The sequence below is a fragment of the Stenotrophomonas sp. YJH_SMC_19 genome (genome assembly GCF_059367915.1).
Genome location: NZ_JCAFRI010000003.1, coordinates 56,798 through 113,532, shown reverse-complemented (window position 1 = coordinate 113,532; position 56,735 = coordinate 56,798). Strand labels below are relative to the sequence as shown.

At 67.2% G+C, this 56,735-nt stretch carries 50 protein-coding genes, 1 other RNA gene, 2 pseudogenes and 1 riboswitch (2 of these 54 running past the window's edge); of the genes and pseudogenes, 36 read left to right on the top strand and 17 right to left on the bottom strand.

Annotated features, from left to right (window positions below):
* On the top strand, positions 1–104 hold the 3' end of the coding sequence (pncB, locus tag AC5P5R_RS05125; protein ID WP_005412211.1) for a nicotinate phosphoribosyltransferase. The gene continues 1,075 nt to the left of window position 1, outside the view; 104 of the gene's 1,179 nt are visible here — the last part of the coding sequence; its start codon lies off the left edge, out of view; it ends in the stop codon at positions 102–104.
* Positions 105–114: 10 nt separating this feature from the next.
* Here pncB and AC5P5R_RS05120 read toward each other — a convergent pair whose 3' ends face one another.
* Positions 115–480, bottom strand: a complete 366-nt coding sequence (locus AC5P5R_RS05120; RefSeq protein WP_005408037.1) for a hypothetical protein — start codon at positions 478–480, stop codon at positions 115–117.
* A 459-nt stretch (positions 481–939) separates the two neighbouring features.
* Here AC5P5R_RS05120 and AC5P5R_RS05115 point away from each other — a divergent pair, with 459 nt between their 5' ends.
* The 8 genes from AC5P5R_RS05115 to AC5P5R_RS05080 all read left to right on the top strand — a co-directional run bounded on the left by AC5P5R_RS05115 (position 940) and on the right by AC5P5R_RS05080 (position 14,595).
* Positions 940–1,479 (top strand): fimbrial protein, encoded by a 540-nt coding sequence (locus AC5P5R_RS05115; RefSeq protein WP_005408038.1) that lies wholly within the window; start codon positions 940–942, stop codon positions 1,477–1,479.
* Positions 1,480–1,564: 85 nt separating this feature from the next.
* A complete protein-coding gene (locus tag AC5P5R_RS05110) occupies positions 1,565–2,293 on the top strand; it encodes a fimbrial biogenesis chaperone (RefSeq protein ID WP_005408039.1) in 729 nt (242 codons plus the stop codon).
* A gap of 92 nt (positions 2,294–2,385) precedes the next feature.
* Positions 2,386–4,950, top strand: a complete 2,565-nt coding sequence (locus tag AC5P5R_RS05105; RefSeq protein WP_164281585.1) for a fimbria/pilus outer membrane usher protein — start codon at positions 2,386–2,388, stop codon at positions 4,948–4,950.
* Positions 4,941–5,975, top strand: a complete 1,035-nt coding sequence (locus AC5P5R_RS05100; RefSeq protein ID WP_005408041.1) for a fimbrial protein — start codon at positions 4,941–4,943, stop codon at positions 5,973–5,975. The genes AC5P5R_RS05105 and AC5P5R_RS05100 overlap by 10 nt, the downstream gene beginning before the upstream one ends.
* Before the next feature lie 267 nt (positions 5,976–6,242).
* The gene (wecB, locus tag AC5P5R_RS05095; RefSeq protein WP_005408042.1) at positions 6,243–7,427 is read left to right on the top strand and encodes a non-hydrolyzing UDP-N-acetylglucosamine 2-epimerase; all 1,185 of its coding nucleotides are present in this window, start codon (positions 6,243–6,245) and stop codon (positions 7,425–7,427) included.
* The gene (locus AC5P5R_RS05090) at positions 7,424–9,625 is read left to right on the top strand and encodes a cellulose biosynthesis cyclic di-GMP-binding regulatory protein BcsB (protein WP_049450580.1); all 2,202 of its coding nucleotides are present in this window, start codon (positions 7,424–7,426) and stop codon (positions 9,623–9,625) included. The genes wecB and AC5P5R_RS05090 overlap by 4 nt, the downstream gene beginning before the upstream one ends.
* A gap of 6 nt (positions 9,626–9,631) precedes the next feature.
* A complete protein-coding gene (locus tag AC5P5R_RS05085) occupies positions 9,632–11,779 on the top strand; it encodes a glycosyl transferase family protein (RefSeq protein ID WP_100438872.1) in 2,148 nt (715 codons plus the stop codon).
* Positions 11,776–14,595 (top strand): NfrA family protein, encoded by a 2,820-nt coding sequence (locus tag AC5P5R_RS05080; protein ID WP_495226327.1) that lies wholly within the window; start codon positions 11,776–11,778, stop codon positions 14,593–14,595. The genes AC5P5R_RS05085 and AC5P5R_RS05080 overlap by 4 nt, the downstream gene beginning before the upstream one ends.
* Here the strand turns inward: AC5P5R_RS05080 and AC5P5R_RS05075 are convergent.
* The 3 genes from AC5P5R_RS05075 to ettA form a co-directional block, all read right to left on the bottom strand.
* Complete coding sequence (locus tag AC5P5R_RS05075; RefSeq protein ID WP_044569513.1) at positions 14,589–15,593, bottom strand: DUF4434 domain-containing protein; 1,005 nt, start codon at positions 15,591–15,593, stop codon at positions 14,589–14,591. The two genes, AC5P5R_RS05080 and AC5P5R_RS05075, sit on opposite strands and share 7 nt — an antisense overlap.
* Before the next feature lie 251 nt (positions 15,594–15,844).
* Positions 15,845–17,161, bottom strand: a complete 1,317-nt coding sequence (locus AC5P5R_RS05070) for an NCS2 family permease (protein ID WP_005408048.1) — start codon at positions 17,159–17,161, stop codon at positions 15,845–15,847.
* 101 nt (positions 17,162–17,262) lie between these two features.
* On the bottom strand, positions 17,263–18,927 hold the full coding sequence (gene ettA, locus AC5P5R_RS05065) for an energy-dependent translational throttle protein EttA (RefSeq protein ID WP_005408049.1): 1,665 nt from the start codon (positions 18,925–18,927) through the stop codon (positions 17,263–17,265).
* A 252-nt stretch (positions 18,928–19,179) separates the two neighbouring features.
* Between ettA and AC5P5R_RS05060 the strand changes: the two genes are divergently transcribed.
* The 7 genes from AC5P5R_RS05060 (at position 19,180) to ribD (ending at position 24,356) form a co-directional block, all read left to right on the top strand.
* Positions 19,180–19,653, top strand: a complete 474-nt coding sequence (locus AC5P5R_RS05060) for an RcnB family protein (protein ID WP_033834700.1) — start codon at positions 19,180–19,182, stop codon at positions 19,651–19,653.
* Between the two features lie 187 nt (positions 19,654–19,840).
* A complete protein-coding gene (gene glyA, locus AC5P5R_RS05055) occupies positions 19,841–21,094 on the top strand; it encodes a serine hydroxymethyltransferase (RefSeq protein WP_005408051.1) in 1,254 nt (417 codons plus the stop codon).
* A gap of 66 nt (positions 21,095–21,160) precedes the next feature.
* On the top strand, positions 21,161–21,634 hold the full coding sequence (locus AC5P5R_RS05050) for a hypothetical protein (RefSeq protein WP_049397397.1): 474 nt from the start codon (positions 21,161–21,163) through the stop codon (positions 21,632–21,634).
* Between the two features lie 6 nt (positions 21,635–21,640).
* Complete coding sequence (locus AC5P5R_RS05045; RefSeq protein ID WP_049397398.1) at positions 21,641–22,057, top strand: hypothetical protein; 417 nt, start codon at positions 21,641–21,643, stop codon at positions 22,055–22,057.
* 27 nt (positions 22,058–22,084) lie between these two features.
* Positions 22,085–22,534 carry a hypothetical protein gene (locus AC5P5R_RS05040; RefSeq protein ID WP_049397456.1) on the top strand — a complete coding sequence of 150 codons (450 nt, stop codon included), beginning with the start codon at positions 22,085–22,087 and terminating at the stop codon, positions 22,532–22,534.
* A gap of 136 nt (positions 22,535–22,670) precedes the next feature.
* A complete protein-coding gene (gene nrdR / locus AC5P5R_RS05035; protein ID WP_049397400.1) occupies positions 22,671–23,192 on the top strand; it encodes a transcriptional regulator NrdR in 522 nt (173 codons plus the stop codon).
* A 78-nt stretch (positions 23,193–23,270) separates the two neighbouring features.
* Positions 23,271–24,356 (top strand): bifunctional diaminohydroxyphosphoribosylaminopyrimidine deaminase/5-amino-6-(5-phosphoribosylamino)uracil reductase RibD, encoded by a 1,086-nt coding sequence (ribD, locus tag AC5P5R_RS05030; RefSeq protein ID WP_049397401.1) that lies wholly within the window; start codon positions 23,271–23,273, stop codon positions 24,354–24,356.
* Positions 24,357–24,381: 25 nt separating this feature from the next.
* Here the strand turns inward: ribD and AC5P5R_RS05025 are convergent, their stop codons facing one another.
* The 4 genes from AC5P5R_RS05025 to AC5P5R_RS05010 all read right to left on the bottom strand — a co-directional run bounded on the left by AC5P5R_RS05025 (position 24,382) and on the right by AC5P5R_RS05010 (position 27,550).
* Positions 24,382–24,795: a hypothetical protein gene (locus AC5P5R_RS05025; protein WP_224119339.1), complete on the bottom strand. Its 414-nt coding sequence runs from the start codon at positions 24,793–24,795 to the stop codon at positions 24,382–24,384.
* Between the two features lie 55 nt (positions 24,796–24,850).
* Positions 24,851–25,762 carry a hypothetical protein gene (locus AC5P5R_RS05020; protein WP_133050600.1) on the bottom strand — a complete coding sequence of 304 codons (912 nt, stop codon included), beginning with the start codon at positions 25,760–25,762 and terminating at the stop codon, positions 24,851–24,853.
* Between the two features lie 129 nt (positions 25,763–25,891).
* Entirely contained in the window at positions 25,892–26,776 is an 885-nt protein-coding gene (locus tag AC5P5R_RS05015) for a hypothetical protein (protein ID WP_049397403.1), read from the bottom strand.
* A gap of 153 nt (positions 26,777–26,929) precedes the next feature.
* Positions 26,930–27,550, bottom strand: coding sequence for a hypothetical protein (locus AC5P5R_RS05010; protein ID WP_049397405.1), 621 nt, complete (start codon positions 27,548–27,550; stop codon positions 26,930–26,932).
* Positions 27,551–27,737: 187 nt separating this feature from the next.
* Positions 27,738–27,883, top strand: a riboswitch (FMN riboswitch).
* A gap of 74 nt (positions 27,884–27,957) precedes the next feature.
* On the opposite strand from AC5P5R_RS05010, the gene AC5P5R_RS05005 reads away from it, so the two are divergent.
* The 5 genes from AC5P5R_RS05005 to thiL all read left to right on the top strand — a co-directional run bounded on the left by AC5P5R_RS05005 (position 27,958) and on the right by thiL (position 31,973).
* Positions 27,958–28,584 carry a riboflavin synthase gene (locus AC5P5R_RS05005; RefSeq protein ID WP_164281578.1) on the top strand — a complete coding sequence of 209 codons (627 nt, stop codon included), beginning with the start codon at positions 27,958–27,960 and terminating at the stop codon, positions 28,582–28,584.
* Positions 28,581–29,681 (top strand): 3,4-dihydroxy-2-butanone-4-phosphate synthase, encoded by a 1,101-nt coding sequence (ribB, locus tag AC5P5R_RS05000; RefSeq protein ID WP_164281579.1) that lies wholly within the window; start codon positions 28,581–28,583, stop codon positions 29,679–29,681. The genes AC5P5R_RS05005 and ribB overlap by 4 nt, the downstream gene beginning before the upstream one ends.
* Before the next feature lie 183 nt (positions 29,682–29,864).
* On the top strand, positions 29,865–30,332 hold the full coding sequence (gene ribH, locus AC5P5R_RS04995) for a 6,7-dimethyl-8-ribityllumazine synthase (RefSeq protein WP_012479138.1): 468 nt from the start codon (positions 29,865–29,867) through the stop codon (positions 30,330–30,332).
* Positions 30,329–30,808 (top strand): transcription antitermination factor NusB, encoded by a 480-nt coding sequence (gene nusB / locus AC5P5R_RS04990; RefSeq protein WP_012479139.1) that lies wholly within the window; start codon positions 30,329–30,331, stop codon positions 30,806–30,808. The genes ribH and nusB overlap by 4 nt, the downstream gene beginning before the upstream one ends.
* A gap of 202 nt (positions 30,809–31,010) precedes the next feature.
* The gene (thiL, locus tag AC5P5R_RS04985) at positions 31,011–31,973 is read left to right on the top strand and encodes a thiamine-phosphate kinase (protein ID WP_164281580.1); all 963 of its coding nucleotides are present in this window, start codon (positions 31,011–31,013) and stop codon (positions 31,971–31,973) included.
* Positions 31,974–32,142: 169 nt separating this feature from the next.
* Here the strand turns inward: thiL and AC5P5R_RS04980 are convergent.
* Positions 32,143–32,361: pseudogene (locus AC5P5R_RS04980) on the bottom strand (hypothetical protein); the annotation flags it as partial.
* Positions 32,362–32,480: 119 nt separating this feature from the next.
* Here AC5P5R_RS04980 and AC5P5R_RS04975 point away from each other — a divergent pair.
* Positions 32,481–34,502, top strand: a complete 2,022-nt coding sequence (locus AC5P5R_RS04975) for an acyltransferase family protein (protein ID WP_164281582.1) — start codon at positions 32,481–32,483, stop codon at positions 34,500–34,502.
* 22 nt (positions 34,503–34,524) lie between these two features.
* On the opposite strand, the gene AC5P5R_RS04970 is transcribed toward AC5P5R_RS04975, so the two are convergent.
* The 4 genes from AC5P5R_RS04970 to AC5P5R_RS04955 form a co-directional block, all read right to left on the bottom strand.
* A complete protein-coding gene (locus AC5P5R_RS04970; protein WP_049397413.1) occupies positions 34,525–35,910 on the bottom strand; it encodes an FAD-binding oxidoreductase in 1,386 nt (461 codons plus the stop codon).
* On the bottom strand, positions 35,907–36,485 hold the full coding sequence (locus tag AC5P5R_RS04965; RefSeq protein WP_100438875.1) for a metal-dependent hydrolase: 579 nt from the start codon (positions 36,483–36,485) through the stop codon (positions 35,907–35,909). The genes AC5P5R_RS04970 and AC5P5R_RS04965 overlap by 4 nt, the downstream gene beginning before the upstream one ends.
* A 110-nt stretch (positions 36,486–36,595) precedes the next feature.
* Positions 36,596–36,964 (bottom strand): YraN family protein, encoded by a 369-nt coding sequence (locus AC5P5R_RS04960; protein ID WP_012479149.1) that lies wholly within the window; start codon positions 36,962–36,964, stop codon positions 36,596–36,598.
* Entirely contained in the window at positions 36,954–38,675 is a 1,722-nt protein-coding gene (locus AC5P5R_RS04955; RefSeq protein WP_049459446.1) for a penicillin-binding protein activator, read from the bottom strand. Before AC5P5R_RS04955 ends, AC5P5R_RS04960 begins: the two co-directional genes overlap by 11 nt.
* A gap of 81 nt (positions 38,676–38,756) precedes the next feature.
* Here AC5P5R_RS04955 and rsmI point away from each other — a divergent pair, with 81 nt between their 5' ends.
* Positions 38,757–39,575: a 16S rRNA (cytidine(1402)-2'-O)-methyltransferase gene (gene rsmI, locus AC5P5R_RS04950; protein WP_060381104.1), complete on the top strand. Its 819-nt coding sequence runs from the start codon at positions 38,757–38,759 to the stop codon at positions 39,573–39,575.
* Between the two features lie 154 nt (positions 39,576–39,729).
* On the opposite strand, the gene AC5P5R_RS04945 is transcribed toward rsmI, so the two are convergent.
* Positions 39,730–40,599: a nucleotidyl transferase AbiEii/AbiGii toxin family protein gene (locus tag AC5P5R_RS04945; RefSeq protein ID WP_157803285.1), complete on the bottom strand. Its 870-nt coding sequence runs from the start codon at positions 40,597–40,599 to the stop codon at positions 39,730–39,732.
* Positions 40,596–41,198, bottom strand: a complete 603-nt coding sequence (locus tag AC5P5R_RS04940) for a type IV toxin-antitoxin system AbiEi family antitoxin domain-containing protein (RefSeq protein ID WP_032966430.1) — start codon at positions 41,196–41,198, stop codon at positions 40,596–40,598. The genes AC5P5R_RS04945 and AC5P5R_RS04940 overlap by 4 nt, the downstream gene beginning before the upstream one ends.
* Positions 41,199–41,451: 253 nt before the next feature.
* Here AC5P5R_RS04940 and rnpB point away from each other — a divergent pair.
* Positions 41,452–41,803: RNase P RNA component class A (gene rnpB / locus AC5P5R_RS04935), an RNA gene on the top strand.
* Between the two features lie 145 nt (positions 41,804–41,948).
* On the opposite strand, the gene AC5P5R_RS04930 is transcribed toward rnpB, so the two are convergent.
* Positions 41,949–42,428, bottom strand: coding sequence for a DM13 domain-containing protein (locus AC5P5R_RS04930; protein ID WP_100438877.1), 480 nt, complete (start codon positions 42,426–42,428; stop codon positions 41,949–41,951).
* A 317-nt stretch (positions 42,429–42,745) separates the two neighbouring features.
* Entirely contained in the window at positions 42,746–43,498 is a 753-nt protein-coding gene (locus AC5P5R_RS04925) for an NRDE family protein (protein ID WP_100438888.1), read from the bottom strand.
* A gap of 323 nt (positions 43,499–43,821) precedes the next feature.
* Between AC5P5R_RS04925 and mraZ the strand changes: the two genes are divergently transcribed.
* The 12 genes and pseudogenes from mraZ to AC5P5R_RS04865 all read left to right on the top strand — a co-directional run.
* A complete protein-coding gene (mraZ, locus tag AC5P5R_RS04920) occupies positions 43,822–44,268 on the top strand; it encodes a division/cell wall cluster transcriptional repressor MraZ (protein WP_004143635.1) in 447 nt (148 codons plus the stop codon).
* A gap of 14 nt (positions 44,269–44,282) precedes the next feature.
* Entirely contained in the window at positions 44,283–45,251 is a 969-nt protein-coding gene (gene rsmH, locus AC5P5R_RS04915; protein ID WP_012479154.1) for a 16S rRNA (cytosine(1402)-N(4))-methyltransferase RsmH, read from the top strand.
* Positions 45,248–45,511, top strand: coding sequence for a cell division protein FtsL (gene ftsL, locus AC5P5R_RS04910; RefSeq protein WP_005412242.1), 264 nt, complete (start codon positions 45,248–45,250; stop codon positions 45,509–45,511). The genes rsmH and ftsL overlap by 4 nt, the downstream gene beginning before the upstream one ends.
* Positions 45,508–47,352 carry a peptidoglycan D,D-transpeptidase FtsI family protein gene (locus AC5P5R_RS04905; RefSeq protein ID WP_005412243.1) on the top strand — a complete coding sequence of 615 codons (1,845 nt, stop codon included), beginning with the start codon at positions 45,508–45,510 and terminating at the stop codon, positions 47,350–47,352. The genes ftsL and AC5P5R_RS04905 overlap by 4 nt, the downstream gene beginning before the upstream one ends.
* Positions 47,349–48,857 carry a UDP-N-acetylmuramoyl-L-alanyl-D-glutamate--2,6-diaminopimelate ligase gene (locus AC5P5R_RS04900; RefSeq protein ID WP_164281583.1) on the top strand — a complete coding sequence of 503 codons (1,509 nt, stop codon included), beginning with the start codon at positions 47,349–47,351 and terminating at the stop codon, positions 48,855–48,857. Before AC5P5R_RS04905 ends, AC5P5R_RS04900 begins: the two co-directional genes overlap by 4 nt.
* Positions 48,854–50,248, top strand: coding sequence for a UDP-N-acetylmuramoyl-tripeptide--D-alanyl-D-alanine ligase (locus AC5P5R_RS04895; protein ID WP_100438878.1), 1,395 nt, complete (start codon positions 48,854–48,856; stop codon positions 50,246–50,248). Before AC5P5R_RS04900 ends, AC5P5R_RS04895 begins: the two co-directional genes overlap by 4 nt.
* Positions 50,238–51,323 carry a phospho-N-acetylmuramoyl-pentapeptide-transferase gene (gene mraY, locus AC5P5R_RS04890; RefSeq protein WP_004154219.1) on the top strand — a complete coding sequence of 362 codons (1,086 nt, stop codon included), beginning with the start codon at positions 50,238–50,240 and terminating at the stop codon, positions 51,321–51,323. The genes AC5P5R_RS04895 and mraY overlap by 11 nt, the downstream gene beginning before the upstream one ends.
* A gap of 1 nt (position 51,324) precedes the next feature.
* Positions 51,325–52,644: a putative lipid II flippase FtsW gene (gene ftsW / locus AC5P5R_RS04885; RefSeq protein WP_005408078.1), complete on the top strand. Its 1,320-nt coding sequence runs from the start codon at positions 51,325–51,327 to the stop codon at positions 52,642–52,644.
* Positions 52,641–53,729 (top strand): undecaprenyldiphospho-muramoylpentapeptide beta-N-acetylglucosaminyltransferase, encoded by a 1,089-nt coding sequence (murG, locus tag AC5P5R_RS04880; protein ID WP_005412247.1) that lies wholly within the window; start codon positions 52,641–52,643, stop codon positions 53,727–53,729. The genes ftsW and murG overlap by 4 nt, the downstream gene beginning before the upstream one ends.
* 40 nt (positions 53,730–53,769) lie before the next feature.
* Positions 53,770–55,206: a UDP-N-acetylmuramate--L-alanine ligase gene (gene murC, locus AC5P5R_RS04875; RefSeq protein ID WP_088431936.1), complete on the top strand. Its 1,437-nt coding sequence runs from the start codon at positions 53,770–53,772 to the stop codon at positions 55,204–55,206.
* On the top strand, positions 55,203–56,165 hold the full coding sequence (locus AC5P5R_RS04870; RefSeq protein ID WP_049402364.1) for a D-alanine--D-alanine ligase: 963 nt from the start codon (positions 55,203–55,205) through the stop codon (positions 56,163–56,165). The genes murC and AC5P5R_RS04870 overlap by 4 nt, the downstream gene beginning before the upstream one ends.
* Positions 56,162–56,735 (top strand): annotated as a pseudogene (locus AC5P5R_RS04865) (cell division protein FtsQ/DivIB) (its annotated part continues 104 nt past the right edge of the window); the annotation flags it as partial. The gene AC5P5R_RS04870 and the pseudogene AC5P5R_RS04865, both read left to right, overlap by 4 nt.

The following is a 56,735-nucleotide window of genomic DNA, read 5'->3' as shown; positions in this document are numbered from 1 at the left end:
GCCAGCCGGTGGCCAAGCTCAGCGATTCGCCGGGCAAGAGCATGTGCGACGACCCCGGCTACCTGGCCTACCTGCGCCAGGTCTTCGAGCTGCCGCCGGCATAAACACGTCGGCTTACAGGTAGTCGACCACCACCAGGTAGGCGCCCTGCAGCGGCTGCTGCTTCGAAGCCTGCACGCTGTAGCGCTCGGAGAAGGCGATATCGCCGGCGCGCATCGCGCTGGCCGACACCGACAGCTTCTGCCCCTGGCGCTTGCCGTCGCGCAGCGTCGCGGCTTGGCCATCGGCCAGCGCCGTCACAGCCACCGTCGAGCCCTTGGCCGACGGCGGGCAGGCCGCCAGGCTCAGCTCGCCCTGGGACAGGTTGGTCATGCAGCCCGGCTCGGCGATACGGCCGCTGAAACGAATGCTGCCGCTGCTGGCTTGGGCCAGCGCACTGACGGACATCAGGGCCACGCACAGCAGAAGGGAGGTTCTCATGACACGTTCTCTGGTTCGGTGTGTCCTAGTTAGCGACAGGTTCGATCCGTCTTTAATAGGACGATTCCGAATCTGCTAGGGCCATCACCAACAAAGAGTGATGCGCATCAAATAAGGTGATTTCCGCCTTAAAAAGGCCTGTTTACGCGCATGCCGAATGCGCCACCAGGTGCGTCATGCAGGGTCGTCTGTGGCCTGATCCGGCCACCGTCAAATTCCTTGCGCTCCCCCAATAATGATTTCGCCTAACACGTCACATTTGAGGCGTCAATGAATTGGCGTTCAGAAAAATAATGAGACTTTCATCACAGTTGTGCCTATACTTGCGTCACGGATTCAGGGGAAGGTATGTCCGAGTCCGGCCACAGGTGAGACGCAAGGATGGGTCTTGATAGCCCGGCAGTGCTCCTTGCTTCCTCCTCTACTTCTCATCTCTTCAGTAGGGTTAGGTAAAAGCGAATGCACAAGATCAACCTCATTGCCGCTCTGATGCTGGCCGCCGCTCCGCTGGCCGCCAACGCCGCCGACGGCACCATCACCTTCAACGGCAAGGTGACCGACAAGACCTGCACCATCTCGACCCCGGGCGGCAAGGACTTCGCCGTCAACCTGCCGACCGTGTCCAAGAACACCCTGGCCACCGCCGGTGCCGTTGCCGGTCGTACCCCGTTCGCCATCAACCTGACCAAGTGCAGCGCCGGCAACGTCGCGACCTACTTCGAGCCGGGTTCGACCGTTGACTTCAACACCGGCCGCCTGCTGAACCAGGCCTCGGCCAACGCTGCCACCAACGTGCAGCTGCAGCTGCTGGGCTCGAACAACCAGGTCCTGCCGATCAAGGCTGCCGGCGCTGGCCTGGCCCAGACCAACTCGCAGTGGGTCACCGTCGGCACCGACGGCTCGGCCGACCTGAACTACTACGCTGAGTACTACGCCACTGCCGCCGCCACCCCGGGCGACGTCACCAGCAGCGTCAAGTACACGATCATCTACAACTGATCGTAGCCGTACCCGCACTGGCCGGCGTACGCGCCGGCCAGTGCATCGCGGCCCCTGGCCACATACCTCGAGCGTAGTACTTCCGATGAAAGCATTCTTTCCCCGGGCGCTGCTGCTGGCAGCGTTCACGCTGCCCTTCTGCCAGAACGCTCTGGCCGGCGTGGTGGTCAATGGCACGCGAGTGATCTATCCGGCGCAGGCGCGCGAAGTCACCGTGCAGGTCGACAACGTGGGCGATTCGCCGGCGCTGGTGCAGGCCTGGATCGACAGCGGCGACGCCAACCAGACCGCCGATACCAGCGATGCCCCGTTCGTACTGACGCCGCCGATCGCGCGTGTCGAGCCGGGCCGCAGCCAGGCGCTGCGACTGATCTTCTCCGGCGCGCAGTTGCCGACCGACCGCGAGTCGGTGTTCTGGCTCAACGTGCTGGATGTGCCGCCGTCCCCGGACAACGCTGACAGCGGCGAACAGAATTACCTGCAGGTCGCGTTTCGTTCGCGCCTGAAGCTTTTCTACCGGCCGCAGGGCCTGAAGGGCGTCGCCAACGATGCACCCGCAGCGCTGCGCTGGACCCGCAATGGCGACCGTCTGCGGGTGGAAAACCCGAGCCCCTTCCACGTCACTCTGGCCGAAGTACATGCCGTGACCGGCAGCAGTGAAAAGGCCGTCGAGGACAAGGGCGCGATGGTCGCGCCGAAGCAGAGCCTGGAGTTCGCCGCACCGGCGGGCACCGACCAGGTCCGCTTCATCACCATCAACGACTACGGCGGCCGGGTGGAACACACCATCCGCCTCGGCAGCACCGGGGGCTGAACGCGCCGCGCCGGCCCCTGGCCTGCGCATCCCGCCACCGCCGCTGTGCGGCGAATTGAAGGAATGTCAGTGTGATCGGAAACAGATTGACATTGTCGATCCATCAGGCGCTTTGCCTGCTGGTTGCTGGTGTGGCCTGCCCAGGATGGGCGCTGGCTGCCCCGGCCAATCTCGGCGAACAGGCGCTCATGGCGCAGAGTGGTGCGGCCAATGCGCGTGCACCCGAATCGGCGCAGTTCAACTCCAGCTTCCTGTCTGGCCAGGCCAAGCAGGTGGACCTGGCGGCCTTCAGCAACGGCAACCCGATGGTGGCCGGCAACTATCGTGTCGACGTGTACGTCAACGGTGCCTGGCAGGGCCGTCGCGATCTGCAGTTCAAGGCCGATGCGCAGGGCCGTGTCGACGCCTGCCTGCCGCTGCCGATGCTGGAAGAAATGGGCGTGGACAGCGAGGCCGTGCTGCTGCAGCAGGATCCGTCCGTGCCCACCGACAAGACCAGCTGCGTGCCGGTCCAGCAGCGCATGGCCAACGCCTATGGTGTCTATGACAGCGGCAACCTGCGCTACGACCTGAGCATCCCGCAGGTGTTCCTGCGCCGCGAGGCGCGTGGCTACGTCAACCCGGCGCTGTGGGACCGTGGCATCAATGCCGGTTTCGTCGGCTACAGCTTCAATGCCATCGACAGCGACAGCCGCGTCGAAGGTGGCCAGCGCAACCGCAGTGCCTACCTCGGCCTCAACGCTGGCATGAACCTGGGTGGCTGGCAGTTCCGCCACGATTCGAACCTGACCTGGTCCGAGGGCGACGGCCGCCATTGGCAGAGCATCGCCACCTATGCGCAGCGCGGCATTCCGCAGGTGCGCGGCATGCTCACCATCGGTGAGGCCTACACCACCGGTGAACTGTTCGATTCGATCGGTTACCGCGGTGCCAGCCTGGCCAGCGACGACCGCATGCTGCCCGATTCGCTGCGCGGTTACGCGCCGGTCGTGCGCGGCATCGCCGAGACCAACGCGCGCATCGAAGTGCGCCAGAACGAGCAGCTGATCTACTCCTCCACCGTGTCGCCGGGCAGCTTCGTCATCGACGACCTGTACCCGACCGGTTACGGCGGTGATCTGGAAGTGAGCGTGATCGAGGCCGATGGCCGCCGCCGCGAATTCAAGGTGCCGTTCGGTTCGGTGCCGCAGATGCTGCGCGAAGGCGTGTCGCGTTACTCGCTGACGGCCGGCCAGGTGCGCAACAAGCTGCTGGCCGATGAGCCGTGGCTGGTGCAGGGCACCTACCAGCGCGGTATCGGCAACCAGCTGACCCTGTACGGTGGCAGTGCACTGAGCGATGGCTACCTGTCGCTGCTGTACGGCGTCGGCCTGTCCACGCCGGTCGGCGCATTCGCTGCCGACGTCACCCATGCGCGTACCTCGTTCGATCACTACGGCAACCACACCGGTGCCAGCGTGCGCTTGAGCTACAGCAACATGATCGGCGAGACCGGGACCAACCTGACGCTGGCCGCCTACCGCTATTCGACCGAAGGCTTCTACAGCCTGCAGGACGCGCTGTACGGCCGTGATTCGGACAAGCGCGGCATCGATCCGACCACCCGTGGCCGCCAGCGCAGCCAGTTCCAGGTAACGCTGAACCAGCCGCTGGGCCGTCGCGGCGGCGCGCTGTACGTGACCGGTTCGGTGCGTGACTTCTACGACCGTTCCGGCACCTCCAAGCAGTACCAGGTGGGCTACAACAATGCCTGGCGTTCGGTGAACTACGGCTTCTCGGCGCTGCGCACCGAAGAGGGCGTGCTGGGCCGTTCCGACACCCAGTACCTGTTGTCGATGAGCGTGCCGCTGGGTCGTGGTTCCCACCCGGTGTCGCTCAGCGCCGATCTCGGCGTGCGCGACCGCGGTGGCTACGACAACAGCCGCGTCGGCATCACCGGTTCGGCCGGTGTCGACAACAACTTCAGCTACGGCGTGGCGCTGTCCGATTCCCGCGAAGGTGGCACCACCGCGGTCGGCAACGCCGAGTACCGCAGCCGCTACTCCGCGTTGAACGCGACCTACAGCCACTCGCGCGATTTCCGCCAGGCTTCGGTCGGTGCCAACGGCAGCGTGGTCGTGCATCCGGGCGGCTTCACCTTCACCCCGCAGCGTGGCGACACCATGGTGCTGGTGGAAGCGCCGGGCGCACGCGATGCGATCGTCAGCAACGCCCCGGGCCTGCGCGTCGATGGCCGCGGCTACGCGGTGGTCCCGTACGTGTCGCCGTACCGCCTCAACACCGTCACCCTCGACCCGCAGGGCATGGCCCACGACGTCGAGCTGGAAAGCACCAGCCAGTCGATCGCGCCGTTCGCCGGTGCCATCAGCTACCTGCGCTTCGATACCCGCAAGGGCAACGCGCTGCTGATCCAGGTGCGCAACCCGGATGGCCGCACCATGCCGTTCGGTGCGCAGGTCAAGGATGAGCAGGGCCAGCCGGTGGGCATGGTCAGCCAGGGTGGCCGCCTGTACGTGCGCAGTGAAAAGAACCAGGGCCGCCTGCTGGTGGAGTGGGGCGCCGGCGCCGACCAGCGCTGCACCGTCGATTACCAGGTTCCGGCGGGCGCCGATGCGTCCAAGACCGGCTTCATCCCGCTGGAGGCAGCATGCCGATGATCTCTTCCCGTGGCCGCAAGGCGCTGAGTGCGGTGGCCATATTGGCTGGTATTGCCGTGGCCAGCCCGGCGTTGGCGACCTGCTACATCACCCAACAGGGCTTTGTCGCGCAGGACGTGCAGATGGACATGGGGCAGATCGTAATCCTGCCCAGTCTGCCCGTCGGTGGTGTGATCAAGGAGCTGATCGTGCCTATCAACCAGCGCGACAGCATCGGTTACTGCGATCGCTGGGGCGGTAGTGCCAATGGCCGTTTCGTCAACGCCGCGCAGCAGAACGCGGTCCCGGGTTTCAGCAACGTCTATGCCACCGATGTAGCCGGGGTGGGCATTCGTGTCTATCGTGATTCGGGCACCATCCAGACTTACTACCCGCATACCCTGCAATTGGGGGGCAGCCGGACGTTGACCCTCAACGGTGGCCGCTTCCGGGTGGAGCTGATCAAGACCGCCGCGCAGACGGGCTCGGGCATCATCGCGCCTAACGGCCGCTTCACCACCTATTATCTCGACGGCGACGGCCCTGGCCGTCCGGAACTGACCTCGACCTTCAAGGGCTCGGGCACCACCGTGGTCAGCCCGACCTGTGAAGTGCAGGCCGGCAGCCGCAATATCGCCGTCGATTTCGGCAGCGTGCCCAACACTACCTTCACCGGTGTCGGTTCCAAGGCCGTTGACCGCGATTTCGAGATCCGCCTGAACTGCCAGGGCAGCAATGTCGCGCAGTACCAGAGCAAGATCGGCATCCGCCTCGATGCCGATCAGGACAGCTCGAACATGCCGGGCGTGCTGAAGCTCAGTGCGGCCACCAACAGCGCCACCCGCATCGGCATCCAGATGGTCCAGCGCGATGGCACCACCGAGCGCGAAGTGCGCTTCGGCCAGACCGTCAATGTCGGTACCACCACCCCCGGCACCAGCACGATGACCTTGCCGCTGCGCGCCCGCTATGTGCAGACCCAGGCCGGCACGGTCGGTGCCGGTGTCGCGAACGGCCAGGCCACCTTCACCATCCAGTACGAGTAAGGCGGCCCCAGGCCGCAGCCACTGCTGCGTTCCACCGCAACGTCGCCCGTGACACGGGCGGCGTTGACTGCGTCTTGATCTTCCAACGATGAAGATCAATGCCACGACGCGCGTACCATCATTCGAATGTGATGTACGTCGCGATTTTGGAGTTTCCTCATGAGGTGACCGTCTCCTGCCTGCGGGTATTGGACGGGAACGCCGAAAGGATCCAGACGTGGCTACAGCTCTTGGCATTCCCCCCCGTCGGTCCGCCGGAGCGCTGCGGTGAAGGTCCTGTCGGTGTTCGGCACGCGACCGGAAGCGATCAAGATGGGGCCGCTGGTGCGGGCCCTGGCCGAGGCTGCGGACATCGAATCGGTGGTCTGCATCACCGGCCAGCACCGGGCGATGCTGGACCAGGTGATGTCGCTGTTCGAGATCACCGCCGACCATGACCTGGATGTCATGGTGCCCAACCAGACCCTCAATGGCCTGTGTTCCAGGCTGTTCGAACGGCTTGACGCGCTCTACACGCAGGTCCGTCCGGACCGGGTGCTGGTGCACGGCGATACCACCACGGCGATGACCGCGGCGCTGGCCGCGTTCCACCACCGGATTCCGATCGGTCATGTCGAGGCCGGACTGCGCACCGGTGACATCAACCGGCCGTGGCCGGAGGAAATGAACCGGCGGGTGATCGATGTGGTCGGCGACCAGTTGTACGCGCCCACGCCCAGCTCGCGCGCCAACCTGGCCGGTGAACACCTGGGCGGGCAGATCCTGGTCACCGGCAACACCGTCATCGATGCCCTGCAGCAGACCGTAGAGCGCCTGGATGCCGACCCGGCGCTGCGTGCGCGGGCTGACGAACCCTTCCACATGCTTGACCCCGATCGTCGCCTGCTGCTGGTCACCGGCCACCGCCGCGAGAGCTTCGGGCAGGGCTTCGAGGACATCTGCCGTGCGCTGGCTGAACTGGCACGGCGGCCGGACCTGCAGGTGCTGTACCCGGTGCATCTGAACCCGAACGTGCAGGGCCCGGTGAACGCCCACCTCGGCCATCTCGACAACGTGCACCTGGTGCCGCCGCAGGACTACCTGCGCTTCGTGCGGCTGATGCAGCGCGCCGACGTCATCCTCACCGACTCCGGTGGCGTGCAGGAAGAGGCACCGGCGCTGGCCAAGCCGGTACTGGTCATGCGCGACGTCACCGAACGCCCGGAGGCGGTCGAGGCCGGTGTGGTGACGCTGGTCGGCACCGCGCCCTCGCGCATTGTCGAAGCTGTCAATGCGGCACTGGCACAACCACCGCACCCGACCCGCTTCGATCCCCACGCCAGCCCCTACGGCGATGGCCGTGCCAGCGCGCGCATCGTCGCCGCCCTGCGTGGCACGCCGCTTCCCGAATTCTCGCCCGGCCTCCGCAGCAGCGGCGCCGTCCACCCCCACCCACGCGAAGTGACGCCATGACCCAGACCGGCCGCTCTCCCCTGTTTGCATCCGCCGCCGCGTTCGTCCTGTCGGGCGTGGTTGGCAGTGCCCATGCCGCCGACAGCGTCGCCGGCCAGTTCGCCGAGTGGAGCGGTGACAGCACGGTCAGCCGGCAGATGACCCTGCGCGAACTCGGTTTCCGCCAACCGCTGGTGCTCAGCGGGCAGGAGAGCCAGCGCGAGATCTACCTGCCGGTGCCGGCCGGTGTCGCCACCCGCGATGCGCAGCTGCAGCTGGACGGGCGCTACGTGCGCGGCCATGCCGGGCGCACGTCCGGCCTGTGGTCGGTCGATGGCGATCCGATCGCCGCACGCTCGATCACCGATGCACAGGGTGACGCCAGCCAGCTGCTGGCCATCGATGGCGAACCCCGCCAGAACGGCTTCGTGCGGGTCGGCGTCGGCTGGTGGTCGATCGTGTCCGACTACCAATGTGCCGACCAGAGCGCGCCGGCCAACGTGCTGCGGCTGTCGCCGGACTCGCGCTTCAGCTACCGCTTCGACGGCCGCGCCGTGGACACCGTGGCCAAGGCCTGGGGCGCGCTGCCCCCGCAGGTGCGCCTGCTGGTGGACGGCAAGGCGCTGCAGGCCCCCATCTATGACGCGGCCTGGCGCATTGGCGCGGCCCTGCAGGCCGGTGGCAAGCAGGTGCAGGTGGTGGCACTGCCCAAGGTCGGTGACAGCCTCGACCTGACCGGCATCAGCATCCCGGCCAGCCTGCAGGGGGTGCCCGCTTATGCCGCGTTGGCCGCAGGCGAGCGCGCGCATGCGATCAAGGATCTGGCCGAAGTGGGGGCACTGCTGTCGCTGCGTGACAGTGGGCCGCTGGCTGCCGATGTGATGATCGGCAGCGACGCATTGCGCGCTGGCGTGCGCACGGCACTGGATGCGCTGGCCGCACAGGTTGCCACCGCTGGCGCTGACGCGGGCACGGCGTTCGCCGCGTGGCGCGGTACCGACATGGGCCGCCTGGAAAAGCCCGCGGCCACCGCCTCGGTCAGCGTGGTGGCCGTTGCCGGCCGTCCGACGCTGGTGGTCGATCCGCCGGCGGCGGGCAAGGTCGCCGGGTTGTTCGCCGAACAGTGGCGCAGCTATGCACTGGGCCGTAGCCTGCAGGTCAGCGCAGCGGGCACGCCGAAGCTGGACGGTGACCAGGTGCTGCTGAGCCGGCTCGGCAACATTGCCGGCTCCATGGATGTGGTGACCCGCGCCGACCGCAGCGCCAGCTTTGATCTGGGGGCGCTGTCGGCCGACGGCCGCCTGCCCGAGGAAGTGGTGATCGATGTCTCGGCGGCCCCCAACGCGGCCGGGCAGGGCGCGGTGGCCACGATCTACTTCAACGACTATCTGCTGGGCGGCAAGGTGCTGTCGGCCAACGGCCAGCCGCAGCGGCTGGTGGCCAAGGTGCCGGCCTACGCGCTGTCGGCACGCAACGAGATCCGCGTCAGCTTCCTGCGCCAGCCGGCACGCCCCTATTGCCACGATCCGGCCACCGCGTATCCGGTCTCGATCCTGCCCAGCAGCCACCTGACCCTGGCCAAACGGTCGCTGGGCAGTGACTTCGTCGGTGCCAGCAGCCAGCTGTCACGCGGCAACCAGATGTTCGTGCCCGCTACGTGGCTGCAGGACGCGCCGGCATCGCTGCGCAAGGTGATCGCGGTGGCCAGTGCAGTGGGGGCCTCGCCAGAGGCGTCGGAGCTGAAGGTGGTCGATGCCGGTGCGGCGATCAGCCCGGGTGTGCCGTGGCTGGCTTTCGGTGTGGCGCCGTCGGGTGTCGATGTGGCCGGCCTGAAGGACGGCCACCTGCTGATCGGCGGGAAGCCTCAGCCGCTGCTGGATGTCAGCGGCCTGGATCGCGCCGCGGTGGTGCAGGTCGGCACCTCCGGCGGCCAGCTTGGCGTGCTGTACAGCGATCTGGGTGCACAGGCACCGTCGTTCGGCGCACCGTTCCGGCTGCTGCGCGGTGATCTGGCGGTGCTCGACGGCAGTGATGCCGTGCGCGAGTTCGATCGCCAGGATCCTTACGGGGGCCGAGTTGCCCAGGATGGCAATCCACAATCGAAGTGGGAACGGCACATGGTCTGGTTGCTGCTGCTGGTCGGCGTGATCGTGTTCGCGCTGCTGGCCGCCCGCGTCACCCAGGTGCGCCGCCGCAAGTCCGCCAACACAGGGCACTGATCCACCGTGGACGGTCTGTTCTGGAACATCCAGCTGGCCAACTACTACGCCGTCCTGGAAACCACGGCGGCGGCGGTGGCCGTGCTGATCCTGATCTCCAGCCTCGATGATCTGTTCATCGACGTCTGGTACTGGGTGCGCGAGAGTTGGCGCGCGCTCACCATCAAGCGCCGCGAAGCGTACCGGCCGCTGACCCAGGAAGACCTGATGCAGCGGCCTCAACAGCCGCTGGCAATCATGGTGCCGGCGTGGATGGAGTACGACGTCATCGCGCAGATGGTGGAGAACATGATCAACGTGCTCGACTACCGCGAGTACGTCGTGTTCGTCGGCACCTATCCCAACGACCAGCAGACCATCGATGAAGTCGAGCGCATGCGCCGCCGCTACAAGCGCCTGCGCCGCGTTGAAGTGCCGCACGACGGGCCGACCAGCAAGGCCGACTGCCTGAACTGGCTGATCCTGGCGATCTTCGATTACGAGAAGCGCCACGACATCGAGTTCGCCGGCGTGATCCTGCACGACAGCGAGGACGTGCTGCACCCGATGGAACTGCGCTTCTACAACTACCTGCTGCCGCGCAAGGACATGATCCAGCTGCCGGTCACCTCGCTGGACCGCGAGTGGTACGAACTGGTGGCCGGCGTCTACATGGACGAGTTCGCCGAATGGCACGCCAAGGATCTGGTGGTGCGCGAGAGCGTGTCCGGCATGGTGCCGTCGGCCGGTGTTGGTACCTGTTTCTCGCGGCGCGCGCTGCTGGCATTGAGCGCGCAGACCGACAACCAGCCTTTCAACACCGACAGCCTCACCGAGGATTACGACGTCGGTGCGAGGCTGGCAGCCATGGGCATGCAGTCGATCTTCGCCCGCTTCCCCGTGCAGTTCCGCGTGCGCCGCCCATCCTGGTTCGGCTGGGGGCCGGTGCGCGAGCGCACCCAGCAGATGGCGCTGTGCGTGCGCGAGTACTTCCCCGACAACTTCCGCGCGTCGTACCGGCAGAAGGCGCGCTGGGTGCTGGGCATCGGCCTGCAGAGCTGGGAGTCGCTGGGCTGGCGTGGCTCGCTGGCCACCAAGTACCTGCTGGCGCGTGACCGAAAGGGCATCATCACCTCGTTCGTCAGCATCGTCGCCTACATCATCTTCCTGCAGCTGCTGCTGTTCTGGCTGTTGAAGATGACCGGGCTGTGGACGATGCAGTTTCCCAGCGTGTTCCAGGCCGGTACCTGGCAGATGAATGTCGCGCTGCTGACCACCGCAGCGCTGGCGACCCGGGTCGTGCAGCGCTTCTACTTCGTCAACCAGTTGTACGGCTGGGAGCACGCGCTGATGTCGATCCCGCGCATGGTGGTCGGCAACATGATCAATTTCATGGCCACCGCCCGTGCCTGGAAGGTGTTCCTGGCCTACCTGCTGTTCGGCAAGCGCATGGTCTGGGACAAGACCATGCACGACTTCCCCGATGCGGCGCAGCTGGTGCAGACCCGCAAGCAGCTCGGTGAGCTGTTGACCACCTGGCAGGCGGTGGAACCCGAACGCCTGCAGCAGGCGCTGGAGCAGCAGCAGGCGGGCCGCCAGCAACCGCTGGGCCGCATCCTGCTCACCCAGGGCTGGTTGGATGATGAAACGCTGGCCGAGGCCATCGCCTTCCAGGGTGACCTGCCACGCGCGGTTATCGACGTGGACTACCTGCGCGCCTGCCAGTTCCCGATCAGTGCCGATGCCTGCGTGCAATGGCGCATGCTGCCGCTGCCGCCGCGCCAGGAAGGCACCCTGCGGCTGGCCGTGGCCAGCCCGTTGCCCGAAGACGCGTTGGCCCTGCTGAAGCAGGAGACGCGCAGCAACCACATTGAACAGAGTATCGCCCGCGAAAGCGAGATCAACGCCGGCCTGCGGCTGATCGGTGGCGACCGGCAATGGCAGCTGGACAACGTGCCCCTGCTGGGCGATCTGCTGGTGGAAATGCGCCTGATCGATCACGCACGCTTCGAGATCGCACTGGACGACTACATGCCGCAGCGCGACGGCCGCATCGGCGACTACCTGGTCAAGCAGGGCATCACCACTGAAGAGGCCGTGGCCCAGGCCATGCAGGAGCAGCGCCGGCGTGCGGCCACGCTGCAGTCACCGCCGCCCGGAGCCTTGCCGGCATGAAGACCACGCTGCTGTCCACTGTCATCACCGTGGCATTGGCCACGGCCGCCGCGCCGGTGCTGGCACAGACCGATGCACCACTGCCATTGTCCGGTGCCGCCTACCGCATCGCCGAGCAGGCGTTTGCCGCCTATGAACGTGGCGATTACCCCGCGGCCTACCGGCAGTCCAGCGAAGCGATCCGGTTGCGCCCGGACGTGGTGCGGCTGCGCCTGCTGCAGATCTATGCGCTGCAGAAACTGGGGCGGGGTGCCGAGGCGCAGCAGCAGGCACGTCGTGCACTGGATGCGGGGTTGAAGGATCCGGCCTTGCCGGCGCTGGCCGCTGCGCCCAGGACGAGCACAGGTGCGGCGCGTACCGGAGCGGTACCGCGTGCACCCGCAACGGTGACCGACCGCAATAGCCGGCAGGCCTATATGCTGGCAACCGAAGCCTATGCGGCCTACGACGCCGGCCAGATGGGCGTCGCCGCCAGCAAGGCCGAGCAGGCGTTCCGGCAGCAGCCGCAACAGGGCGCATGGGCGCTGCTGTGGGTGGCGGCGCTGGAGGCACAGCAACAGCCCGGACAGGCCGACGCCGCCATCGGTACCGCGCTGCAGCTGGGCGCACCGAATGTCGAGGAGTTGCGCACGCGGCGGGTGGCACTGGGCCGCCAACGCGCGCTGCGGCTGGCCCAGCAGGCCTATCAATCGCTGTCTGCAGGCGAGAATGCCGCCGCCATTGAGCAGGCGCACGCTGCCGTGGAGCTGGCCCCCGACGTTGCTTCATACCGGTTGCTGCTGATCACCGCGCAGCTGCAGGGCGATCAACTGGCCGACGCCGAGCACAGTGCTGATGCGGCATTGCAGGTGGATGCCAACGACCTCAATGCACGGGTGATGCGCGGCTACCTGCGCCAGCGCCAGGGCAATACCGTGCTCGCCAATGAGGACTTCGACACCGCGCTCGCTGCGCCGGGGTCAGCAACGCAGCAGCGCAACGTGCGCCTGCTGGCGGTGGATGCGGCGCTGGCCGCAGGCGATCGGTTGCGCGCAGCTGCACTGCTGGCACCGTTGCAGGCGGCGGTACCGGCAGGTGAAGGCGATGCACGGTCACAGCAGCTTTTGCAGCAGGGCATCGAGCAACGCAGCCGGGCGATCCGCTCCAGTCGCGAGCTTCCCCGCATCGGTGCCGAAGCGTACCTGGCACCAGTCCAGCACTGCCAGTCCGTTGACAGCGGCAGCGTCTGCGAGCTGATGCCGGCCGACCTGCAGGGCGATGGTGGTGCCGCACAGCGTGCCTACGCTGCCTATGCGCGCCAGGATTACGCCGATGCCATCGGTGAGGCACGGCAGGCCGTGCAACTCGCGCCGGACGACGCGAACCTGCAAGGCCTGCTGACCACCACGCTGGCGGCGGGCAACCGTGCCCAGCAGGACGAAGCGCGGCAGCGCCTGGATGCGGCACTGGCACAGCGCCCTGATGACGCGGGGGCGCTGATGCAGCGCGGCTACCTCAACCAGAAGGCCCATGAGCCGGCGCGCGCACTGGCCGACTTCCGGGCCGCCGAGGCCACCGGCAAGGCACCGAAAAGCGTAGTGCTCGACCAGGCCTACGCCAGCGCAGCCAACGGTGACCATCCACAGGCGGTGACGCTGCTGCGTAGCGCCATTGATCGCGCCGATGCCGGTGAGCTGCCACTGGATGAACGCCAACGCTACAACGTGCGCAATGCCATCGCCAATTACTCGCGCGAGTGGGGCGTGATCGCCTCGGCGGGTTTCCGTGGTGCGCGCCAGGCGGCGACCAATGTCGGCGGTGCAGCGATCAGCACGCCGGGCGATTCGGTGTTCAGCACGCTGGAGGCGTTCTGGCGGCCCCCGGCCTTCAACGACCAGCATGGCACGCTGGAACTCTACGCACGCCTGCTCAACACGCTGTACGACGAGGGCGGCACTTACGAATCGATCCGCGCGGTGGACCCGTGCACCGGCGAATCAACGCCGGATGCGCGCGCACGCGCCGAGCGCCTCAGCCATTCGCGTTCCACCACCGGCTGGCCGTCCACCATCGCTTCGTTCGGCATGCGCTACGCCTTCGGCCAGACCGGCCTGAGCGCCGGCATCGAGCGCCGCCAGTTCCTCGGCAGCGCAACCCGCCAGGGCGAGGTCTACCCCGCATCGGCGGCCGTGCAGTGCCGCCTGCAGCTGGCCCGGAACCCGCCACTGGAAGCCAGCACGCTGGCCCGCTACCGCTTGGCCAGCGATTCCGGTGGCTGGATGTCCTACCTGACCTATGGCTATTACCACGGCATCGATCTGCGCACCGACGTCAACCAGTGGTGGATGGTCAGCGGCTACGCGCAGGGCGGCTATACCTGGGATGACAACAGCGCGCACTTCACCCTCGATGCACTCGATGCCAATGGCACGCCGGAGCGTCGAATCGGCGATGCCAACGGCCGCCTGCATCGCGAACAGTGGTTCGCTGCCGGTGAACTACGCGCCGGGCGCAGCTTCCGCTTTGGTGCCGGGCAGACTCATTGGGTGGTCACGCCGTATGTGGTGGTGGGGGCGGACTGGCTGGACCAGCGCTCGCGGGTGCACGACATCCGTTCCCCGCTGTTCCCGGCGCAGTCGTTCGCGCTCAACGATACGCAGCGCAGCTGGTCATTCGGCGCAGGGCCAGGCGTGGGCGTGCGCTACTGGTTCCGCGAGGACCACTACAACACGCCGCGTTCCTACCTGGACCTGACCGTGCAGTACCGCTTCGCGATCGGCGGTGGTGATACGCAGCGTGCCAAGGGCCTGTTCGCCACCGCCATCCTCTACTACTGAGGCAGGCCCCAACGTCGTCGCAGCGCCGCGGCCTGCGGCGTGTCCTGGGTCAGCCACGGCTCCAGCGCATAGACCAGCACGTGCTGCGCACCGCTGTCGCGTGCCCACGCCAGCTGCCGCTGGATGCGCGCGGCATCGGCGGTTTCGCCCTTGAACCCGCTGCCATCAGCGGGACCGCCGGGCAGCTCGCGGAACAACTCAACGATCGCATCGAAACCGATGCCGTGTGCGTGGAAATGATCGAGCAGCGGTTGCAGCTGCTGCACGTTGCCAGCGCCGGCAACGCCCACGCCGTCCTGCACCATCGGCCGCAGCGTGGCCTGTGCCAGCACCGCCTGCCACAGCATGACCAGGTTGCCGTCGGTCTGCAGGCGGCTGAAGTAGCAGGAAATCGCACAGTCGCCGCCGCGCGCGCTGGCGGCCTCCACCAGCCGGTGCAGCCATTGCGCCAGCCACTGCTGGCGGGCCGGGTCAGCCCAGTGGTACTGCTCCAGTTCGTAGGGCAGGTACCAGCCCTCGAAGGCCGGCTGCTGCGCCCAGGGGGCCTGTGCCAACCAGTTGCGTGCATGCGCGAGGCTGTCGGCCAGGAACGCCTGCAGCGTGGCATCGTCGGCCCCGATCGCCTGCCACCAGCGTTGCTGGAAGGGCAGGCCGACGCGGATGCGGATGTCGTTCTCGCTGGCCGCGGTGAACAGCTGCTGCAGGCTGCCGTCGGGCAGCGACCAGTCGCCGTCGCTGCCACCGACGATGCCAGTCCACTGCAGCACCAGCTGACGGCAGCCCAACGTACGCGCAAGCTTCAAGGATCGCTGCCAGTCGGCCAGGCCCCACTGCAGGTGGCTGCGCCACGGCTGCAGGAAGGTGCCATCCACCTGCACCGGCAGCGAGCAGCCGGGCAGGGTGGCGAGCATGCTGGCCAACGGCGCCAGCACCGCCGCGCGCAGCAGCCGGCGGCGCAACGGCGAAGACGGATCCGCGGGAAGGTCGGGCCGAACCATGCCTGCATCATCCCAGAGCGCCGTGCGTGGCGGGTGAACCCCGCGCCTGGTAGTGCCGGCCGCTGGCCGGCATCGCGCCCAAGGTGGCAGGTGAATCACCACCCGGTAGTGCCGGCCGCTGGCCGGCATCGCGCCCCGGATGGCAGGTGAATCACCATCTGGTAGTGCCGGCCGCTGGCCGGCATCGCGCCCCGGATGGCAGGTGAATCACCATCTGGTAGTGCCGGCCGCTGGCCGGCATCGCCTACCGCTTATTCCAACGCGTAGCGCAGGGTGAACAGCACCGCCACCAGCCACACCGCCGGATGCACTTCGCGCCAGCGCCCGGTACCCGCCTTCAGCGCGGCATAGGCGATGAAGCCGAACGCCAGGCCGTTGGCAATCGAGTAGGTGAACGGCATCGCCAGCGCACACAGCGCCGCCGGCACCGATTCGGTCAGGTCGCTCCAGTCCACTTCCACCAGCTCACGCAGCATCAGGCCAGCCACGAACAACAGGGCCGGCGCGGTGGCATAGCTGGGCACCATCGCTGCCAACGGTGAGAACAGCAGCGCCGCCAGAAACAGCGCCGACACCACCAGTGCGGTCAGGCCGGTGCGGCCGCCCACCTGCACGCCGGAGGCGCTTTCGGCAAAGGCCGTGGTGCTGCTGGTGCCGAGCATCGAGCCCGCCACGATCGCGGTGCTGTCGGCCAGCAGCGCGCGGCCGAAACGCTTCTGCGCGCCCGGCAGCTTCAGCAGGCCAGCCCGGCCGACTACGCCGTACAGGGTACCGGTGGCATCGAACACTTCCACCAGCACGAACACCAGCACCACCTGCAGAAGTACTGCGATGGGTGCGCCGCCGTCATGGTGCAGCAGGCCCGGCAGGTCCAGCTGCAGGAAGGTGGGTGCAAGGCTCGGCGGCAGCGAGACCAGACCCTGGTACTGCACGTCGCCCAATGCCCAGCCAGCGCCGGTCACGGCCAGGATGCCGATCAGGATCGCACCGCGGATGCGGCGCGCTTCCAGCACCGCGATCAGCAGGAAGCCGGCCAGTGCCAGCAGCGGCGGCGCCGTGTTCAACGGGCCCAGTGCCACCAGCGTGTCTTCATTGCCGACGATCACGCCCGACTTCTGCAGCGCGATGATCGCCAGGAACAGGCCGATGCCGGCCACGATGGCCGAGCGCAGCGATGAGGGAATACCCGATACCAGCCACGCGCGTACTCCGGTCAGCGACAGCACCAGGAACACCAGGCCTGAGATGAACACCGCACCCAGTGCCTGCTGCCACGGCAGGCCGGCGGCGCCGACCACGGTGAAGGCGAAGAACGCGTTCAGGCCCATGCCGGGCGCCATGCCGACCGGGAAGTTGGCGGCCAGCGCCATCACTGCCGAACCCAGTGCGGCGGCCAGGCAGGTGGCCACGAACACCGCACCCGCATCCATGCCGGTGGTGCCGAGGATCTCGGGGTTCACGAAGACGATGTAGGACATCGTCAGGAAGGTGGTGACACCGGCCAGCAGCTCGGTGCGCACGGTGGTGCCGTGCTGCTGCAGCTGGAACAGGCGCTCGAACAGGGACATGGGGTCGCTCATGGGTAGATGCCGGCCGCTGGCCGGCATGCATGGTCGGTACACATTGCAAAAAGGAGAAAGGCCGCGCGAGCGCGGCCTTTCCGGTTGCCTTACTTCAGCGCCTTGAAGCGCAGGCGCTTCGGCGCGGCGTCGTCGCCCATGCGGCGGCGCTTGTCTTCTTCGTACTCGCGGTAGTTGCCCTGGAAGAACTCCACGTGCGAGTCGCCTTCGAACGCCAGGATGTGGGTCGCAATGCGATCCAGGAACCAGCGGTCGTGCGAAATGACGAAGGTGTTGCCCGGGAACTCCAGCAGCGCATCTTCCAGCGCACGCAGGGTTTCGATGTCCAGGTCGTTGGACGGTTCGTCGAGCAGCAGCACGTTGCCACCCTGCAGCAGGGTCTTGGCCATGTGCAGGCGGCCACGCTCACCACCGGACAGCGAACCGACCATCTTCTGCTGGTCCTGGCCCTTGAAGTTGAAGCGGCCGATGTAGGCGCGCGACTGGATCTCGATGCCGTTGATGTTGAGGATGTCCAGGCCGCCAGCGATTTCCTGGAAGACGTTGTGGTTGCCTTCCAGCGCGTCGCGGCTCTGGTCCACGTAGGACAGCTTCACGGTCGGGCCGACCACGATCTCGCCGGTATCCGGCTTTTCCTGGCCGGTGATCATCTTGAACAGGGTCGACTTACCGGCACCGTTCGGGCCGATGATGCCGACGATGGCACCGGCCGGCACCAGGAAGCTCAGGTTGTCGAACAGCAGGCGGTCGCCGAACTTCTTGGAGACGTTCTTGAACTCCATCACCGCATTGCCCAGGCGCTCGCCCGGCGGGATGAAGATTTCGTTGGTCTCGTTGCGCTTCTGGTAATCGACCGACTGCAGCTCTTCCAGGCGGGCCAGACGGGCCTTGCCCTTGGTGCGGCCGCCCTTGGCGTTCTGGCGCGACCACTCCAGTTCCTTCTGGATCGCCTTCTGGCGGGCCTTTTCCTGATTGTCTTCCTGCTTCAGGCGCTCGTCCTTCTGGGTCAGCCAGTCGGTGTAGTTGCCCTTCCACGGAATGCCGCGGCCGCGGTCCAGTTCCAGGATCCACTCGGCGGCGTTGTCCAGGAAGTAGCGATCGTGGGTGACGGCCACCACGGTGCCGGTGTAGCGCGCCAGGAACTGTTCCAGCCATTCCACCGACTCGGCGTCGAGGTGGTTGGTCGGTTCGTCGAGCAGCAGCATGTCCGGCTTCTGCAGCAGCAGGCGGCACAGGGCCACGCGGCGCTTTTCACCACCTGACAGCTTGCCGACGATGGCATCCCACGGCGGCAGGCGCAGCGCGTCGGCGGCCACGTCCAGCTGGTTTTCCAGCGTGTGTGCGTCGCCCGCGGCCAGGATCGCCTCCAGGCGCTCCTGTTCCTTGGCCAGCGCGTCGAAGTCGGCGCCTTCCTCGGCGTAGGCGGCGTACACCGCTTCCAGCGCGGCCTGGGCCTGCAGCACTTCGCCCACGCCTTCCTCGACCGCTTCACGCACGGTCTTGGTCGGGTCCAGTTCCGGTTCCTGCGCCAGGTAACCGACCTTGATGCCCGGCTGCGGGCGGGCCTCGCCCTCGAAATCGGTGTCCACGCCGGCCATGATCTTCAGCACGGTGGACTTGCCGGCGCCGTTCAGGCCCAGCAGGCCGATCTTCGCGCCCGGGAAGAAGGACAGCGAGATGTCCTTGATGATCTGCCGCTTGGGCGGGACCACCTTGGACACGCGGTTCATGGTGTAGATGTATTGCGAGGACATGCGGTCTCCGTAGGCGCGGCCCTGCGCCCGACCCGTCACGGGTGGATCCCGTTGCGGCAGCGGGCACAGACTGAAATGGAATACCGCCAATTATAGCCGGAACCGGTTCCGGGCCGCTCCCGGGAGGCGCCGCCGGGCTGGCTATCGCCTGAATACTCGGTCACAGTCCTGCAGCGGGAAGCGTTTCCAGCCGGAAACGGTTCAGATCGGTTGCGCAATATGGGCTCACCACCCACCAAGCAGAGGTCTGACATGCGCATCAATCGAGTAATGGCCAGTGCCGTGGCCTCTGTGCTGGCACTGGGCGCCGTGGCCCCGGCATTCGCCGACAACGACCATCGCCGCGACCACGACCGCCGTGAATGGCGCGAGGATCGCCGTGAGTGGCGCCAGGACCGCCGCGACTGGGAGCGCGACCGCCGCGAGGCCCGTCGCGACTGGGAACGCGACCGTCGCGACTGGCATCGCGACCATGACCGCTACTACCGCCCGGCACCGCCGCGCGTGGTCTATCGTCCGGCCTACGGCCCGGGCTATGGCTGGAAGGTCGGCCACCGCTATCGCGACTACTACCGCGGCCCGATCTACGTGGTGAACGACTACCCGCGCTACAACCTGCGTCGCCCGCCCTACGGGCACCAGTGGATCCGCGATGACCGCGGCAACATGCTGCTGGTGGCCATCGCTACCGGTGTGATCGCCCAGTACGTGCTCAGCAGCCGCTGAGGATCGCGGCCGTGGTCGGACCCCTTTCCATCGGAAAGGGCTCTGGCCCCACAACATCCCTCGAAACCATACGGGGCCGGATTCCTTCGGGAATGCCGGCCCCGTCCGTTTCGGCCCCAGCGGGCCAGTGCGGGGCTACAATCGAGGGCTGAGCCGTACCCCTTTTCCCTGCCTGCTGGAGTACCCGATGTTCCCGCGTGACGTCCGCATCGAATCCTACGATCCCGAACTGGCCAAGGCCATCGCCGCTGAAACCCAGCGCCAGGAAGACCACGTCGAGCTGATCGCCAGCGAGAACTACACCAGCCCGGCGGTGATGGAAGCCCAGGGCAGCCAGCTGACCAACAAGTACGCCGAAGGCTACCCGGGCAAGCGCTACTACGGTGGCTGCGAATACGTGGACATCGCCGAGCAGCTGGCGATCGACCGCCTGAAGCAGCTGTTCGGCGCCGACTACGCGAACGTGCAGCCGCACAGCGGTTCGCAGGCCAACCAGGCCGTGTACTTCGCCCTGCTGCAGCCGGGTGACACCATCCTCGGCATGAGCCTGGCCCACGGCGGCCACCTCACCCACGGCGCCAAGGTGAACGCCTCGGGCAAGCTGTTCAACGCCGTGCAGTACGGCGTCAACGATCAGGGCCTGATCGATTACGACGAAGTCGAGCGCCTGGCCCTGGAGCACAAGCCGAAGATGGTCGTGGCCGGCTTCTCGGCCTACTCGCAGGTGATCGACTGGGCGCGCTTCCGCGCCATCGCCGACAAGGTCGGTGCCTACCTGTTCGTCGACATGGCCCACGTTGCCGGTCTGGTGGCTGCAGGCGTCTACCCGAGCCCGCTGGAACACGCCCACGTGGTCACCTCCACCACCCACAAGACCCTGCGCGGCCCGCGTGGCGGCATCATCGTCGCCAAGGGCGCCGACGAAGACCTGGTCAAGAAGCTGCAGTCGATCGTGTTCCCGGGCATCCAGGGCGGTCCGCTGATGCACGTCATCGCCGGCAAGGCCGTGGCCTTCAAGGAAGCGCTGGAACCGGGCTTCAAGGCCTACCAGCAGCAGGTGGTGAAGAACGCCCAGGCGATGGCCAATACGCTGATCGAGCGTGGCTACAAGATCGTTTCCGGCGGCACCCAGAACCACCTGATGCTGGTCGACATGATCGGCAAGGACGTGTCCGGCAAGGACGCGGAAGCGGCGCTGGGCAAGGCCCACATCACCGTCAACAAGAACTCGGTGCCGAACGACCCGCGTTCGCCGTTCGTGACCTCGGGCCTGCGCCTGGGCACCCCGGCGGTGACCACCCGTGGCTACGTCGAACAGGACTGCGTGGACCTGGCCAACTGGATCGCCGACGTGCTTGATGCACCGAACGACGACGCTGTCATCGCCCGCGTGCGCGACGCCGTCAGCGCGCAGTGCCGCAAGTACCCGGTCTACGGCTGATCGAAACAGGGGTCGGATCCCTTCCCGCAGGGAAGGGCTCTGACCCCGGTATTGGAGCAACCGCGCATGGATGAGCGCCGCCTCAAGTATCTGTACGTGGTGCTGGCCGCGCTGTTCGGCCTGCCCAGCCTTTTCGCGGGCGGCGTCGGTGCCTGCATCGCCCTGGTCATGGGGGTGATCGGCCTGGTCTCGCTGGATGCTGACAAGCTGTGGTTCGCTGCCGTCATGTGCGTCTGGGGAACGGCCGCGCTTGCCGGCCTGGTGGCCTGGGTCGCGCTCAGCGTCATCTGGTTGCGTGATGGACTGCAGGGCCTGCGCACGGCCTCGCCACGCTGGTGGTGGTTGCTGGGCATGGGCGTGCTGGCGGGCCTGCCGTTGCTGGGATTGGCGATATATACCTTCTCCGGGTTGGGCCCGGCGGTGGTGAGCGGTCTCTTCGCAGGGCCGTCGCTGCTGGTGCCCACCGGCATGCTGATGTTGCTGCGTGCGCGTGCCGATACCGTGGATGTGCCGCCCGTACGAGCGCGGGCATCGGAGTAACCGCGCATGGATGAGCGCCGCCTCAAGTACCTGTATGCCGCGTTGGCGGTACTGCTCGGCCTGCCCGGCCTGGCGATGGGCGGCGCGGTCGCGGTGATGTTCCTGGTTGTTGGCGTGCAATCCTTCGGCGGCAACCGCTCCCCCGATCTGGTGCCACTGCTGTGGGGCCTGGCCGGCGTGGCGGGTTGCCTGGCCTGGCTGTGGCTCAGCGCCGGCTACCTGCTGCAGGGCCGGGCCGGCCTGCAGGTGCGCGCGATCTGGTGGTGGCTGCTGCTGGCCGGTGGGCTGGCAGCGCTGCCGGTTCTCTGGATGACCGCATGGTTCGGCTTCCAGCAGGGGGGCGCCGCGTTGGAACTACTGCTGCTGGGGCCGTCGATGCTGGTACCGGCCGCCATGCTGGTGTGGCTCAAGCGCCGCGCCTGACGCGGCCAATCAAAGGGAATGGAACGCATGGATGAGCAGCAGCACAAACGATGGATGGGGATAGCAGGCCTGCTGGTGGGCCTGCCCACCGCGGCGGCAGGAGGCACCGGGGCAGTATTGGGGTTGATGGTCGTGCTGGATGGCAAGTATCTGACTGGCGATGAGCACTCGCTGTTGCTGCTCTGGTCATCGGCCGGAGTGCTCGGCCTGCTGTCCTGGATGTGGCTGAGCGGCCTCTTCCTGTGGCGTGGTCGCGCAGGCCTGCATCAGGCGCCGGTGGTCGCATGGATTGGCCTGGTGCTGGGAATACTGGCCGCGCTGGGTGTCGTCGCCGCCACGCTGTATTTCACCTTCAAGGAAGGGGAGATCTCGACCTTGGGCTTTCTCGGGTTTGGCCCACTGCTGCTGGTGCTGGCCGCGCACCTGTTGTGGTTGCGCTGGGGCGGGAATACTCCGGCGTCCGGCCCGGCCGGCTGAGTGGCGGCCCAAGAGCGCATCAGGCGCCCATTCCGGCTTTCGCGCAGGCAGCATTTGCTGCTGGACCCTTTCTCAGGTACCTTTGCGACGCTGCCATGACCGTGGCATCTAGGTTGCCCCCTGAGCCAGGCGTTCCATGCATTGCCCCTTCTGCCAACATGCCGATACCCGGGTCATCGACTCGCGCGTCTCCGAAGACGGCGCGACGATCCGCCGTCGGCGTGAATGCGAAGCCTGCGGCGAGCGCTTCAGCACCATGGAAACGGTTGAACTGAAGCTGCCGGCGATCATCAAGAGCGATGGCACCCGCGAAGCCTTCGACCAGCGCAAGGTCCGCGCTGGTTTCGACCGCGCACTGCAGAAGCGTGCGGTGGCCGAAGACAAGATCGAAGCGGCGGTGCGGGCGGTGGTTCACCAGCTGCGCATCAGCGGCGAGCGTGAAGTGCCTTCGATCAAGGTCGGCGAGTTCGTCATGAACGAACTGCGCAAGCTCGATCATGTCGGCTATGTGCGGTTTGCTTCGGTCTATCGCAGCTTCGAGGACGTTGCCGATTTCCGCGAGGAGATCGAGAAGCTGGAACGTGACCTGCCGTCCAGTACCGAACAGCTGCAGCTGCTGGGCGACGTGATTGCCCTGACCAAGAAGAAGAAGGGCTGACCGCTTCTGCCTTGGTGGGTGCCAACCTTGGTTGGCACTGATGGCATGGATCTACGCCAGCGGCGGTACCATGGTGGCATGAGCATCCCGTTCTCCGTCCTCGACCACCTGCACATGGCCAACGCACTGCGCCTGGCCGAGCGTGCTGCCTATACCACCCGCCCCAACCCAATGGTCGGTTGCGTCATCGCCCACGGCGAACGCGTGGTCGGGCAGGGCTGGCATCAGCGCGCCGGCGGTCCGCATGCTGAAGTGTTCGCCCTGCGCGAGGCCGGAAGCGAGGCGCGTGGTGCCACCGCCTACGTCACCCTGGAGCCTTGTGCGCACTACGGGCGCACACCGCCGTGCGCGCTGGCCTTGATCGAAGCGGGCGTGTCGCGCGTCGTTGCCGCGATGCGCGATCCGTTCCCGAAGGTCGATGGTGGTGGCTTCGATCTGCTGCGCAATGCCGGCATCGAGGTTGCCGAAGGACTGATGGCGACGCAGGCGCGTGAGCTCAACAAGGGCTTCCTATCGCGCGTGGAGCGCAACCGGCCGTGGCTGCGGGTGAAGCTGGCGGCCAGCGTCGACGGTCGCACCGCGATGGCCGATGGCAGCTCCAAGTGGATCACCGGCCCGGCCGCGCGCGAAGACGTGCAGCACTGGCGCGCGCGCGCAGGTGCGATCCTGACCGGCGCCGATACCGTGCTGGCCGACGACCCGATGCTGACCGCGCGCCTGGCCGATACCGAGGTGATGCCGCCACTGCGCGTGGTGCTGGATTCGCGCCTGCGCTCACTGGAGTGCAGCCGTGTGCGCGAGGGTGGGGCACCGACGCTGTACCTGCACGATGCAGCGGTGAGTGCACCGGATGCGGCCGACGCCGAATTCGCCAGCGTGCCCTGCGTTGAAGGGCGGCTGGACCTGGGCGCGGTGCTGGCGCTGCTGGCCGAGCGCGGCATCAACGAAGTGCATACAGAAGCCGGCGCGACGCTGGCCGGTGCGCTGCTGCGCGGCGGCTGGGTGGACGAGCTGCTGCTGTACCAGGCCCCCACGTTGCTGGGCGATAACGGACGCCCGCTGCTGGCCGGCCTCGGCATCGATGCAATGGACCAGCAGCGCCGCCTGCGTGTGGTTGACCAGCGCCAGGTGGGCGAGGACATCAGACTGTTGTTGCGCCCGTGAGGGAATGACGGCATCTCCTGTGTCGTCAGGTGCCCTCGTCCTCGTCGGCGGGGCACTGCTCTGCCCATTGCTGCTTCCACAGCATGTGCAGGTCCCGGCAGTAGGCACCGAGCGCTTCCCCCGTCAGTTGCGTTGACTTCGACCGCAGCCTGCGCCGGCTGATGCCGTCGTCGTACTCGTCCGGCAATACCGTCGGCGCACATTCATCGTGGTATATCAGGAATGCACGGCAGTCGTCGTCTTCGCTCAGCTGTGCATCGATGTCCCTGTCGCGTAGCTGGTTCGACTCGAAGGCAACCGATGGGCGGATGATGAAGGTCTTGGGCCTGTGCGCTTCGGCCTGCCCACACACCATCAGCGCCAGCAGCATGACCGTGGTCGACCCTGCACGATGTTTCATGCGGTTGCCCCGGTGGAAGAGAGCAACAGCATTGACCATGCACACCGCAATGGGCCATGCAACGGTTCTGAAAGTGCGTTCGGCTGTTCGCGGCCTAGTGGCACTCATGCGTCCAGAGTGCCTGCATTGCGGGCCGCAAGGCCATGCATTGCTGCAGCAGCTCCGCCTCGGGAATCTGCTGTCGCCGCTTGCTCAGGGTAGTGGCCAGGTCACTCACCCCCTTCAGTTCCTGCGGCGCAATGCGTGCCATGCAGCGGCGATGCTGTTGCAGCAGGTCGTCACACTCGACGATGCCTGTCATCTGTGCGATGGCGTCACGCGTGCCCGCGCGGTCCAGGTGGCGCGGCTGTGCGATCAGTGCTTCGGTCAGAACCACGTATATGTCATGTTCGACGCGGCCGGAGGGGAAGTCTTCATTCGGATGCCTCGACTTCTCGCTGTGCCAGGCGGGTTCGCGAGTGGTCGATACCACGCGCGTGGTGCCAACGATCTCGTGGAAGGGGCCGTCGCGCAACGTCTCGATATAGGCTCTCCAGAAGCGCTGCTCGCTCTGCTCACCGCCATCGAAGACCGTAGCCTCGGACAGGTACCGAAGACGCTCGACATCGCCCACGCGGCAGCTGAAGTGCACGTCGGCAACCTGCATGCCTTCGGTCAGACTGTGCCATGCCTCGCTTCGGTAGGGCTTGCATCGGCTGTTGGCCAGAACCTGCAGCGCCCAGACAAGATGTGGCGAATCCACGCCGTCGATCGGATCGACATGGCGCTCGATGTTCCTCGTCCAGGTCGCCAGCAACTCCGCCATGGGCGGAGCATTGAAGAGATCACTGGTTGCACCGGTCCGGTCGGCCTGCTGCTTCTGGACAAGCATCTGCAGTGCGAAGTCGTTGCGTTCATGCATGGCCTGCAGATGCTGGGAAACGACGTCTTCCGGGGTTCTGTCGCGGGCAGTTGCCAAAGGCAGGTGCATGCCCAGGGCAAGCAGGCAGAGAAGAGGGCGGTGCACGGTGATTCCATCGGGACGGGGCGGGGGAGAATGCCCCCCGCCCCCAGGCCTGTCCATGCAACTCGTCCGAACCTGCGGCCGGGGTCGAGCCGGATATCGCCAATGCGGCTGCGTTCGGCCCCTGCGCCCTCACCTGCACTCGTCGGTCCACATCATCTCGGCGATCGGGCGCAGTGCCTTGCACTCCTGCGTCATCGCTTCGGCCGACTGCACCTGCGCCTTTGTTTTCAGTTCCTCGGCCATCGCGTCCACGCCGCTGATCTGGTCCGGCGCGATCTTCGCCACGCAGGCGCGGTGCTGCTGCAGCAGCAGGTCGCAGCCCGGTACGCCGGTCACCTTCGGTGCGCTGGCGGCCTGCACGTCCTGCATCCAGTCTTCGAACGGTGCCAGTGCACCGGCCACGGTGCCTACCAGATCATCGAAGTTGCCGCTGTACCAGTAGCCATTGTCCTTGGCCGGGTACAGGGTGAAGGTGCCGCTGACCGGCACGCGCGCGCCACTCTGCAGTGCCTGGGTATAGGCATCGGTGAACTGCTTGCGCGAGGCCGGGCTGGCATCGGCGGCCAGGCTGGCGGCGAACAGCGGGCGCACCTTGCCCAGGTCGGGCACCTGGCAGCTGAAGCTGATGCGCGCCAGCTTCTGGTCTTCAACGTATTCGTTGTCTTCGACCACGCTCTTGGTCGCGCGGCACTTTGAATCGCGCAGGGCCTTGGCGTACAGCGCTTCAGTGGCCGCAGCGCCGGTCTTGTCACCGGCGCTGGCCAGCACGGTCTGCCACGGTTCGGCCAGGGCCTTGGCCAGTGCGCCCGGGGTCGGGGTCACCGCGTCCTGGCCTTCAAAGGCGGGTTTCAGCGCATCGTTGAGCGTGCGGGTAGCAGCCGCGTCGTCTTCCAGCAGGGTGCGCGCGTACAGGTCGAAGGCCTGCTCGGGGGTCAGCTGGGCCGATGCGGCGCCGGCCATCAGCGGGGCGCACAGCAGGGCGCTGGCCAGCAGGGTACGGGTGAAGGTCTTCATGACGGTGTTTTCCTTTTCCAGAGGCGCGCAAGCCTAGCGCATCCAGCAGTACTTTCGATGGCGACCAGCGGTCACATGGTGGCTGCACACCGGCCAAAAAAACGGGCCCCTTGCGGGGCCCGTTCGATCGCTCGACGAGAAGCGATCGTTGGATCAGAAGCTGGCGCGCACACCAACCGAGTACTGGGTGACGTCGCGGTAGCCGGAGATCTCGCCCACCAGACCCCAGGTCCTGGTGAAGTTGATTTGGCCGCCGACCGTGCCAACCCAGGTGCCCTTGAAGTTGTTGCCGCCATCCATGTAGCCGGCCTTGGCCCAGGCTTCGGTCATGCGCGACGGCTTGCCGCGGATACCCATGGTGACGCGGCCCAGGTTGGTGTGGTCCTTGCCGTGGTAACGCACGCCGTCATAGCGCAGGGTCGATTCGGCGTTCTGACGCACCCAGGCGGCATCGGCGGTGAAGTCCACGCGATCGGACCACGGCATGTGGTAACCAATGCCCAGCTCCGGCTGGTTGAGTTCCAGCTTCAGCGAATCTTCGCCGTAATGGCGGGTCTTGCTGGTACGCGACCAGCCGCCGAACACGTAGACCTGTTCGGCCAGCGCGACCGAACCACGCAGGTAGCCGCCGTCGACCTTCGGGTCGTCCAGTGCGTTGTCGTCAACCTTGACCTGCGTCCAGCCACCTTCAACGTAGGTGTAGCTCAGGGCGTCGGCCGACGCAGTGAACGGGGCGGCGGCCAGCAGGGCGGCCACGATCAGGATCTTGCGCATGGGAATTCCTGTGAATTTCAGTCCATTGGCGGGCCTGCCCTTGCGGCTGCCCGTGGCGACATCATGTCGTCCAGGGCAGGATTTTAATGAAAGTTTTACAAATTGCGAGCGACGGCCGTCACAGCTGTGGCATCCGACCCCGTTCAGCCCGGGCTGGTACACTGGCCAGGCCGGTTCGCCGGTACACAAACGTCTTCAGGGCGGGGTGCAATTCCCCACCGGCGGTAGGTGCGCAAGCACGAGCCCGCGAGCGCCCCGGCCCACGGCCGGGGGTCAGCAGATCCGGTCCAATGCCGGAGCCGACGGTCATAGTCCGGATGAAAGAAGACGGTGCCACAGGGCGAATGCCCTGCGTGCGCCTGTTTGCCTTGCGGCGTTTTTCGCTCACATCCTGCGGAGAACGTTTCTTGTTTACTGGAATCATCGAAGGCGTCGGTCGTCTGGCCGCTCGCGAACCCATCGGCGGCGATGTCCGCTTCACCTTCAATGTCGGGAATCTGCCGTTCGACAACGTGCAGATGGGCGAGAGCATCGCCATCAACGGTGTCTGCCTCACCGTCATCGCATTCGACGCCAGCAGCTTCCAGGCCGATGCCTCCACCGAGACCCTGGGCCTGACCACGCTGGGCCAGCTCGGCGAGGGTGCGGTCATCAACCTCGAACGCGCCATGCGCCCGACCGATCGTCTCGGCGGCCATCTGGTCAGCGGCCACGTCGATGGTCTCGGCCAGGTGCTGTCCATCCACGAAGACGCGCGTGCCCAGCGCTGGCGCTTCGCCGCGCCGGCCTCGCTGCGCCGCTACATCGCCAAGAAGGGCTCGATCTGCGTGGATGGGGTCAGCCTGACCGTCAACGAAGTGGACGATGAAGGCTTCGAAGTCGCCCTCATCCCGCACACCGTGGCCAACACCGCGTTCTCCGCCGCTGGCGTGGGCAGCGCGGTCAATCTTGAAATCGATCTGGTCGCCCGCTATGTCGAGCGCCTGATCAGCGTGCCGGCCAACAGTCAGCACCCGCAAGGAGATGCAGCATGAATTTCGCCCCTATTCCGGAAATCCTGGAAGACATCCGCCTGGGCCGCATGGTGGTCATCGTCGATGACGAGGACCGCGAGAACGAAGGCGACCTGATCATGGCCGCCGAGCTGGTCAAGGCCAGCGACATCAACTTCATGGTCACCCACGGGCGTGGCCTGGTGTGCCTGCCGCTGAACCGTACCCGCGCCGCCGATCTGGGCCTGGCGCCGATGGTGCAGGCCAATACCGCGCAGTTCCAGACCAACTTCACGGTCAGCATCGAGGCCGCCGAGGGCGTCACCACCGGCATTTCGGCACACGACCGCGCCCATACCATCCGTACCGCGGTGAAGCCCAACGCCAAGCCGTCGGACCTGCACCAGCCGGGCCACATCTTCCCGCTGATTGCCCAGCCGGGCGGCGTGTTGACCCGCGCCGGCCACACCGAAGCCGCCGTGGACATGGCCATGCTGGCCGGGCTGGAACCGGCCGGCGTGCTGGTGGAGATCCTGAACCCGGATGGCAGCATGGCGCGCCGCCCGGAGCTGGAAGTGTTCGCCCGCGAGCACGGCCTGAAGATGGGCTCCATCGCCGACCTGATCGCCTACCGCCTGGCCACCGAAAAGACCGTCGAGCGCGTGGATGAGCGCGAGATCGACACCGAGTTCGGCCCGTTCAAGCTGATGACCTACCGCGACCGCATCGCCCACGACCTGCATTTCGCGCTGGTTCGTGGCACGCCGGATGCGGAAACACCGACCCTGGTGCGTGTGCAGGTGGAAAACCCGCTGGCCGACCTGCTGCACTGGCGCCGTGACGACTTCGGCGTGGCTGCCACCGATGCCCTGCGCGCGATTGATGCCGAAGGCGCCGGCGTGATGGTGGTGCTGCAGGCCCCGCGCGACGGTGAAGCCCTGCTGGCCCGCCTGCGCCAGCAGCCGGCGCCGGTGGTACCGGGCAAGGACAAGGACGTGAGCCAGTGGCGCCGCAACGGTGCCGGCGCGCAGATCCTGTCCGACCTGGGCCTGGGCAAGCTGCGCGTGCTGGGCACCCCGCGCCGCCAGATCGGCCTGGCCGGGTACGGCCTGGAAGTGGTGGAGACGGTCACCCTGTAATGGGAATTGCCGGCCAGCGGCCGGCACTACCGGTGGGTGCCGACCCCATGCCACCGGTGGGTGCCGACCCCATGCCACCGGTGGGTGCCGACCGTTGGTCGGCACGCCCTTGCGCCCCCGCCAGCCACGGCCGGGGCCCATCCACGCTAGAATTACCTCCTTATCGAATCCCCCAAGCCGCATATGAGCCACTACGAAGGCGATCTTCGCACTCCCGAATCGGCGCGCTTCGCCATCCTGGCCAGCCGCTGGAACGCCCGCATCACCGATACGCTGGTCGCCGGCGCCCGCCAGAGCCTGGCCGGCAACGGCATCGCCGAAGCCAACATCGACGTGATCCGCGTGCCGGGTGCCTGGGAGCTGCCGCTGGTGGCCGCGCGCCTGGCCGCCGCCCATGAACACGCCGCCATCCTCACCCTGGGCTGCGTGATCCGTGGCGACACCCGCCACTACGAACACGTGGCCGACCGCTGCGCCGAAGGCCTGATGCGCGTGCAGCTGGACTTCGGCGTGCCGGTGCTGAACGGCGTGCTGGCGGTGGAACGCGTTGAAGACGCCGAGGCCCGCGCAGGCGGCAGCCACGGCAACAAGGGCGAGGAAGTCGCACTCGCCGCATTGGAAATGGTCAACCTTCTGGAGCAGCTGCCATGAACAAGAACACCCAGGGCAAGCCCTCCGGTAAACCCGTCCGCCGCGATGGCGTCGACCCGGTGCTGCGCTCGCGCGCACGCCGTCGCGCCGTGCAGGCCATCTACGCCTGGCAGATCTCTGGCGGCAACGCCCAGTCGCTGATCGCCCAGTTCGCCCACGAGCAGGCCCGTGAAATCGCCGACCTGGCGTATTTCGAGGCGCTGCTGCACGGTGTGCTCGACAACCGTCGTGATATTGACGAAGCCCTCGGCCCGTACCTGGACCGTGGCATCGAGGAAGTGGACGCGATCGAGCGCGCGGTGCTGCGCCTGGCCGGCTACGAGCTGCGTTATCGCCTGGACGTGCCGTACCGCGTGGTGATCAACGAAGCCATCGAATCGGCCAAGCGCTTTGGTTCCGAACATGGCCACACCTACGTCAACGGCGTGCTGGATCGTGCCGCCGTGGAATGGCGCAAGGTCGAATCGGGTCACTGACCCGCTGCGTCCCGCATCGTTCATTGAACGGCGCGGGAATCTGCTTCGGTAGAGTCGACTGTCAGTCGACTGCCTTTCGATCAGCAGTCGTAGTGTCGGACCGGAGAGCAGTCGACTGACAGTCGACTCTACCCCCCCCAGCCGGTTCACCTGGTCGGCATCCGCGCCCGCCGCCCATCCATGCAACCCGCCGGAACGCCCCATGTCCCTGGCCGAATTCGCCCTCATAGACCGTATCCGCGCCCGCACCCTCGAGCGCGACGACATCCTGCTCGGCATCGGCGATGACGCTGCGCTGCTGCAGCCGCGGGCCAACGAACAGCTGGTGGTCACCGCCGACACGCTCAACAGCGGTGTGCATTTCCCGGTGGAAACCCGGGCCTTCGACATTGGCTGGAAGACCTTGGCGGTCAACCTGTCGGACCTCGCCGCGATGGGCGCGCGCCCGGCGTGGTGCACGCTGGCGCTGTCCCTGCCGGAAGCCTCTGAAGACTGGATCGAGGCCTTCGCCGATGGCTTCTTCGCCCTCGCCGACCAGCATGACATTGCACTGATTGGTGGCGATACCACGCGTGGCCCGCTGTCGCTGTCGGTTACTGCGATGGGACAGGTCGGCCGTGGCCAGGCATTGCGCCGCGACCGCGCGCAGGTGGGCGACGACATCTGGGTCAGTGGCACGCTGGGCGATGCCGCCGGTGCGCTGCGCCTGTGGCAGCAGGGCGCGCTGAACCTGGCCACCGCCACGTTGCTGGCCGACTACGAGAGCCTGCGTCTGCGCCTGCTGCGGCCGACGCCGCGCGTCACCCTCGGCCTGCGCCTGCGTGCGTTCGCGCATGCGGCGGTGGACGTGTCAGACGGCCTGCTGGCCGACCTGGGCCACATCGCCGCACGCAGCAACGTGGCCGCGCATGTGGATGCCGATTCGCTGCCGATCTCGCACGCGCTGCGTGAGCTGCTCGGCCGCGACGATGCACGCGACTGCGCACTGCGCGGTGGCGACGACTACGAACTGTGCTTCACCGCCGCCGCCGACCAGCGCGACGCACTGCACTACCTGGCCGAATCGCTGGACGTGCCGCTCACCCGCTTCGGCCGCATCGCCGAAGGGCAGGGCGTGCACGTGGACGGCGAAGCCGCCGACGGCGGATACCAGCACTTCGCGTAGCCGCAGCGCTCCTGCGCTGGTGGGTGCCAACCTTCGGGGTGGGGTCAGATTGATGTTGCTCTGGTAGGTGCCAACCTTGGTTGGCACGAATGTGTCGGGCGCCCATGCCAATGCCGTGTCGACCAAGGTCGACACCTACCGAGGTCGAGTGCATCGGCATCGCTCAGTGCTACGTCGCGTGCAACTGCAGATCCACATACTCTGCCAGCCCACGGCAGGCCAGCAACAGCCCTTCGCGCGCGCCGTCATCCATGTGCTGGTCGATATCCCCGTCCACGCGGGCGCGTTCGGTGGCGTGCAGCAGTTCCAGCAGGAAACTGAGCCCGGCATTGGCGCGGTCGATGCGCGCCAACGCCACGCGCTGCCCGGGTGTACGGTTGCCGCCGGGCCCACGCTCGGCTCATCGCGATCTGCACGAAGAGCAGCCGAGCATGGCTTGGCTCCGCTGTCGCTCACAGGCTGGATCGAACCTAAACACCTACTTGCTCTGTCGCGATCGTCCATTGAATGACTGCGGCAGCGGTGGTGATGCTGTCGGACCGTTTTCCGCTCGTTGCTTGCATGTCCCCTTCCGAACGTTCGCACAACGCTGCCATCGACGGCCTGCGTGCACTGGCGGTGCTGGCCGTCGTCGTCTTCCACACCAACGCCACGTGGCTGCCCGGGGGGTTCACCGGCGTGGACCTGTTCTTCGTGGTGTCCGGCTTCGTGATCAGCCAGTCGCTGGCCTCCCGCACGCATGCGTCGCTGGGCGCGATGCTGCTCGACTTCTACCGGCGCCGCGTTCTGCGCCTGTTGCCGGCGCTGCTGGCGATGTTGATGGCCACCTTCGTGCTGTCGGCACTGTTCATTCCCCGCGCGTGGCGCAATGAGCAGTTCGATCAGACCGGCTGGGCTGCGCTGGTCGGCCTCAGCAACATCGTGCTGGCTGGCCAGCAGGACGACTACTTCTCGCCCGGTGCTGAACTCAATCCGTTCCTGCATACGTGGACGCTGGGCGTGGAAGAGCAGTTCTACCTGGTCTTCCCGCTGTTGTTCTTCGTGTGGCTGCGCGGGCGTGAGCGCTGGCCGTGGTCGCGATGGTTGTTGCCGGTGCTCACCCTGCTGTCGCTGGCGTGGGCAGGCTGGCAGGCGCAGACGGCACCGGCGGCAGCGTTCTACCTGCTGCCAGCACGGTTCTGGGAGCTGGCTGCGGGCGCGCTGCTGTACCAGTGGATGCATAAACGTACGCCACGCCAGGACAGCGACGCGGCTGCCGTGGCGGGCTTGGCGCTGCTGGCCGCGGGTGTGGTGATCGCCCCGCAGTTGGCGATGCCGGTGCCGGGCGTGCTGGCCACCGTGGCCGGTACCCTGCTGCTGTTGGCGGGCGTGTCGACAGCGGGGACATCGCGCATCGCCCGTGCGCTGGGCTGCGCACCGCTGGCCTACTTGGGCCGGTTGTCCTATTCGCTGTACCTGTGGCATTGGCCACTGCTGGTGCTGCTGCGCTGGACGTATGGCCTGCATGGCGTCGCGCTGTGGCTGTATCCAGTGCTGCTGCTGGCGGTCTCCGCCGTGTCGTATCACTTCATCGAGCGTCCACTGCGGAATGCGGCACCACTGCTGCGCCTGGCGCCGGCCAAGGTGCTGGCGATGGCGCTGCCGCTGGTGGCGCTCTGTGGTGCGGGTGCCTGGGCCGCCGTGGAGTACCACGAGCAGGTCTCGCTGAGCGTCACCCGCGACGGTTATGCATGGCAGGCGCGCCGCTACCCGGCCTGGCGACCGCTGGAGCCGGTGAGTGCGCCAGCGCTTGAAGGGCGGCGCCTGTTCGTGGTGGGCGACTCGCATGCAGCGGCGTATCGCACCATGACCAGCATGGTCGCGCGCCAGACCGGCATGGAGGTGCGCCAGCAGGATCGCGGTGGTTGCAGCTTCGTCAACCTGCTGCGGGCCAGCCCGGCCGACTGCCAGGACTTCGTTGAGGACGCGCTGTCGACCATCGAGCGCGAGGCACGTCCTGGTGAGATCGTGCTGCTTGCGGCATTGCGCATGCCGGAGCTGCGCGGATTCGACTGGCAACAGCAGGATGCGCAGCAGGTCTATCGTCAATTGCTTGCCGAGCGTACCCCGACCGATGCGCAGGCCGCGCGCGATGAGGCTGATCATGTTCTTGGGCGTTTGCAGACGCTGGGCGTACACGTGGTGATCGACGCACCGCTGCCGCTGTTCAAGACCGGTGCGTACCGCTGTTCGGACTGGTTCAATCGCCGCAATCCGGCTTGTGTCGGCGGTCTGAGCATGCCGCGTGCGGATCTGGAAATGCTGCGCGTGCCGCAGATGGCACTGCTGGCGGACCTGGCCGCACGTTACCCGTCACTGACCGTGTGGGATCCGCTGCCGTTGCTGTGCGGGCCAGACACCTGTTCGGCGGTGGAAGACGGTGAACCCCTGTTCTTCGACAATGACCATCTGAGCGGGCACGGCAATCGCGTGCTGTTGCCCAGCTTCCGCCAGACCCTCATCGACAGCGTAGGCAGCGCGCCCCGGTAGCGCCGGGCATGCCCGGCGGCGTTCACACCGGCGGCAGCACCTTGCCCGGGTTGAGAATGCCGTCCGGGTCCAGCGCGGCCTTGATCGCGCGCATCGTCGCCAGCGTTTCCGGAGTAAAGGCCTGCGCCATGAAATCGCGCTTGGCCAGGCCAATGCCGTGTTCGCCCGACAGCGTGCCACCCAGTGCCAGCGTCAGCGCGAAGATCTTTGGTAGCGCGGCATGAGCGCGTGCGTTTTCGTCGGCATCGTCCGGGTGATACAGGATGTTGACGTGCAGGTTGCCGTTGCCGGCATGGCCGAAGGTGACGATGGTCAGCGTGTAGTCGCGCGCCAAGGCCTGCACGCCCGCCACCAGCTCCGGAATGCGCGACACCGGGACCACCACGTCTTCATTGATCTTGCCCGGCGCAACGCTGCGCAGCGCAGGCGACAACGCCTTGCGTGCGGCCCACAGCTGGTCGCGCGCGCGTCCTTCCATCGCCACATCCAGTTCGATCATGCCGTCGCCTTCAGCGGCGCTGGCCAGGGCCTGCAGCAGATAGGGCAGGGTGTCGTGGTCACCATCGGCCTCGACCAGCAGCATCGCACCGGCCTCCGGTACCTCGGCACCATTGAGGCGCAGCAGCTCCAGGCTGCGCGCGTCCATGAATTCCAGGCGGGTGGGTACCACCGGCTGCGACATCAACCGCGATACGGCGGCCGCGGCGGCATCGGCGTCGCGGTACAGCACGCGCAGGCCGGCCTGGCTGACCGGCAACGGGGTCAGTTTCAGCGTGGCTTCCACGATCAATGCCAGCGTGCCTTCGCTGCCCACCAGCAGATGGGTCAGATCGTAGCCAGTGGCGTCCTTGGTGTAGGCGCCGCCGCAGCGGATCACATCGCCGGTGCCGGTCACTGCCACCAGGCCCAGCACGTTGTCGCGGCTGGTGCCGTACTTCACCGCGCGCGGGCCGCCCGCATTGCAGGCCAGGTTGCCACCGACGCTGCAGATCTCGGCGCTGGAAGGATCCGGCGCCCAGAACAGGCCATGCGGGGCCAGTGCCTGCTGCAGGGCGCCATTGAGCACGCCCGGTTGCACCACCGCGCAGCGATCGCCGGCGCGGATCTCGACGATGCGGTCCATGCGGGTGAACGACAGCACGATGCTGCCGGGCAGCGGCACGGCCGCGCCGGTGGTGCCGGTGCCGGCGCCACGTGCGACCAGCGCTACGTGATGGGCCCGGCATGCGCGCACCAGTGCCTGCACCTGTTCGATGCTGGCAGGCTGCGCGACGGCGGCGGGGCGTTGATGACGCCACGAGTTGTCCTGCGCGTTGGCCTCCAGCGCGCTGTCATCCATGCGCCAGCCCTCCGCGCCCAGCAGGGCGGACAGTTCGGCAACCAGGGCAGCAGGCAGGGCAGGACTCATGACGGATCTCGTGGAGCAGCAGGAGCGGGTTGGATCAGTTTCCAGGCAACAACGGCGCCAGCCAGTGGCAGCCACACCCAGCGCAGTTCCGACAGCAGGGTGGCCAGGCCGCGCGCGCTGAAGAACTGTGGGGCGAACGGTGAAACGCGGATCGGTCGCCACGGGGCGAAGAAGCGCTGTTCGCTCCACGGCCAGGCCAGGGCAACGCCAAGGCCGCCGGAGGTCATGGCGTCGAGCAGGGGATGGCTGGCCGCGCAGATGAAGACGAACACGGTGGCTTGCATGGTCGATGCCACCGTTGGCCGCGCCTTGGTAGGTGCCAACCTGGGTTGGCACAATGCAGACCACAACGCCGCCAATGCGGCCAACACCCCGGCAAACAACAACGAATGGCTGGCACCGCGATGGCCGAACGCATCGGCATAGGGAATATGCAGGGCAAAGGCCAGTACATCGGCATCGGGCAGCATCGCGGCGACCACACCGGCGGCCAGCAGCCATGCCGGAATGCGGCCACGATCCGCGGCGCACCACAGCGCCAGAGGCACAGCGGCATGGGTGATGATCGAAGGCATCAGTCACGCACCATGGTCGTGCCGGCCAGGCTGCGCTCTGGTAGCTGCCAACCTTGGTTGGCACAGAAGCGCCGACCAAGGTCGGCCTCTACCAAAGCAAACGGTAGCCATCAGCAATCATCCAACCGGAACGCATCGCGCAGCCACTGCAACTGCGGCGGCTCGCCCGTAGCTTCCACCACATCAAAGCGGCACGGCGCATCGGCCAGCGCGGGATGGTCCTGCAGGTACAACAATGCGGCATGTGCCAGGCGCCGACACTTGCGCACATCCACCGAGGCCGCGCCGCCACCGAAATCAGATCGCGCGCGGTAGCGCACCTCCACGAACACCACGGTGCCGGCGTCGTCCATCACCAGGTCCAGCTCACCGCCACGATAACGCACGTTGCGCGCACGCGGCTGCAGTCCGGCCCGTTGCAGATGCTGCTCGGCGGCGGCTTCCACCGCCGAGCCCCGTTGGCTGCGCTCAGCGACCACCGACGATCGGCATCGGCCGGCCGCCATTGAAGGTGGACCAGGCCGGCTGGCGCAGGATGTTGCCGTTGCTGTCCAGGAACAGGGTGCCGGTGGCACCGTCCAGGCCACCTTCGTTGGACAGCTTGTCCAGGTAGGCGGTGATCTTCCAGGCATCGGCGCCGAAGGCGAACAGGCGGCCGGCCGCACCGCGTGCGCTGGGCAGGGTGCTGGCGACCTGGCTGGCCGACGGCAGGCCCGACACGCTGCGCACGTTCCAGGCTTCGTTCGGGTAGACGATGCCGTCCAGCGCCACGTCTTCTTCCATCTTGCCGCTGCCGACGGTCAGCTGCGAGGTGCCGACGCGGGTGGCGCCACCGGCACCGGCCAGCGCCAGCTGCGGCGCCAGCAGGCGAGCCTGCGGGGCGCGCACGGCGAGGAACACGGCATCGACCTGGCCGGCATTGCGCACCTGCGCACCGACATCGCCAACCGCATCGCTGACGCCGACCGTGGCCACCACCTGGCCGCCGCGCTGGGCGAAGCGCTGGGCGAAGGCGGCGGCGGCACGGCGACCGGTATCGTCGGCGCTGTTGATCACCAGCGCCTTGCCGCGCTCGCGGCCACGCAGGTATTCGGCGGCGACGATGCCGTCGTCTTCCGGCGCCAGCGAGAAACCGGCGCTGCCGGCCGGCGGCGCGTCCTTGCCACGGTTCAGTGCCAGCACCGGCACCTGCAGCTGCTGGCGGCCGTACACCGCGTCCACTTCGTCGCGGCCCAGCGGACCGACCACGAAGTCGGCACCGGAGGCGACGGCCTTGTCATATGCGGCCAGCGCACCGGCCGGGGTACCGGCGGTGTCGATGAAGTTGATGTCCGGGCGGCGGCGGGTCTCGCCGTAGTAGGCGGCGAGCAGGCCATCGCGCACCGGCTGCGCGGCGGTGGCCAGGCGGCCGCTGAGCGGCAGCAGCACGGCCAGCTTGGCCGGCGGGCGGTAACCGTCGCTCATCGCCGGCGGGCGCTTGCTGGTATCGAACTGGGCGGCGCCGTCGCGGTCGAACGGGCGCGGCAGCGGCAGGCCGCGTGCGATCAGCGCACGGCCAGCGAAGTTGTACAGCGGGTCGTTGGCCGGCAGGGCGGCGGCACGGCTGCGCAGGGTAGCGTCGTCGAGCGTGCCGAGCAGGCCGGCAATGGCGGCCTGGTTTTCGCTGCGGGCGCTGCCGGTCAGGCTGGCGTGCGCGCGGGCGCGCTCGGCGGCGGCGCCGAAGCTGTCGCCGGTGCCTTGCAGGGCATTCGCGCGTGCCACGTACCAGCGCGTGCGCAGGGCCGGCAGTACGTTGTCGCCGCTGTCCTTCAGCAGTGCCAGCGCCTGCGCCGGCTGCTTGTCGGCCAGTGCCAGCTCGGCGCCGGTCAGCTGGTAGCGCTGCAGGCTGGCGCCGGTCAGCTGGCGGGCGGTGAGCTGGCCCAGCAGGCTGCGCGCGCGAGCGCTGTCGCCGGCCAGGTGCCAGGCCCAGGCGGCATCGGCTAGGGCGTTGCTGCGGGCGCCACCTTTCAGGGTTGCGGCCAGCGCTTCCAATTGCAGGGCGGCGTCGCGCGGTTTGCCCTGTTCGATCAGCGCCAGCGCCTGGCTCTGGGCCGGCGATTCGGGCGCGCTGGTCAGGCTGGTGGTGGCACAGCCGGCCAGCAGCATCAGCGACAACGACAGGGCGGAGATCCGTGCGGCGGGCTTGTTCATGATCGGGTCCATGCGATGAGGGCAGCGGCCTTGGCCGGGTACACGCTACGATTCTACCCTTGCCCCGTGAGTACCGCTGAAATGAGTGTGCCAACCCTGTACGTCGTCGCCACCCCGATCGGCAACCTGGCCGATCTGAGCCCGCGCGCGCAGGAGGTGCTGCGCTCGGTGGCGGCCATCTGTGCCGAAGACACCCGCCGCAGCGGCCAGCTGCTGTCCCATTTCGGCATCCAGCAACCGCTGGTGGCCCTGCACGAGCACAATGAGGAAGCGCTGTCGCAGCGCTTGGTCTCGCGCCTGCAGGCGGGCGAATCGCTGGCGATGGTCAGCGATGCCGGTACCCCGCTGGTCAGCGATCCCGGCTTCCGCCTGGTGCGTGCCGCGCGTGCGGCGGGCATCAAGGTCAGCCCGATTCCCGGCGCCTGTGCCGCCATCGCCGCGCTGAGCGTGGCGGGCCTGCCCAGTGACCGCTTCAGCTTCGAGGGTTTCCTGCCGGCCAAGGCCAGCGGCCGCCGCGACCGCCTGCAGGCGCTGGCCGGTGAAGTACGCACGATGGTGTTCTACGAATCCTCGCATCGCATCGCCGAGTCGCTGGCGGACATGGCGGCGATCTTCGGCGGCGAACGCCCTGCGGTACTGGCGCGTGAGCTGACCAAGCTGTTCGAGACCGTGCTCGATGGGGATCTGGCCGGACTGCTGGCCAAGGTGGAAGCTGACGAAAACCAGCGCAAGGGCGAGTTCGTGGTGATGGTGCAGGGCGCTGGCGACGATGAAGAAGCGCAGCTGGCGCATGGCCGCCGCGTCTATGCCAAGCTGAGCGAGCATCTGCCGCCGTCGACCGCGGCGAAGCTGGCGGCGGAGTTGACCGGTGCACCGCGCAAGGCGTTGTACGGCAGTTGATGGATCGTGCGGACCAAGGTCCGCACCCACCAAAGCGGAATCCGCACCCACCCAGAGCAGCGGAATCAGTAGATCCACGCCATGCGTGGATGGATGGGCCGCGCCAGGGGCTGCACCTACCCGGGCGGAACCGATGGCGCCAGGCCCTGCGACGTCAGGACTGTACGGTTGTGTCGAGGGTGTCCAGATAGTCGGCAATCTCGGCAATCACCGAAGAGAGATCCGGCGCGATCAGGCGATTCCTGCGCAGGAAGGCGCGCCACTGGGTCTGCTTCTGGGTATCTGCGGCGAACGACTGAGTCAGTCCGTAGGGCAAGGGGGGCGGCGCCGGGGTCCTTCGCCGATCAAACGTCGCGCCAATGGCCGCAACAAGGTGTGGACGATCCATGGCGTCTTCGCGGACCAGTGCCAGCAAGTCGAAGAAGTCCTTCATCCTGCTGTTTGCGATGCCCAGTGCCGCAATGGCCTCCAGCTTTTCGGCAAACACGGTCTCGCGCGGATAGACGTGCAGGCAGGGGAGAGGAAAGCCATCCAGCATCACCGGGTAGGCGATTTCCGGCGGTGGGGGAGTCACCGCATCGCCAAACCCCACGTCCCACTGTACGTGGCAGCGCGAGCGGCCAAGATGTGCGGTCAGGCGGATTCGCAACCCCTCATACTCCGCTTCTTCGCGGGTGGCCTCGATGGCGATGCTGCCCGGGTCGAAGCATAGGCCGTCGTCGTCCGGTATTGCACAGAGCGACCGTGCGATGTGCAGCAGATGGTCGGGATCTGCAGAGCCGAATCGCAGAAAATCGGCATCCCGCGTGGGACGGTGGGGGGCGTCGAACCACACTGCAAACAACATGGCGCCCTTCAGCAGGAACTGGTCGCGGTATCGGGAAGCGGAGAGTCGGTAGAGCAGGCGCTCAACGGCGAACCGGTCCAGCACGAACTGAAAGTCCTCGCCTCGGCTGCGAGCGAGATCGAGCAGCCGTTGCCGGATGGAAGCAACGCGCTGGGGGAGTGGTGGAGAGTGGGTCACGCCAGGGCATCGAGGTACGGTCTCATCAGTCTGGCAACGCGGCAGATCCGCGCATACTCCATCAGCGCATCCGGCGTGGTCGCACGGCTGTGAAGCGCGTCACGCAGGGCTTCAATTGCGACATCAAGTCCTACGAGATTGCGGAACTTGAAGCAATCGACGACGGTTTTGGCTACATTGCTGACGTATATGAGACGTTTGCCTACGCGACGCTCTTCCAGCCCCGCGTTGAGGGTCTTTGCCGACATGCGGACCACTCGGAGGGGCGGCCAATCGATCCGCGGAACGCGGTCGCTGTTGCCGATGGAGACCCAGCGTTCGAATGGCGCCTGGGTGGTCAGGCCATGCAGGCGCAGGGCACTCAACAGGCACAGACGGGGGTGCGGCAGGCGTTCGGCAATGATCCGCAGTCCATCATCGGTGTCGTCACTGTTTCTTTCCGCCAACGCGTAGACGCCACGAGACAGCCGGATCAGCGCACCGGCCTCGACCAGTCGGGTCAGCTGGGCGCGGGCGATCCCGGCGGTCACCAGCTCGCGGGCGCGCAGGGTGCCTGCGCGTCGCAACAGCTTTCGTGCGTTGGCCTCGGCGTTTCCCATGACGGCATTGTTCCATAACGTCGGGTGTTTTTAATATCAACCGACAAAAAGGAACATTGTCGGCTACGAAGCGTGAATGGTGCGGACCAAGGTCCGCACCCACCAGAGCGGAATCCGCATCCACCGGAGCGGTATGAGTTTCGCCGGGCCCTGTCCGGCGAATCGGTAGATCCACGTCATGCGTGGATGGATGAACCGGATGCCGCGATCAGCACGGCAGGAAGGGCGTGCGTAGGCTAGAATGTGCGCTGGCGGAGCCGGCCAGACAGTCGCGTCATCCCTTCGGGGGTGCCGAGGAAAGTCCGGGCTCCATAGGGCAAGGTGCCAGGTAACGCCTGGGCGGCGCAAGCCGACGGAAAGTGCAACAGAAAGACACCGCCTACGTCTTCTTCGGAAGGCCGGTAAGGGTGAAATGGTGCGGTAAGAGCGCACCGCGAGTCTGGCAACAGACCGGCACGGCAAACCCCACCTGGAGCAAGACCAAATAGGGATCCTTTGGCGCGGCCCGCGTTGGATCCGGGTAGGTTGCTTGAGCGTTGCGGTGACGTAACGCCTAGAGGAATGACTGTCCACGACAGAACCCGGCTTATCGGCCGGCTCCGCCTCTTTCTTCTGTCTTCTACATGCGTGTTTCCATATGCGTGAACCGCGCATCGGTAGTGCCGGCCGCTGGCCGGCAGCTTCACGCTGCCAGCAGCGGCGGACAGAATACCGGCCAGCGGCCGGCACTACCTCGACGTCGCGCGGTCCTCAACCCGGCGTACGGTATTGCCCGGCGGAGATGAACTGCTCGAACCGTTCACACCACACCACCACGGTGGTGTAGTCGTCCACGTCCACGTTCGCAGGCACCTCCACCAGGAAGCGGTTGAAGGTCTTCACCTCGCCGATGCGCTGGGCCTGCGCCTTGATCTTCAGGAAATCGGCCTTGTTGTCGACAAAGTCGCGGACCAGGTAGACCTTGTAGTCCGGCCCCGGCCCCATCTTGCCTTCGAAGGCCACCTGGCGCGCGCTGACGCTGACCTTGCCTTCGGCCCAGTGCACCGCGTCGCTGCCCTTGAGGTCACGGCGGAACGTGGTGTGATGAGTGGCGTCGCTCATGGCAGCCTGCACCTGTGCCACCGGCGGATCATCAGGAGCGATCAGGATCGGGAGGAAGTACACGCCCAGGCCGAAGCCGAGGCCGAGGGTGAGCAGGTGGGTGGCGAGCAGGATGAGGGTACGGCGCATGGGGCCTCCATGTGGATGTGGATCGCGCGGCATGGCGCCGGGCATGACCACCTTGGGAGGTTGCGGGCGGCATTTATAGACACAGTGCGAGACGCAAAAAGGGCACAGTGGGACGACCGCAGCGGCGCAGGCCCTGTGGCGCGGGCGAGAAGCCGCTGCGCCGGGAAGCTGAATGACGCCGTTGGCAGTCCTGGAGCGGGTAGTGCCGGCCGCTGGCCGGCAGCTGCGTGGCCTGCCCGAAGATCCGGAGGTTGCCGGCCAGCGGCCGGCACTACCCTGCTGGAAAGAGATGCCGGCCGGCGGCCGGCACGAGCCGGTCAGAAAATGACGTGACTCTGCCCGTTGGCTGCACCCTGCGGGCCGAAGCGGCGCTCGTGGATCTCGCCGTGGCCACCGGCGTCGATCAGCAGCACGGTGCTGGCGCGGGTGCCGTAATCGTCGCCGCGGATGAAGGCCGGGCTCAGCCAGCGCTCGCGTTCCAGGCCGATGCCGGTGTCGGGCAGGTCGCTGTCGGCGGGGCGATGTTCGTCGGCCAGCGCGGCCCAGAGCGGGGCCAGGTCCTCATCGCCGGCCTGCAGCCACGCAGACAGCGCGTCCATCAGCCGTCGGGTCTTCGGCCAGGGCGCGTCTAGCGCGCCGTTGGACATGCCATGCACGCCCGGGCCCAGGCTCTGGCGCTCGGCGGGGTGGTTGCCCAGGTACTCGAGGCTGTCGCCATCGGCCAGCAGCAGGTTGAAGGGCGCATACGCGCCCGCCACGGTGGCCAGCCGGTCGATATGCACGGCGGCGGGGTCGCGGCCGCGCAGGAAGTCGGCCACCAGTGCCCCCCGGGACGGGCCGGTCTGTGCGGCCAGCGGATCACGGACATTGGTGACCACGGCCATGCGGCCGCCGGCGCCGACGCCGGCCCAGCCACCGCCGGAGCGCAGGTCACGCCCTCCGATGACGGAGGTCTCATCCTGCCAGGGGGCCAGCGCCGCGGTCGGGCGGGCGTGGAACTCATCACGGTTGCCGGTCATCACCAGCCGCCAGCGCGGGTGGTGCATCCAGCCAAGAGCGAGCAGGCACATGGCCTCATTGTGCATCGTTTGCGCAGTCCGGCGGCGTTTCCGGCCGGTTTCGGATGAATGCGCGGGCGATGTTTCACGCCTTGTCCATAGCCCTGAACTTCCGTTCAATCTCAAAAATTGAGACGGATCAGCAACTTGTGGATAAGCCTTGAACAATTCTCTAAAGGTTGTTGCAAGCCATTGATGCGGCTGGCGATTTCCCCGCTGAAAAGTTGTTGACAACCCTTCGCCCGCTGCTAAGGTGGGCATCAGAGGGAAATCCGGGTGTTTTGTGGGTTTTCGTGGTTCAATGTTTCACCGGGCGAAGGATAGGTGCACGCGTCGTGTTCCAGGGCGAGACGGCCATCACAGTTGACGATAAAGGGCGCATGGCGGTTCCCACCGCTTACCGCGACCTCGTCGCGCGCGCCAGCAACAACCGTCTCGTGCTGACCTACAACCCGTTCGAAGCCGGCTGCCTGTGGCTGTATGCAGAGTCGGAATGGGAGCGGGTCCGCGACGACGTCATGTCCAAGCCCAACACCCAGCGCGTCGTGCGCCTGTTGCAGCAGAAGCTGGTCGGCTCGGCCGCCCATCTGGAACTGGACGGCAACGGTCGCATCAGCATCCCCGCCAGCCACCGCGGTGCGGTGGGCATTGAGAAGAAGGCGGTATTGCTCGGTATGGGCGACAAGTTCGAATTGTGGAGCGAGCAGGCGCATCGGGCCCTGATCCAGCAGACGTTGTCTGACGAGGATCTGGGTGATGGGTTGCTCGACCTGAAGTTGTGAGCCGGGGTGCCCGGATGCGCCCAGAAGCGCAGACCGGTCACCTTCCGGTGTCGCAGTCGCCGGCGGTGCACCTGCCGGTCCTGTACACCCAGGTCCTTGAAGGCCTGAGGGTGATCGAAAACGGACGTTATCTGGATGGCACGTTCGGTCGTGGCGGTCATGCACGTGGCGTGCTCACCCAGCTCGGTCCCGAGGGGCGCCTGCTGGTCATGGACAAGGATCCGGAAGCCATCGCCGTTGCCGAGCGCGATTTCGCGCCGGACCCGCGCGTGTCCATCTTCCGTGGCAGCTTCGCCCAGCTGCTGCAGTGGGATGCGACGGCCGAAGGCCTGGACGGCGTGCTGTTCGACCTGGGCGTGTCGTCGCCGCAGCTGGACGTGGCCGAACGTGGCTTCAGCTTCGGCAAGGACGGCCCGCTGGACATGCGCATGGACCCGGACAGCGGTGAAAGCGCCGCGCAGTGGATCAACCGCGTGGAAGAGCGCGAAATTGCCGACGTGCTGTGGACCTATGGCGAAGAACGCCAGAGCCGCCGCATCGCCCGTGCCATCGTGGCCCGCCGTGAGAAGCAGCCCTTCTCCCGCACCGCCGAACTGGCCGAGCTGATCGCCTCGGTGATGCCGCGTGGGAAAGACAAGATCCACCCGGCCACGCGCAGCTTCCAGGCCATCCGCATCCACATCAACCGCGAGCTGGCCGATCTGGAAGCCGGACTCGATGCGGCGGTGGAACGGCTCAAGCCCGGTGGCCGGCTGGCGGTGATCAGCTTCCATTCGCTGGAAGACCGCATCGTCAAGCAGTATATGAACCGCCTGGCCAAGGCGCCGCCGGCCAACCGCCGCCTGCCTGAGGCGGTGGCGTTCGTGCCGACGCTGGACCTGATCGGCGGTGCCATCAAGGCGACCGACGAGGAACTGGCCGCCAACCCGCGTGCGCGCAGCGCCGTGCTGCGCGTGGCGCAGAAGCGGGAGGCCGACGCATGAGCCGGCTGCTGCTGATCATCCTGCTGGCGTCCACCGTGGCCTCGGCGATCGGCGTCGTGTTCGTGCGTCACCGTCATCGGCAGACGTTCATCGAACTGTCGCGCGCCGAGCGCAAGCGCGATGACATCAACCTGGAATTCGGCCGACTGCAGCTGGAGCAGGCGACCCTGGCCGAGGCCAACCGTGTCGATCGCATCGCCCGCGAGAAGCTCGGCATGAAGTTCCCCGAGGCCGCCGACATCGTGGTGGTGCGGCCATGAGCAAGGCCGGCCGCAACCGCCCGCGCAATGCCTTCAACCTGCGCCAGCGCCTGCGCTGGGTCGCGCTCGCGCTCGGCCTGTGCTCGGTGTCGCTGGTCGGCCGCGCGGCCTACGTGCAGATCATCAACAGCGACTTCTACCAGCGCCAGGGCGAGGCCCGTTACCTGCGCGAGCTGCCGATCAAGACCTCGCGCGGCATGATCACCGACCGCAACGGCGAGCCGCTGGCGGTATCCACGCCGGTCGCCTCGATCTGGGTCAATCCGCAGGACCTGCTGCGTTCGCCCGAGCGCATCCCGGAGCTGGCCCAGGCGGTCGGCATGTCGGTGGATGAGCTGAGCAGCCGCCTGTCGCAGAAGTCGGACAAGGAATTCATGTACCTGCGCCGCCGGATCAATCCGGACGAGGCAGAGAAGGTGGTCGCGCTGAAGATTCCGGGCGTGGCCGCGCAGCGCGAGTTCCGCCGCTTCTACCCGCAGGGTGAAGCGATGGCGCACGTGCTGGGCTTCACCAACATCGACGACCGCGGCCAGGAAGGCCTGGAGCTGGCGTTCGACGAATGGTTGCGCGGCAAGGCCGGTGCGAAGCGGGTGATCCGCAACCGCAAGGGCGAGACCGTCGAGAGCGATCTGCTGCGTGCCGCTGAACCGGGCAAGGACCTGACCCTCAGCATCGACCGCCGCATCCAGTACCTGGCCTTCAAGGAACTGCGCAACGCGCTGGTGGCCAACAAGGCAGCGGGCGGTTCAATGGTGATCATGGACGTGACCACCGGCGAGATCCTGGCCATGGTCAACCTGCCGACCTACAACCCGAATTCGCTGACCGGCGCGCTACCCGATGCGCGCCGCAACCGTGCGGTGACCGACCTGGTCGAGCCGGGTTCGACGATGAAGCCGTTGACCATCGCTACCGCGCTGCAGGCCGGTGCGGTGACCAAGGACACCATCATCGATACCAATCCGGGTTACATGACCCTGGGCCGCTTCACCATCCGTGACGTGCCGCGCAACAACGGCGTGCTGAACGTGACTGGCGTGATCACCCGCAGTTCGAACGTGGGTGCGGCCAAGGTCGCGGCCAAGATGCCGGACCAGGTGTTCTATGACGGCGTGCGCCGCTTTGGTTATGGCTCGGTACCGCACAGCGGTTTCCCCGGTGAATCCGGCGGCGTGGTGCTGCGCCCGGCGCGCTGGTCGGGTACCACCAAGACCACGATGTCCTACGGCTACGGCCTGAACGTGACGCCGCTGCAGATCGCTACCGCCTATTCGGCACTGGCCAACGGCGGTCGTCTGATCGCGCCGACCTTCGTCAAGGGCCAGCGCAATGAAGGCCAGCAGATCATCGACGAAAACGTCGCCAGGCAGGTGGTGGCGATGATGGAAACCGTGGTCACCCAGGGCGGCGCCAAGCAGGCGGCGGTGCTGGGCTACCGCGTGGCCGGCAAGACCGGTACCGCGCGCAAGGCCGGTCCGGGTGGTTACGAGCGGGGTCATTACAACGCGCTGTTCGCCGGCGTGGTGCCCGCCACCAACCCGCGCTTCGCCACCGTCATCGTCATCAACGATCCGCAGGCCGGCAAGTTCTACGGCGGCCTGGTTTCGGCGCCGGTCTATCACAACGTGATGGAAGGCACCCTGCGCCTGATGGACGTGCCACTGGACGACCTGCAGTCGTGGCTGGCTGCACAGCAGTCCGGCAAGGTCGGCCACTCGGCCTCGATCCTGCCTGCGCCGCCGGCCGAGACCGCGCTGCCGGTGGATGCCGCCGCTGAATTCGATGCTGCGCTGCCGAGCGCGCACGCCCAGACGCCGCCCACTACGGGAGGCACGCAATGAGTCCTTCGATGTTGCTTTCGCAGTTGCTTCCGGACGTTGCCCTTGCAGGGCACGACCCCGTTCTGACCGGCCTGGTGCTGGACAGCCGCGCCGTGCGTCCCGGTAATGCCTTCGTCGCCATCGCCGGTTTCGGCGCGCATGGCCTGGGCTTTGTCGAGCAGGCCCGCGCCGCCGGTGCCAGCGTCATCCTGTTTGAACCGCCGGCGCCCGCCGAACTGCCGGCACCGGCCGATGCGATCGCCGTGCCGGGCCTGCGCGCACGCATGGGTGCGATGGCCGACCAGTTCCATGGCGCGCCGTCGCGGGCGATGGCGATGGTCGGTGTCACCGGCACCAACGGCAAGACCTCCACCGTGCAGCTGCTGGCCCAGGCCTGGCACCTGCTCGGTACGCCCAGTGGCAGTATCGGCACGCTGGGCGCCGGACTTTATGGTGCGGTCGAGCCGACCGGCTTCACCACGCCGCTGGTGCTGCAGATGCATGCGCTGCTGGCGCAGCTGCGCGACGCCGGTGCGCGCGCGGTGGCGATGGAAGTCAGCTCGCATGCGCTGGACCAGGGTCGCGTGGATGCCGTGCACTACGACGTGGCGGTGTTCACCAACCTCACCCGCGACCATCTGGACTACCACGGCGACATGGCCAGCTACGGCGCGGCCAAGGCGCGGCTGTTCCACCGTCCGGGCCTGAAGGCCGCGGTGATCAATCTGGACGACGCGTTCGGCCGCCAGCTGTTCGCCGGCCTGCCGGCGGGCGTGCAGCCGATCGGCCTGAGCTCGCGCGGTGCCACTGACGCCAGCGTGCGCGCCGAGGCGCTGCAGCTGGATGGCCGTGGCATTGCCTTCGAACTGGTCATCGACGGCCAGCGCGCGGCGGTGCTGTCGCCGCTGCTGGGCCGCTTCAACGTGGACAACCTGCTGGCGGTGGCCGGCACCCTGCACGCGCAGGGCCAGCCGCTGCCGCGCATCGCCGAAGTACTGTCGGCGCTGCAGCCGATCCGTGGCCGCATGAACCGCCTGGGCGGCGAAGGCGGCGTGCCGACCGTGGTGGTCGACTACGCACACACCCCGGACGCGCTGGAACAGGCGCTGGACAGCCTGCATGGCCACCTGCAGGGCACGCTGTTCTGCGTGTTCGGCTGCGGCGGCGAGCGTGATACCGGCAAACGCCCGCAGATGGCGGCCATTGCCGAGCGTCTGGCCAACCAGGTCATCGTCACCGACGACAACCCGCGTGGCGAGGATGGCGACGTGATCGTGGCCGACATCCTGGCCGGCTTCACCGATGCCTCCGCCGTGACCGTGCAGCGCAGCCGCGCGCGTGCGATCGGCCTGGCGGTGAAGCGTGCCGGTGCCGGTGACATCATCCTGATCGCCGGCAAGGGCCACGAGCCGTACCAGGAAGTGAATGGCGTGCGCCATGACTTCGACGACACCGAAGTGGCCGCCGCTGCACTGGCGGCCAAGGCCGGTGTACTAGAGGCGCGGGCCGGGGAGGGCACCGCATGAAGCGCACCCTGCTTTCGCTGATCGCACACTGGGCCGGCGGCGAGATCCACGGCGACGACGTGGCCATCGATGCGGTCAGCAATGACACCCGCAGCCTCGGCCCGGGCAGCTTGTATGTGGCGCTGCGCGGCGAGCGTTTCGACGGCCATGACTTTGCCGCCGACGCGCAGGCGCGCGGTGCCAGCGCACTGCTGGTCGAGCGCCTGCTGCCGATCGAACTGCCACAGGTGCTGGTGGCCGACAGCGAACTGGCACTGGCGAAGATCGCCACCGGCATGCAGCGCGACCGCGGCACCGAGGTGTTCGCGATCACCGGCAGCAACGGCAAGACCAGCGTGAAGAGCCTGCTGCTGTCGATCCTGCAGCAGGTGGCACAGCACGCCCACAAGGTGGTCTACGCCAACCCGGGCAACCGCAACAACGAGATCGGCCTGCCGCTGGCGGTGATCGATGCGCCGGAAGATGCCGACTACGCCGTCTACGAGATGGGCGCCGGCAAGCCGGGCGATATCGCCTACCTGACCGACATCGCCCGCCCGCGCTATGCGCTGGTCAACAACATTGCCCCGGCGCACCTGGAACGCATGGGCAGCCTGCTCGGTGTGGCGGTGACCAAGGGCGCGATCTATGCCGCGCTGCCGGCCGATGGTGCGGCGGTTATCAATGTGGACGATGCCTACGGCCGCTGGTTCGAACAGCACTTCGTCGGCACCCCGCCGCGTTGCCGCGTGCTGCGCTACGGCCTGGAACATACCGCCGAGGTGACCGCGCGCGACATCCGCGCCGGCGCGCAGGGCAGCCAGTTCACCCTGGTCGCACCGAGCGGCGAAGCCCGCGTGGTGCTCGGCCTGCCCGGTCGCCACAACGTCAGCAATGCGCTGGCCGCCGCCAGCCTGGCGCTGGCCGCCGGTGTCGACCTGGCGCTGATCGCGACCGGCCTGGCCGAAGCGCAGCCGGTGCCGGGCCGCCAGATTGCCCATCAGCTGCGCAATGGCGCGGTGCTGGTGGACGACAGCTACAACGCCAACCCCGGTTCGCTGGCTGCGGCCATCGACGCCCTGGCCGCCGCGCCGGAAGAGGGCTGGCTGGTGCTGGGCGACATGCGCGAGCTGGGTCCGGACGGCGAGGCGCTGCATGCGCAGGCCGGCATCCGTGCACGCGCCGCCGGCCTGAAGCGGCTGTATGCACTGGGTCCGCTCAGTGCCGCCGCTGCGGCCGCCTTCGGTGAAGGCGGACGCCATTTCGCTACCCATGGTGCGCTGTCACAGGCGCTGCAGGACGAGTTGCACGCTGGTGTGCGCTGCCTGGTCAAGGGTTCCCGTGGCAGTGCCATGGACCTGATCGTCAAAGCGCTGCTGGCGCAAGGAGAGGAATCCCCGCATGTTGTATGAACTGGCTCGATGGTTGCAGCAGTTGGAGAGCCTGTTCGGGCTGTTCAACTACCAGACGTTCCGCGCCATCCTTGCCGCGCTGACGGCCCTGTTCCTGTCGCTGTGGCTTGGCCCGGCGATGATCCGCAAGCTTGCCCAGTTCAAGGGCGGCCAGCCGATCCGCAAGGACGGTCCGCAGACCCATTTCTCCAAGGCCGGTACGCCGACCATGGGCGGTTCGCTGATCCTGCTCACCATCACCCTGTCGGTGCTGATGTGGGCCGACCTGCGCAACCGCTACGTGTGGCTGGTGCTGGCGGTGATGCTGTGCTTCGGCGCCATCGGCTGGTATGACGACTGGATCAAGATCGTCCGCCGCGACCCGAACGGCCTGAAGTCGCGCTGGAAATACCTGCTGCAGTCGATCTTCGGCCTGGCTGCTGGCCTGTTCCTGTTCTACACGGCCGACGTGCCGGCGGCGCTGACCTTCTACATCCCGATGTTCAAGTCGGTGGCGTTGCCGCTGGCCGGCATCGGCTTCGTGGCCATCGCCTACTTCTGGATCGTCGGTTTCTCCAACGCGGTGAACCTGACCGACGGCCTGGACGGCCTGGCCATCATGCCAACCGTGCTGGTGGCCTGCGCGCTGGGCGTGTTCGCGTATGCCTCGGGCAACGTGGTATTCGCCAACTACCTGCAGATTCCGCAGATTCCAGGCGCCGGCGAGCTGGTCATCATCTGCGCGGCCATCGCCGGTGCGGGCCTCGGCTTCCTGTGGTTCAACACCTATCCGGCCATGGTCTTCATGGGCGACATCGGCGCGCTGGCGCTGGGCGCGGTGCTGGGCACGATCGCGGTGATCACCCGCCAGGAACTGGTGCTGGTGATCATGGGCGGCGTGTTCGTCATCGAAACACTGTCGGTGATGATCCAGGTGGCCTCGTTCAAGCTGACCGGCAAGCGCGTGTTCCGCATGGCGCCGATCCACCACCATTTCGAACTGAAGGGCTGGCCCGAGCCGCGTGTGATCGTGCGCTTCTGGATCATCTCCGTCGTGCTCGTGCTGATCGGCCTGGCCACGTTGAAGGTGCGCTGAGATGAACGACCTGTCCCGCCAGGCAACACGCCTTGAAGCCATCGAAGGCAGCTACGACAAGTGGCTGCTGGGCGCGATCATCGCGCTCACCGGCGTGGGCGTGGTGATGGTGGCGTCCAGCTCGATCGCCTTGATGAGCAGTCCGTTCTACTACCTCAACCGCCACCTGATCTTCCTGGCGGTGGGTATCGTGCTGGCGGTCATCGCCGCCCGCACTGAACTGAAGTCCATCGAGCAGTACAACCAGATGCTGCTGCTGGGCTGCTTCGTGCTGCTGCTGGCGGTGTTCGCACCGGGCCTGGGCAGCACGGTCAACGGTGCGCGCCGCTGGATCAACCTGGGCATCTCCAAGTTCCAGACGGTCGAAGCGGTGAAAGTGCTCTACATCGTCTGGCTGTCCAGCTACCTGGTGCGTTTCCGCGACGAGGTCAATGCGACCTGGCCGGCGATGCTCAAGCCGCTGGGCGTGGCCGGGGCGCTGGTGGTGCTGCTGCTGCTGCAGCCGGACTTCGGCTCGTCCACCCTGCTGCTGGCGATCACCGCCGGCATGCTGGTGCTGGGCGGGGTGAACATGCCGCGCATGTCGATGCCGGTGATCATCGGCCTGGTCGGCATGAGCGCACTGGCGATCATCGAGCCGTACCGCATGCGCCGCATCACCTCCTTCCTGGACCCATGGGCCGACCAGCAGGGCGACGGCTACCAGCTGTCCAACGCGCTGATGGCGGTGGGCCGTGGCGAGTGGACCGGCGTCGGCCTGGGCAACTCGGTGCAGAAGCTGTACTACCTGCCCGAAGCGCATACCGACTTCATTTTCTCGGTCACCGCCGAGGAATTCGGCTTCCTGGGCACCTGCGTGATCGTGGCCCTGTACGCGCTGCTGGTCGGCCGGACCTTCTGGCTGGGCATGCGCTGCGTGGAGATGAAGCGGCACTTCTCCGGCTACATCGCCTTCGGCATCGGCCTGTGGATCAGCATGCAGACCTTCGTTTCGATCGGCGTGAACCTGGGCATCCTGCCGACCAAGGGCCTGACCTTGCCGCTGATCTCTTCCGGCGGCTCGTCGGTGCTGATGACCTGCGTGGCGATGGGCCTGCTGCTGCGCGTGTCCTATGAACTCAAGCGCGCCGAGCGCCGCCAGGCCGTGCGCATCGGCGGCACCGAAGACGCCGCTGCCGAGCCGAGCGACGAGCCGGCCGCGCCGGTGGCCGCCAGCGTACCGATGAGCGCCGAGCCGGTGGCTGCCGCTGCAGCGAACGCTGCGCGTGGCACCAGCCGCCTGCAGTCGCGCATCGAACCGACCTTCGGGAGGCTGTCATGAGCACAGCCACCGACAACGTGCGCCCGGTGATGATCCTGGCCGGTGGTACCGGCGGTCACATCTTCCCCGGCCTGGCCGTGGCCCGCGTGCTGCGCGCGCGCGGCGTGCCGGTCACCTGGATGGGCGCCGACGGTGCGATGGAAACCCGTCTGGTGCCGCAGCACGACATTCCGATCGACACGCTGGCCATCACCGGCCTGCGCGGCAAGGGCAAGCTGGCCCTGCTGGGCGCGCCGTGGCGGCTGATGCGCGCGCTGCGCGCGGCCGGCATGATCATCCGCAAGCGCCAGCCGCGTGCGGTGGTGGCCTTCGGTGGATTCGCCTCCGGTCCCGGCGGCATGGCCACGCGCCTGCATGGCCTGCCGCTGATCGTGCATGAGCAGAACCGCGCACCGGGCCTGACCAATCGCATCCTGTCGCGCTATGCACGCCGTCTGCTGACCGGCTTCCCGGGCACCTTCGCCAAGGGCGAGGAGTTTGTCGGCAACCCGGTGCGTGCGGAGATCGCCGCCATCGCACCGCCGGAACAGCGCTTCGCCGACCGCCAGGGTCCGCTGCGCGTGCTGGTGGTGGGCGGCAGCCAGGGGGCACGCGCGCTCAATACCGGCGTGCCGCAGGCCATCGCTGCGCTGGGCGCCACAGTGCCGGTGCAGGTGCGCCACCAGAGCGGCGAGAAGATGCATGCCGAAGCGGTCGAGGCGTATGCCAAGGCTGGCGTGCAGGCGGAGATCACCCCGTTCATCGCCGACATGGCCGAGGCGTTTGCCTGGGCCGATCTGGTCGTATGCCGCTCCGGCGCGTCCACGCTGGCCGAGCTGTGCGCGGTCGGTGTCGGCAGTGTGCTGGTGCCATTCCCCGCTGCCGTCGACGATCACCAGACCCGCAATGCGGAGTACCTGGTCGAGCGCGGCGCGGCGGTTTTGCTGAAGCAGGACGGAACGCTGGCCGACGGCATTGCCGCACTGCTGCGCGATCTGTCCGAAAATCCCGCCCGCCGCATGCAGATGGCGCAAGCCGCGCGTGCCCTGGCCAAGGTCGATGCCGCCGAGCGCATCGCCGATATCATTCTCGAGGAAGCTGTATGAAGAAGGCATGCCACCGCGCCTGCCCTGCGCGAGGCCGCGCATGATCCGCCGCCTGCACGACACCAACGACCTGGTGCGCGCGTTCCCGCGCGTGCATTTCGTCGGCATCGGCGGCACCGGCATGAGCGGTATCGCCGAAGTGATGCTGACGCTGGGCTATGAAGTGTCCGGCTCGGACAACGCCGACAACGTGGCGACCCGCCGCCTGGCCAGCCTGGGTGCGCGCATCATGCGCGGCCACTCGGCGGCCAACGTGCTGGGCACCGACTGCGTGGTGGTCTCCAGCGCCATCCGCGAAGACAACCCGGAACTGATGGAAGCGCGCAGCCAGCGCATTCCGATCATGCCGCGTGCGGCCATGCTGGCCGAGCTGATGCGCTTCCGTCGCGGCATCGCCGTGGCCGGTACGCATGGCAAGACCACCACCACCAGCCTGACCGCTGCGGTATTGAGCGAAGGCGGCCTGGACCCGACGTTCGTGATCGGTGGCCAGCTGCTGGCCGCCGGCGCCAACGCCAAGCTGGGTGGTGGCCAGTGGCTGGTGGCCGAGGCCGACGAAAGCGATGGCAGCTTCCTGCGCCTGAATCCGTTGATGTCGATCATCACCAACATCGATGCCGATCATCTGGAGAACTACGGCAACGACTTTGCCCGCGTGCAGGCGGCGTTCGCCGAGTTCCTGCAGCGCCTGCCGTTCTATGGCCTGGCGGTGCTGTGCATCGACGACCCGGAAGTGGCTGCGCTGGCCGCCAGGACCCCGCGCCACGTGATGAGCTACGGCATGAGCCCGCAGGCCGACGTGCGCGCCGAGAACGTGGTGCAGGAAGGGTCGCGCATGCGCTTCACCCTGCGCCTGCCGCAGGGCACCAGCCAGGAAGTGGTACTGGCACTGCCGGGCAGGCACAACGTACTCAACGCACTGGCCGCCGCCGCAGTGGGCTGGCAGCTTGGCGTGGCCCCGGACGCCATCGCGCGTGCGCTGGAAGGCTTCGCCGGTGTCGGCCGTCGCTTCAACGATCTGGGCGAAGTGACCACCGCCAGTGGCGCCAAGGTGCGCATCATCGATGACTACGGTCATCACCCGAGCGAGCTGGAAGCCGTGTTCGCCGCCGCCCGTGGTGGCTGGGCCGACAAGCGCCTGGTGGTGGCCTTCCAGCCGCACCGCTACAGCCGAACCCGCGACCAGTTCGACAAGTTCGCCGCTGTGCTGTCCAGCGTCGATGCGCTGGTGCTTAGCGAGGTCTACCCGGCTGGCGAGGAACCGATTGCCGGTGCCGACTCGCATGCGCTGGCCCGTGCCATCCGCGCGCGCGGCCGCAGCGAACCGGTGGTGGTTGGCAAGGCCGCCGAGCTGGCCAGCGTGCTGCCGGACGTGCTGCAGAACGGTGACCTGCTGCTGATGATGGGGGCGGGCGACATCGGCGCCGTGGCTACCCACATCGCGGTGGAAGGCTTCAAGGGGGAGGGCGAGGCGTGAGCGCGCTGACCTTCCCGCCGCTGCGCGTGACCGACCCGGCTGTATTCGGCCGCGTCGCCGTGCTGCTCGGTGGCACTTCCAGCGAACGCGAGGTGTCGCTGGATTCCGGCCGCAACGTACTGGAAGCACTGCAGTCGCGCGGTGTCGATGCGTTCGCGGTGGATGGCATTCCGGCGCTGGCCAAGGCGCTGGCTGCCGGCGGCATCGACCGTGTGTTCAACATCCTGCACGGCCACAACGGTGGTGGTGAGGACGGCATCGTGCAGGGCCTGATGGACGCCTTCGGCGTGCCGTACACCGGCTCGGACGTGCTGGGCTCTGCGCTGAGCATGGACAAGATCCGTACCAAGCAGGTGTGGTTGTCGCTGGGCCTGCCGACCCCGCAATACCGCAAGGTCGACGCATCGAACGTGCATGCACTGGCGGCCGAGCTGGGCCTGCCGGTGGTGGTGAAGCCGGCCAACGAAGGCTCCAGCGTGGGCATCAGCCGGGTCACCGACGACGCCGGCCTGGATGAGGCCGTGGCCCTGGCTGCGCGCTACGACGGCCAGCTGCTGATGGAGCAGATGGTGGTCGGCGACGAACTGACCGTGGCCATTCTCGGCGACGTCGCGCTGCCGTCGATCCGCATCGTGCCCAAGGGCCAGTGGTACGACTACAACGCCAAGTACATCGCCGAGGACACCCAGTACCTGTGCCCGGGCCTGGACGGTGGCGACGAAGAGGAAATCCGCCGCATCGCGCTGGCCGCGTTCCGCGCTGCTGGCTGCCGTGGCTGGGGCCGCGTGGACGTGATGCGCGACCGCAGCAGCGGCCGCTTCTTCCTGCTGGAAGTGAACACCGCGCCGGGCATGACCAGCCATTCGCTGGTGCCCAAGGCCGCAGGCCAGGCCGGCATCAGCTTCGAAGAGCTGGTGTGGCGTGTGCTGGAACAGACCCTGGAGGCCTCGCACGCATGAACGCGGTGCTGCGCATCTTCGTCTGGCTGTTGGCGCTGTCGGTGGTTGCACTGCCGGTGGTGGCCGTGGTCAATGGCTGGGTCGGCGCCGAGCGCTGGCCGCTGGCGAAGCTGCGCGTGCATGGCGAGTTCAAGCGGGTACCGGCCGAACAGCTGCAGCAGGTGCTGCTGCCGTATGCGCGCGCCGGGTTCTTCGCGGTCAAGCTGCAGGATGCCCAGGACGCACTGGAAAAGCTGCCGTGGGTGGAAAGCGCACGGGTACGCAAGCAGTGGCCGGATGTGCTGGAAGTAACCCTGGTCGAGCACAAGCCGTTCGCGCGCTGGGGCAACGACCGCCTGGTTTCCGAGCAGGGCAAGCTGTTCCCCACGCCGAAGAAGCTGGCCGACCTTGCGCTGCCCGAACTGGATGGCCCGGACAGCCAGACCGAGGAAGTGATGAAGCTGTACAGCGACTCGCGTGCATTGTTCGCACCGGCCGGCGTCGATGTGCGCCGGGTGACGATGGATGCACGCGGCAGCTGGTCGCTGGTGCTGAGCAACGGCACCGAAGTGGTGGTCGGCCGCGACGACG

Coding starts and splice junctions, on each gene's coding strand:
- AC5P5R_RS05120 (WP_005408037.1), bottom strand. CDS start 480: ATGAGAACCTCCCTTCTGCTGTGCGTGGCCCTGATGTCCGTCAGTGCG.
- AC5P5R_RS05115 (WP_005408038.1), top strand. CDS start 940: ATGCACAAGATCAACCTCATTGCCGCTCTGATGCTGGCCGCCGCTCCG.
- AC5P5R_RS05110 (WP_005408039.1), top strand. CDS start 1,565: ATGAAAGCATTCTTTCCCCGGGCGCTGCTGCTGGCAGCGTTCACGCTG.
- AC5P5R_RS05100 (WP_005408041.1), top strand. CDS start 4,941: ATGCCGATGATCTCTTCCCGTGGCCGCAAGGCGCTGAGTGCGGTGGCC.
- AC5P5R_RS05090 (WP_049450580.1), top strand. CDS start 7,424: ATGACCCAGACCGGCCGCTCTCCCCTGTTTGCATCCGCCGCCGCGTTC.
- AC5P5R_RS05080 (WP_495226327.1), top strand. CDS start 11,776: ATGAAGACCACGCTGCTGTCCACTGTCATCACCGTGGCATTGGCCACG.
- AC5P5R_RS05075 (WP_044569513.1), bottom strand. CDS start 15,593: ATGGTTCGGCCCGACCTTCCCGCGGATCCGTCTTCGCCGTTGCGCCGC.
- AC5P5R_RS05070 (WP_005408048.1), bottom strand. CDS start 17,161: ATGTCCCTGTTCGAGCGCCTGTTCCAGCTGCAGCAGCACGGCACCACC.
- ettA (WP_005408049.1), bottom strand. CDS start 18,927: ATGTCCTCGCAATACATCTACACCATGAACCGCGTGTCCAAGGTGGTC.
- AC5P5R_RS05060 (WP_033834700.1), top strand. CDS start 19,180: ATGCGCATCAATCGAGTAATGGCCAGTGCCGTGGCCTCTGTGCTGGCA.
- glyA (WP_005408051.1), top strand. CDS start 19,841: ATGTTCCCGCGTGACGTCCGCATCGAATCCTACGATCCCGAACTGGCC.
- AC5P5R_RS05050 (WP_049397397.1), top strand. CDS start 21,161: ATGGATGAGCGCCGCCTCAAGTATCTGTACGTGGTGCTGGCCGCGCTG.
- AC5P5R_RS05045 (WP_049397398.1), top strand. CDS start 21,641: ATGGATGAGCGCCGCCTCAAGTACCTGTATGCCGCGTTGGCGGTACTG.
- AC5P5R_RS05040 (WP_049397456.1), top strand. CDS start 22,085: ATGGATGAGCAGCAGCACAAACGATGGATGGGGATAGCAGGCCTGCTG.
- nrdR (WP_049397400.1), top strand. CDS start 22,671: ATGCATTGCCCCTTCTGCCAACATGCCGATACCCGGGTCATCGACTCG.
- ribD (WP_049397401.1), top strand. CDS start 23,271: ATGAGCATCCCGTTCTCCGTCCTCGACCACCTGCACATGGCCAACGCA.
- AC5P5R_RS05025 (WP_224119339.1), bottom strand. CDS start 24,795: ATGGTCAATGCTGTTGCTCTCTTCCACCGGGGCAACCGCATGAAACAT.
- AC5P5R_RS05015 (WP_049397403.1), bottom strand. CDS start 26,776: ATGAAGACCTTCACCCGTACCCTGCTGGCCAGCGCCCTGCTGTGCGCC.
- AC5P5R_RS05010 (WP_049397405.1), bottom strand. CDS start 27,550: ATGCGCAAGATCCTGATCGTGGCCGCCCTGCTGGCCGCCGCCCCGTTC.
- ribB (WP_164281579.1), top strand. CDS start 28,581: ATGAATTTCGCCCCTATTCCGGAAATCCTGGAAGACATCCGCCTGGGC.
- ribH (WP_012479138.1), top strand. CDS start 29,865: ATGAGCCACTACGAAGGCGATCTTCGCACTCCCGAATCGGCGCGCTTC.
- nusB (WP_012479139.1), top strand. CDS start 30,329: ATGAACAAGAACACCCAGGGCAAGCCCTCCGGTAAACCCGTCCGCCGC.
- thiL (WP_164281580.1), top strand. CDS start 31,011: ATGTCCCTGGCCGAATTCGCCCTCATAGACCGTATCCGCGCCCGCACC.
- AC5P5R_RS04975 (WP_164281582.1), top strand. CDS start 32,481: ATGACTGCGGCAGCGGTGGTGATGCTGTCGGACCGTTTTCCGCTCGTT.
- AC5P5R_RS04970 (WP_049397413.1), bottom strand. CDS start 35,910: ATGAGTCCTGCCCTGCCTGCTGCCCTGGTTGCCGAACTGTCCGCCCTG.
- AC5P5R_RS04965 (WP_100438875.1), bottom strand. CDS start 36,485: ATGCCTTCGATCATCACCCATGCCGCTGTGCCTCTGGCGCTGTGGTGC.
- AC5P5R_RS04955 (WP_049459446.1), bottom strand. CDS start 38,675: ATGAACAAGCCCGCCGCACGGATCTCCGCCCTGTCGTTGTCGCTGATG.
- rsmI (WP_060381104.1), top strand. CDS start 38,757: ATGAGTGTGCCAACCCTGTACGTCGTCGCCACCCCGATCGGCAACCTG.
- AC5P5R_RS04940 (WP_032966430.1), bottom strand. CDS start 41,198: ATGGGAAACGCCGAGGCCAACGCACGAAAGCTGTTGCGACGCGCAGGC.
- AC5P5R_RS04930 (WP_100438877.1), bottom strand. CDS start 42,428: ATGCGCCGTACCCTCATCCTGCTCGCCACCCACCTGCTCACCCTCGGC.
- AC5P5R_RS04925 (WP_100438888.1), bottom strand. CDS start 43,498: ATGTGCCTGCTCGCTCTTGGCTGGATGCACCACCCGCGCTGGCGGCTG.
- rsmH (WP_012479154.1), top strand. CDS start 44,283: ATGCGCCCAGAAGCGCAGACCGGTCACCTTCCGGTGTCGCAGTCGCCG.
- ftsL (WP_005412242.1), top strand. CDS start 45,248: ATGAGCCGGCTGCTGCTGATCATCCTGCTGGCGTCCACCGTGGCCTCG.
- AC5P5R_RS04905 (WP_005412243.1), top strand. CDS start 45,508: ATGAGCAAGGCCGGCCGCAACCGCCCGCGCAATGCCTTCAACCTGCGC.
- AC5P5R_RS04900 (WP_164281583.1), top strand. CDS start 47,349: ATGAGTCCTTCGATGTTGCTTTCGCAGTTGCTTCCGGACGTTGCCCTT.
- AC5P5R_RS04895 (WP_100438878.1), top strand. CDS start 48,854: ATGAAGCGCACCCTGCTTTCGCTGATCGCACACTGGGCCGGCGGCGAG.
- mraY (WP_004154219.1), top strand. CDS start 50,238: ATGTTGTATGAACTGGCTCGATGGTTGCAGCAGTTGGAGAGCCTGTTC.
- ftsW (WP_005408078.1), top strand. CDS start 51,325: ATGAACGACCTGTCCCGCCAGGCAACACGCCTTGAAGCCATCGAAGGC.
- murG (WP_005412247.1), top strand. CDS start 52,641: ATGAGCACAGCCACCGACAACGTGCGCCCGGTGATGATCCTGGCCGGT.
- murC (WP_088431936.1), top strand. CDS start 53,770: ATGATCCGCCGCCTGCACGACACCAACGACCTGGTGCGCGCGTTCCCG.